53 protein-coding genes and 1 tRNA gene (1 of these 54 cut by a window edge) are annotated in these 56,920 nt (G+C 65.0%); 42 read left to right on the top strand and 12 right to left on the bottom strand.

The features are described from left to right. From AC5RWT_RS14495 to AC5RWT_RS14485, 3 genes are all read right to left on the bottom strand, one after another. Nucleotides 1-1,430 carry the 5' portion of an NAD-dependent succinate-semialdehyde dehydrogenase gene (locus tag AC5RWT_RS14495; RefSeq protein ID WP_494080779.1) on the bottom strand. The gene continues 61 nt to the left of window position 1, outside the view, so 1,430 of the gene's 1,491 nt are visible here — the first part of the coding sequence; the start codon lies at nucleotides 1,428-1,430; its stop codon lies off the left edge, out of view. 105 nt (nucleotides 1,431-1,535) lie between these two features. Then, nucleotides 1,536-2,813, bottom strand: coding sequence for an aspartate aminotransferase family protein (locus tag AC5RWT_RS14490; RefSeq protein ID WP_494080778.1), 1,278 nt, complete (start codon nucleotides 2,811-2,813; stop codon nucleotides 1,536-1,538). Nucleotides 2,814-3,122: 309 nt separating this feature from the next. Further along, complete coding sequence (locus tag AC5RWT_RS14485) at nucleotides 3,123-4,676, bottom strand: PucR family transcriptional regulator (protein WP_494045448.1); 1,554 nt, start codon at nucleotides 4,674-4,676, stop codon at nucleotides 3,123-3,125. Nucleotides 4,677-4,762: 86 nt separating this feature from the next. Here AC5RWT_RS14485 and pxpA point away from each other — a divergent pair, with 86 nt between their 5' ends. From pxpA to AC5RWT_RS14455, 6 genes are all read left to right on the top strand, one after another. Continuing rightward, complete coding sequence (pxpA, locus tag AC5RWT_RS14480; protein ID WP_494080777.1) at nucleotides 4,763-5,563, top strand: 5-oxoprolinase subunit PxpA; 801 nt, start codon at nucleotides 4,763-4,765, stop codon at nucleotides 5,561-5,563. 13 nt (nucleotides 5,564-5,576) lie between these two features. Beyond that, nucleotides 5,577-5,816 carry an acetyl-CoA carboxylase gene (locus AC5RWT_RS14475; protein ID WP_494045450.1) on the top strand — a complete coding sequence of 80 codons (240 nt, stop codon included), beginning with the start codon at nucleotides 5,577-5,579 and terminating at the stop codon, nucleotides 5,814-5,816. Nucleotide 5,817: 1 nt separating this feature from the next. Next, the gene (locus tag AC5RWT_RS14470) at nucleotides 5,818-7,173 is read left to right on the top strand and encodes an acetyl-CoA carboxylase biotin carboxylase subunit (RefSeq protein ID WP_494045451.1); all 1,356 of its coding nucleotides are present in this window, start codon (nucleotides 5,818-5,820) and stop codon (nucleotides 7,171-7,173) included. Continuing rightward, nucleotides 7,170-8,069: a 5-oxoprolinase subunit B family protein gene (locus AC5RWT_RS14465; protein ID WP_494080776.1), complete on the top strand. Its 900-nt coding sequence runs from the start codon at nucleotides 7,170-7,172 to the stop codon at nucleotides 8,067-8,069. The genes AC5RWT_RS14470 and AC5RWT_RS14465 overlap by 4 nt, the downstream gene beginning before the upstream one ends. Then, complete coding sequence (locus AC5RWT_RS14460; RefSeq protein WP_494080775.1) at nucleotides 8,059-9,036, top strand: 5-oxoprolinase subunit C family protein; 978 nt, start codon at nucleotides 8,059-8,061, stop codon at nucleotides 9,034-9,036. The genes AC5RWT_RS14465 and AC5RWT_RS14460 overlap by 11 nt, the downstream gene beginning before the upstream one ends. 730 nt (nucleotides 9,037-9,766) lie before the next feature. Next, nucleotides 9,767-11,155 (top strand): MFS transporter, encoded by a 1,389-nt coding sequence (locus tag AC5RWT_RS14455; protein ID WP_494080774.1) that lies wholly within the window; start codon nucleotides 9,767-9,769, stop codon nucleotides 11,153-11,155. 55 nt (nucleotides 11,156-11,210) lie between these two features. Here AC5RWT_RS14455 and arfB read toward each other — a convergent pair whose 3' ends face one another. Next, the gene (arfB, locus tag AC5RWT_RS14450; RefSeq protein WP_494045455.1) at nucleotides 11,211-11,651 is read right to left on the bottom strand and encodes an alternative ribosome rescue aminoacyl-tRNA hydrolase ArfB; all 441 of its coding nucleotides are present in this window, start codon (nucleotides 11,649-11,651) and stop codon (nucleotides 11,211-11,213) included. A 192-nt stretch (nucleotides 11,652-11,843) separates the two neighbouring features. On the opposite strand from arfB, the gene AC5RWT_RS14445 reads away from it, so the two are divergent. After that, nucleotides 11,844-12,281 (top strand): VOC family protein, encoded by a 438-nt coding sequence (locus AC5RWT_RS14445; protein ID WP_494080773.1) that lies wholly within the window; start codon nucleotides 11,844-11,846, stop codon nucleotides 12,279-12,281. 49 nt (nucleotides 12,282-12,330) lie between these two features. Here AC5RWT_RS14445 and AC5RWT_RS14440 read toward each other — a convergent pair whose 3' ends face one another. Further along, the gene (locus AC5RWT_RS14440) at nucleotides 12,331-12,846 is read right to left on the bottom strand and encodes a cupin domain-containing protein (protein WP_494080772.1); all 516 of its coding nucleotides are present in this window, start codon (nucleotides 12,844-12,846) and stop codon (nucleotides 12,331-12,333) included. 77 nt (nucleotides 12,847-12,923) lie between these two features. Here AC5RWT_RS14440 and AC5RWT_RS14435 point away from each other — a divergent pair, with 77 nt between their 5' ends. Further along, entirely contained in the window at nucleotides 12,924-13,541 is a 618-nt protein-coding gene (locus AC5RWT_RS14435; protein WP_494080771.1) for a TetR/AcrR family transcriptional regulator, read from the top strand. 120 nt (nucleotides 13,542-13,661) lie between these two features. Here AC5RWT_RS14435 and AC5RWT_RS14430 read toward each other — a convergent pair whose 3' ends face one another. Then, a complete protein-coding gene (locus tag AC5RWT_RS14430; protein WP_494045460.1) occupies nucleotides 13,662-14,306 on the bottom strand; it encodes a dihydrofolate reductase family protein in 645 nt (214 codons plus the stop codon). Between the two features lie 268 nt (nucleotides 14,307-14,574). On the opposite strand from AC5RWT_RS14430, the gene nicT reads away from it, so the two are divergent. From nicT to AC5RWT_RS14365, 13 genes are all read left to right on the top strand, one after another. Then, the gene (nicT, locus tag AC5RWT_RS14425) at nucleotides 14,575-15,669 is read left to right on the top strand and encodes a Nickel transporter NicT (RefSeq protein WP_494080770.1); all 1,095 of its coding nucleotides are present in this window, start codon (nucleotides 14,575-14,577) and stop codon (nucleotides 15,667-15,669) included. 140 nt (nucleotides 15,670-15,809) lie between these two features. Beyond that, entirely contained in the window at nucleotides 15,810-16,139 is a 330-nt protein-coding gene (locus tag AC5RWT_RS14420; RefSeq protein WP_494080769.1) for a hydrogenase maturation nickel metallochaperone HypA/HybF, read from the top strand. After that, nucleotides 16,140-16,976, top strand: coding sequence for a hydrogenase nickel incorporation protein HypB (hypB, locus tag AC5RWT_RS14415; protein WP_494080768.1), 837 nt, complete (start codon nucleotides 16,140-16,142; stop codon nucleotides 16,974-16,976). Between the two features lie 48 nt (nucleotides 16,977-17,024). Continuing rightward, nucleotides 17,025-18,065, top strand: coding sequence for an NADH-quinone oxidoreductase subunit B family protein (locus tag AC5RWT_RS14410; RefSeq protein WP_494080767.1), 1,041 nt, complete (start codon nucleotides 17,025-17,027; stop codon nucleotides 18,063-18,065). Between the two features lie 93 nt (nucleotides 18,066-18,158). Further along, on the top strand, nucleotides 18,159-19,892 hold the full coding sequence (locus AC5RWT_RS14405; RefSeq protein WP_494045465.1) for a nickel-dependent hydrogenase large subunit: 1,734 nt from the start codon (nucleotides 18,159-18,161) through the stop codon (nucleotides 19,890-19,892). A 6-nt stretch (nucleotides 19,893-19,898) separates the two neighbouring features. Next, nucleotides 19,899-20,834 (top strand): NifU family protein, encoded by a 936-nt coding sequence (locus AC5RWT_RS14400; RefSeq protein ID WP_494080766.1) that lies wholly within the window; start codon nucleotides 19,899-19,901, stop codon nucleotides 20,832-20,834. A 1-nt stretch (nucleotide 20,835) separates the two neighbouring features. Next, complete coding sequence (locus AC5RWT_RS14395) at nucleotides 20,836-21,492, top strand: DUF5947 family protein (protein ID WP_494080765.1); 657 nt, start codon at nucleotides 20,836-20,838, stop codon at nucleotides 21,490-21,492. Then, nucleotides 21,489-22,145: a DUF6084 family protein gene (locus AC5RWT_RS14390; protein ID WP_494080764.1), complete on the top strand. Its 657-nt coding sequence runs from the start codon at nucleotides 21,489-21,491 to the stop codon at nucleotides 22,143-22,145. Before AC5RWT_RS14395 ends, AC5RWT_RS14390 begins: the two co-directional genes overlap by 4 nt. Nucleotides 22,146-22,147: 2 nt before the next feature. After that, nucleotides 22,148-23,590 carry a phage tail assembly protein gene (locus tag AC5RWT_RS14385; RefSeq protein WP_494080763.1) on the top strand — a complete coding sequence of 481 codons (1,443 nt, stop codon included), beginning with the start codon at nucleotides 22,148-22,150 and terminating at the stop codon, nucleotides 23,588-23,590. Beyond that, nucleotides 23,587-23,706: a DUF6893 family small protein gene (locus AC5RWT_RS14380; RefSeq protein ID WP_494045470.1), complete on the top strand. Its 120-nt coding sequence runs from the start codon at nucleotides 23,587-23,589 to the stop codon at nucleotides 23,704-23,706. The genes AC5RWT_RS14385 and AC5RWT_RS14380 overlap by 4 nt, the downstream gene beginning before the upstream one ends. Continuing rightward, on the top strand, nucleotides 23,703-24,266 hold the full coding sequence (locus AC5RWT_RS14375; protein WP_494080762.1) for a hydrogenase maturation protease: 564 nt from the start codon (nucleotides 23,703-23,705) through the stop codon (nucleotides 24,264-24,266). Before AC5RWT_RS14380 ends, AC5RWT_RS14375 begins: the two co-directional genes overlap by 4 nt. After that, entirely contained in the window at nucleotides 24,257-24,514 is a 258-nt protein-coding gene (locus AC5RWT_RS14370) for a HypC/HybG/HupF family hydrogenase formation chaperone (RefSeq protein WP_494045472.1), read from the top strand. The genes AC5RWT_RS14375 and AC5RWT_RS14370 overlap by 10 nt, the downstream gene beginning before the upstream one ends. A gap of 48 nt (nucleotides 24,515-24,562) precedes the next feature. Further along, entirely contained in the window at nucleotides 24,563-25,021 is a 459-nt protein-coding gene (locus tag AC5RWT_RS14365) for a hypothetical protein (protein WP_494080761.1), read from the top strand. Between the two features lie 20 nt (nucleotides 25,022-25,041). Here AC5RWT_RS14365 and AC5RWT_RS14360 read toward each other — a convergent pair whose 3' ends face one another. Next, the gene (locus AC5RWT_RS14360) at nucleotides 25,042-25,836 is read right to left on the bottom strand and encodes a DUF6390 family protein (protein ID WP_494080760.1); all 795 of its coding nucleotides are present in this window, start codon (nucleotides 25,834-25,836) and stop codon (nucleotides 25,042-25,044) included. Between the two features lie 268 nt (nucleotides 25,837-26,104). Here AC5RWT_RS14360 and AC5RWT_RS14355 point away from each other — a divergent pair, with 268 nt between their 5' ends. The 3 genes from AC5RWT_RS14355 (at nucleotide 26,105) to AC5RWT_RS14345 (ending at nucleotide 29,073) form a co-directional block, all read left to right on the top strand. Beyond that, a complete protein-coding gene (locus AC5RWT_RS14355; protein WP_494080759.1) occupies nucleotides 26,105-27,238 on the top strand; it encodes an ABC transporter substrate-binding protein in 1,134 nt (377 codons plus the stop codon). A gap of 103 nt (nucleotides 27,239-27,341) precedes the next feature. After that, nucleotides 27,342-28,337 (top strand): FecCD family ABC transporter permease, encoded by a 996-nt coding sequence (locus AC5RWT_RS14350; RefSeq protein WP_494080781.1) that lies wholly within the window; start codon nucleotides 27,342-27,344, stop codon nucleotides 28,335-28,337. Next, nucleotides 28,330-29,073 carry an ABC transporter ATP-binding protein gene (locus AC5RWT_RS14345; protein WP_494045476.1) on the top strand — a complete coding sequence of 248 codons (744 nt, stop codon included), beginning with the start codon at nucleotides 28,330-28,332 and terminating at the stop codon, nucleotides 29,071-29,073. Before AC5RWT_RS14350 ends, AC5RWT_RS14345 begins: the two co-directional genes overlap by 8 nt. A 69-nt stretch (nucleotides 29,074-29,142) precedes the next feature. Here AC5RWT_RS14345 and AC5RWT_RS14340 read toward each other — a convergent pair whose 3' ends face one another. Next, entirely contained in the window at nucleotides 29,143-30,585 is a 1,443-nt protein-coding gene (locus AC5RWT_RS14340) for an amino acid permease (protein WP_494045477.1), read from the bottom strand. A gap of 209 nt (nucleotides 30,586-30,794) precedes the next feature. Between AC5RWT_RS14340 and AC5RWT_RS14335 the strand changes: the two genes are divergently transcribed. The 4 genes from AC5RWT_RS14335 to nrfD all read left to right on the top strand — a co-directional run bounded on the left by AC5RWT_RS14335 (nucleotide 30,795) and on the right by nrfD (nucleotide 36,679). Next, the gene (locus tag AC5RWT_RS14335; protein ID WP_494080758.1) at nucleotides 30,795-31,163 is read left to right on the top strand and encodes an iron chaperone; all 369 of its coding nucleotides are present in this window, start codon (nucleotides 30,795-30,797) and stop codon (nucleotides 31,161-31,163) included. A gap of 135 nt (nucleotides 31,164-31,298) precedes the next feature. Next, nucleotides 31,299-34,610: a formate dehydrogenase gene (fdh, locus tag AC5RWT_RS14330; RefSeq protein WP_494080757.1), complete on the top strand. Its 3,312-nt coding sequence runs from the start codon at nucleotides 31,299-31,301 to the stop codon at nucleotides 34,608-34,610. Next, complete coding sequence (locus AC5RWT_RS14325; protein ID WP_494080756.1) at nucleotides 34,611-35,600, top strand: 4Fe-4S dicluster domain-containing protein; 990 nt, start codon at nucleotides 34,611-34,613, stop codon at nucleotides 35,598-35,600. After that, entirely contained in the window at nucleotides 35,597-36,679 is a 1,083-nt protein-coding gene (nrfD, locus tag AC5RWT_RS14320) for an NrfD/PsrC family molybdoenzyme membrane anchor subunit (protein WP_494080755.1), read from the top strand. Before AC5RWT_RS14325 ends, nrfD begins: the two co-directional genes overlap by 4 nt. A gap of 12 nt (nucleotides 36,680-36,691) precedes the next feature. On the opposite strand, the gene selD is transcribed toward nrfD, so the two are convergent. After that, a complete protein-coding gene (gene selD, locus AC5RWT_RS14315; protein ID WP_494080754.1) occupies nucleotides 36,692-37,705 on the bottom strand; it encodes a selenide, water dikinase SelD in 1,014 nt (337 codons plus the stop codon). Nucleotides 37,706-37,746: 41 nt separating this feature from the next. Here selD and AC5RWT_RS14310 point away from each other — a divergent pair. From AC5RWT_RS14310 to AC5RWT_RS14285, 6 genes are all read left to right on the top strand, one after another. Beyond that, nucleotides 37,747-37,841: transfer RNA gene (locus AC5RWT_RS14310), tRNA-Sec, on the top strand. A 35-nt stretch (nucleotides 37,842-37,876) separates the two neighbouring features. Then, nucleotides 37,877-39,208: an L-seryl-tRNA(Sec) selenium transferase gene (selA, locus tag AC5RWT_RS14305; RefSeq protein ID WP_494080753.1), complete on the top strand. Its 1,332-nt coding sequence runs from the start codon at nucleotides 37,877-37,879 to the stop codon at nucleotides 39,206-39,208. 1 nt (nucleotide 39,209) lies between these two features. Next, nucleotides 39,210-41,012, top strand: a complete 1,803-nt coding sequence (gene selB / locus AC5RWT_RS14300; protein WP_494080780.1) for a selenocysteine-specific translation elongation factor — start codon at nucleotides 39,210-39,212, stop codon at nucleotides 41,010-41,012. 389 nt (nucleotides 41,013-41,401) lie between these two features. Further along, a complete protein-coding gene (locus AC5RWT_RS14295; protein ID WP_494080752.1) occupies nucleotides 41,402-43,207 on the top strand; it encodes an ABC transporter family substrate-binding protein in 1,806 nt (601 codons plus the stop codon). Between the two features lie 212 nt (nucleotides 43,208-43,419). Beyond that, nucleotides 43,420-44,961: an ABC transporter permease gene (locus AC5RWT_RS14290; RefSeq protein ID WP_494080751.1), complete on the top strand. Its 1,542-nt coding sequence runs from the start codon at nucleotides 43,420-43,422 to the stop codon at nucleotides 44,959-44,961. Then, nucleotides 44,958-45,986 (top strand): ABC transporter permease, encoded by a 1,029-nt coding sequence (locus tag AC5RWT_RS14285; protein WP_494080750.1) that lies wholly within the window; start codon nucleotides 44,958-44,960, stop codon nucleotides 45,984-45,986. The genes AC5RWT_RS14290 and AC5RWT_RS14285 overlap by 4 nt, the downstream gene beginning before the upstream one ends. A 40-nt stretch (nucleotides 45,987-46,026) precedes the next feature. On the opposite strand, the gene AC5RWT_RS14280 is transcribed toward AC5RWT_RS14285, so the two are convergent. Continuing rightward, complete coding sequence (locus AC5RWT_RS14280) at nucleotides 46,027-46,647, bottom strand: PH domain-containing protein (RefSeq protein WP_494080749.1); 621 nt, start codon at nucleotides 46,645-46,647, stop codon at nucleotides 46,027-46,029. Nucleotides 46,648-46,727: 80 nt separating this feature from the next. On the opposite strand from AC5RWT_RS14280, the gene AC5RWT_RS14275 reads away from it, so the two are divergent. From AC5RWT_RS14275 to AC5RWT_RS14260, 4 genes are all read left to right on the top strand, one after another. Further along, on the top strand, nucleotides 46,728-48,548 hold the full coding sequence (locus AC5RWT_RS14275; RefSeq protein ID WP_494080748.1) for an ABC transporter ATP-binding protein: 1,821 nt from the start codon (nucleotides 46,728-46,730) through the stop codon (nucleotides 48,546-48,548). 136 nt (nucleotides 48,549-48,684) lie between these two features. Then, the gene (locus AC5RWT_RS14270; protein ID WP_494080747.1) at nucleotides 48,685-49,221 is read left to right on the top strand and encodes a hypothetical protein; all 537 of its coding nucleotides are present in this window, start codon (nucleotides 48,685-48,687) and stop codon (nucleotides 49,219-49,221) included. Nucleotides 49,222-49,419: 198 nt separating this feature from the next. Next, nucleotides 49,420-51,342 (top strand): translational GTPase TypA, encoded by a 1,923-nt coding sequence (gene typA / locus AC5RWT_RS14265; RefSeq protein ID WP_494045490.1) that lies wholly within the window; start codon nucleotides 49,420-49,422, stop codon nucleotides 51,340-51,342. Nucleotides 51,343-51,352: 10 nt separating this feature from the next. Continuing rightward, on the top strand, nucleotides 51,353-51,853 hold the full coding sequence (locus tag AC5RWT_RS14260) for a hypothetical protein (protein ID WP_494080746.1): 501 nt from the start codon (nucleotides 51,353-51,355) through the stop codon (nucleotides 51,851-51,853). A 36-nt stretch (nucleotides 51,854-51,889) separates the two neighbouring features. Here AC5RWT_RS14260 and AC5RWT_RS14255 read toward each other — a convergent pair whose 3' ends face one another. Continuing rightward, on the bottom strand, nucleotides 51,890-52,384 hold the full coding sequence (locus AC5RWT_RS14255; RefSeq protein ID WP_494045492.1) for an ArsR/SmtB family transcription factor: 495 nt from the start codon (nucleotides 52,382-52,384) through the stop codon (nucleotides 51,890-51,892). Nucleotides 52,385-52,451: 67 nt separating this feature from the next. Between AC5RWT_RS14255 and AC5RWT_RS14250 the strand changes: the two genes are divergently transcribed. Continuing rightward, nucleotides 52,452-53,768 (top strand): MFS transporter, encoded by a 1,317-nt coding sequence (locus tag AC5RWT_RS14250; protein ID WP_494080745.1) that lies wholly within the window; start codon nucleotides 52,452-52,454, stop codon nucleotides 53,766-53,768. On the opposite strand, the gene AC5RWT_RS14245 is transcribed toward AC5RWT_RS14250, so the two are convergent. Further along, nucleotides 53,756-54,007, bottom strand: a complete 252-nt coding sequence (locus tag AC5RWT_RS14245; RefSeq protein ID WP_494080744.1) for a putative acetyltransferase — start codon at nucleotides 54,005-54,007, stop codon at nucleotides 53,756-53,758. The genes AC5RWT_RS14250 and AC5RWT_RS14245 overlap by 13 nt on opposite strands. 91 nt (nucleotides 54,008-54,098) lie before the next feature. Between AC5RWT_RS14245 and fdxA the strand changes: the two genes are divergently transcribed. From fdxA to AC5RWT_RS14230, 3 genes are all read left to right on the top strand, one after another. Beyond that, nucleotides 54,099-54,422: a ferredoxin gene (gene fdxA / locus AC5RWT_RS14240; RefSeq protein WP_494080743.1), complete on the top strand. Its 324-nt coding sequence runs from the start codon at nucleotides 54,099-54,101 to the stop codon at nucleotides 54,420-54,422. A 4-nt stretch (nucleotides 54,423-54,426) separates the two neighbouring features. After that, complete coding sequence (gene dapC, locus AC5RWT_RS14235; RefSeq protein WP_494080742.1) at nucleotides 54,427-55,554, top strand: succinyldiaminopimelate transaminase; 1,128 nt, start codon at nucleotides 54,427-54,429, stop codon at nucleotides 55,552-55,554. Between the two features lie 161 nt (nucleotides 55,555-55,715). Next, nucleotides 55,716-56,920 (top strand): citrate synthase (locus AC5RWT_RS14230; protein WP_494080741.1); only part of this gene is annotated, 1,205 nt, incomplete at its 3' end.

The following is a 56,920-nucleotide window of genomic DNA, read 5'->3' as shown; positions in this document are numbered from 1 at the left end:
CCTTCGCGGCCCAGACCGGAGGCCTTGATGCCACCGAACGGCGCCGCTGGGTTGGAAACGATGCCTGTGTTAAGGCCGACCATGCCCGCCTCCAAATCCTCGCCGACGCGGAATGCACGGTCCAGGTCCTGGGTGAATACATAGCTGGCAAGGCCCCAAGGGGTATCGTTCGCCAGCCGTACCACCTCCTCTTCGGCGTCGAAGGGAATGACGGGCGCCACCGGGCCGAAGATCTCTTCGCTCATCAGCGCGGCGTCCGGGCTGACGTCGGAAAGCACCGTGGGGGAGTAGAAGTAGCCGCTGCCCTCTGGGCGGGAGCCGCCGCAAACCACTTGGGCGCCCCTTGAAACGGCATCATCCACGAGCTCCTGGACCTTTTTGAGCGCCTTTTCCTCTACTAGGGGGCCGACGTCCGTGCCGCTCACCGCGCCGTCGCCGACCTTGAGGGCGCTCAGTCGCTGCGCGAGGCGGACGGAGAAGTCGGCTGCCACGGAGCGCTGGACGAAAATTCGGTTGGCGGCGGTGCAGGCTTCCCCCATGTTCCGCATCTTCGCAGCGAAAGCGCCCTCAACGGCGCGGTCCAGGTCCGCGTCCTCAAAGACAATGAGGGGAGCGTTCCCGCCGAGTTCCATTGAAGAACGCATGACGTTTTTGGCAGCCTGCTCCAATAAGCGGATGCCCACGCCGGTGGACCCGGTGAAGCTGACCTTGCGGGCAATACCGCTTTCCATCCATGGGGTGACCACGTCGGAGGCTTTGGAAGTCGTGACCACGTTCAGCACACCCTTGGGGAGGCCAGCCTCTACCAGGACGTCCGCCAGTGCCAGCGAAGACAGCGGGGTGAGGTTGGCAGGTTTGAAGACCATGGTGCAGCCGGCCGCTATGGCAGGGCCGATCTTCCGGGTGCCCATAGCCAGCGGGAAGTTCCATGGCGTCACCAGGACGCAAGGTCCGACGGGTTCCTTCGAGACGAGGATGCGGTTCTTACCGTCGCCGGAGATGGTCAGATCTCCGTCGATGCGAACGGCTTCCTCTGAAAACCAGCGGAAGAACTCGGCGGCGTACGCCACCTCGCCTTTGGCCTCGGCGAAGGGCTTGCCCATCTCCGTGGTCATGATCAAAGCCAGTTCGTCTTGGCGGGCCATCATCAGGTCGAAGGCGCCACGCAGGATTTCGCTGCGCTCCCGGGGCGGGGTTTTTGCCCACTGTCTTTGGATTCGGCCGGCAGCCTCGATCGCACGGCGTGCGTCTTCCGGGCCCCCGTCAGCCACGCGGGCGATGACTTCCTCGGTGGCGGGATTGATGACATCGAACCGGGCACCGGAAGATGCCTCGGTCCACTCCCCGTCAATGTAGAGGTTTGTGCTGACCTTTGCGACGGCATTGAGCGCTTTTTGCGAAGTTCGGGAGGCGGCTGACTGAATGCTCATGAGAGATCCTTATCTTGGTTGAAGGCATTCGGTGCGCCTGTCCGGCGGGCGCCCGTTGCTGGGCTTGCGGGGGGACGGGGGCGAACAGCATCGATCATGGAGGGCTCAGGAGTCCGCGGAAACGGCTGCGGCTGCTATGGCGGTGGGGATTGCGTTTTCGAAGCGTTCGAGGCCGGTGGCGATTTCTTCGGCGGAGACGGTGAGGGCGGGGATGAGGCGGACGACGTTGCCTGCGGGGCCGCAGGTGAGGGTGAGCAGGCCGTGGTTGATGGTGGCCTGCTGGACTGCTGCTGCGGTGGCGGTGTCGGGGGCGCCGTCCTCGGTGGTGAATTCGATGCCTTGCATCAGGCCCTTGCCGCGGATGTCGCCGATGACAGGAAAACGGGCCTGAATTTCTTTGAGCCCCGTCTGGAGTTGCTCTCCGCGGATCCGTGAGTTCTCCACCAGCCCTTCGTCATGGATGACATCGAGGGTGGCGACGCCGGCGGCGGCAGAGACTGCATTCCCGCCGTAGGTTCCGCCCTGGGAGCCGGGCCAGCCCTTGGACATCAGTTCCGTGGAGGCGGCGATTGCAGAAATCGGAAAACCGGAGGCGATACCCTTGGCGGTGATGAGGATGTCCGGTGTGGCGGTGGAGTGCTGGTGACCCCAGAACTTGCCCATCCGGCCCACGCCTGACTGGACTTCGTCGAAGATCAGCTGGATGCCGTTCTGGTCGGCGCGTTCGCGCAGTCCTTCCTGGAACGCCGCCGGGGTGGGCAGGTACCCACCCTCACCGAGGGCCGGTTCGATCAGGAATGCTGCAGTATCGTTGGGTGCCGTGCCGGTCTGGAGCAGGTAGTCCAGTTCCTTCAATGCGAATTCCACTGCGGCCACCTCCTCCCAGCCGTACCGGTAGGCGTACGGGAAGACGGACATGTGCACCCCGGACATCAGCGGGGAGAACCCTGCGGAGAACTTCGTTCCGGCAGTAGTAAGCGACGCCGCCGCCACCGTCCGACCGTGGAAACCGCCCTGGAACACTACAATGTTTGGCCGACCCGTAGCCATCCTCGCCAAACGAATCGCAGCCTCAACCGCCTCCGATCCGGAATTGGCGTAAAACACCGAATCCAAGCCTTCGGGCAGTACCTCACCAAGCTTCTCGGTCAGCGCCAGCAAGGGCTTGTGCATCACGGTGGTGTACTGCGCGTGGATGATTTTTCCCACCTGATCGCGGGCAGCCTCCACGACCCGCGGATGGCAATGACCCGTGCTCGTCACCCCAATGCCGGTAGTGAAATCAAGGTACGACTTTCCATCAGTCGCGTGTACCCAACTGCCGAGGGCGTGATCAACCACCAGTGGGGTAGCTTGCTTCAGAAGAGGGCTGAGAGACGCCATGGCTCCAATGATGCAGATCACATCATCCTATTGTCAACAATCCGCCCATCGTCGAGTGCGACAGCGAGTTGCCGGTCTAGGTGCAAAGCGAAGCGCTTCGAGGGGAATATAAAACAAAGGGTTGGCTCGCTTTCAAACGGCTTCGTGATGTTTAGACTTAACCTCTGGCTCCGCGTAGCGCGGGGAACTGTGCTCAGCTGTTAGGCGCTCTGGAACGCATTCCGGCGTCTTGGTTCGCGGGGCCTAACCCTACCCACCTGGCGGATCGGAGCCTAAGCGAGGTTCCCGGCGATGTCCGGCTGCTGGACTTCAGTTGCTCGCAGGCGGCTGAACGCCGGTCTTGGCCTCCTTCTCGGATCGCGGGCCCTGGCCTTCGGTCAGGCGTACTGCCATGAGGCAGGTCATCTGTCCTTCGAGTGTGTCCAGACGCAGCCGGAGCAAGGACTCAAGCTTCCGAAGCCGCTGAGCGAGGGTGTTTCGATGGATGAAGAGTTTCTCGCATGCCTGTGATGGCTGGCAGTCGCTGTCCAGATACGTTTTGAGCGTGTCCAAGAGGTGTCCTGAATGTTTACGGTCATGGGCCACGATTGGCAAGAAGAGCTTGCGTGCGCCGGCGAGTGCCCCGTGGCCGGCAGCCGCGGCTAGGACGGCATCGATACTGAGCTCGGGGGCCGTTACCGGCTCCGTTACTTGGTGTACTAGCTCGGTCGCAGCGCAGAGACCCAGGCGCAACTCGTTCAGGCTCTCGCACGGACCCTTGAGGACCACTGCCTGATTCGGGGCCAGTGATCGGAAGTTCTCCGTTAGTGACGACGCGATGCTCCCGCCCTTGGCGGCTTGAAGCAGGTCCGGGGTTGGCCGCTGGGCCAGCGCGACGACAGCGCCGTCCAGAACAATGATTCGAACCTCCTCGAATGCCTCCTGAAGCATCAGGCGTATCTTCCAGACATTCGCGGGGCCGTCTTCGGGCAGCGCTGCCACTACCGCCAGAGTCGCGCGTTTGTCGTCCAGTCCGGTCGAGCGGAAGGTGCGGGCGAATTCGTGCCACGCGATCCCCTGCCAATCGACGGCTTGTGAGAGGAGCAATTGAAGCTGGGGTTGCCGGCCGGACGCCGTTTGCAGGGTACTTCTTAGCTGCACTGCCATGATGGAGGCCGCAGGTGCCAGCAGGGCAGACAGGGGTTCGTCCCGGGTGCTTCGCTGAACGACAAGCTGGAACGAGGCGCCGCCACCCATCGGGAGCGGGACGCTTCGTTCATCGTCACCGGTGGTGGCAGCACGGCGCAGATCCTCGTTGGTCCAACGGGAATTGCCGGGCGATTGGGCGATGACGGAACCGCCGCCGTCGATTATCGCCACCGAGCCCCCGACTGCCTTTCCAACCTCGCCGAGCATCTTGCGCACAGAAGATGCTGTGGCAGCATGCCGGGAGCAGGCTTCCGCCAGCTCCCATGACCGGGTCCGTACGGTGGAATGCTCGGCCTGCAGCACATTCGTGATGTGCCGGTGGACCTGCAGGAAGGAGACAGAGCGGGGTATTTCCAAAAGGGGAACGTCGAAGCTGGTGGCCGCCTTGACCAATCCTGGGGGTATGAGGTGATGGGCGGCTCCCGTACCGAAGGCAATAGCCGCAACGGGAACACTGGCAAGCCGCTCGACGTAGGCGGACCAGGTCCGGTCGTCCTCGATGTTCATGCCGATGCCGTTGGTCAGCAGGAGGACGTTCGGGGTCAGGAGCGGCCTGGGATCCATGATCTCCGTTGGTGCGCACCAGCTGATCCTGCGCTCAAGCCGTCCGGCGGAAGACGGCGTATGGAGGCGCAACTGGAGGGCAGCGTCCGCTAGCAAGTCAGCGACGATCATCAGGATTCCTTTGATTGCACCTGCTTCAACTTTATGTGCGCATTGCCCACTTGGGCAGGCCCGATGTTGGGCGGCTGCCTACTTCCATGCCGGACAGGGAGGCCCATAGGGTTGGTGCCATGCCGCAATCTGTGACAGCGGGTCAATCTCTAACGCTCAACTCGGACTTGGGCGAATCCTTGGGCCTGCACTCCTTTGGGAACGACGCTCAACTCATGGACATCATCGACGTGGCCAACGTTGCCTGCGGTTTCCACTCAGGGGATCCGGACACAATGGCCGCGAGCGTGGAGGCTGCAGGCCAACGCGGCGTGAAGATCGGGGCCCATCCCGGACTGCCGGACTTGGTGGGATTCGGGCGCCGTGAGATGAGGCTGACGGGCGCGGAGGTGGAGACTCTGCTCCTGTATCAGGTCGGGGCGCTGACGGCGTTTTTGAAGCGGTACGGCCTGGCACTGAATCACATCAAGCCGCATGGCTCGCTCTACGGCATGCTTGCCCGCGACGCCGGGCTCATGGAGGCCGCGGTGAGGGTGGCAACCCTGTACAGCGTTCCTTTCTACGGCCTGGCGGGAACTGAGCACCAGAAGGTATGCGACCAATTCGGCGTTCCCTTCGTCGGGGAACTGTACGTTGACCTGAACTATGGACCCCGGGGTGAACTGCTGATCCAGCGCCGGCCCGAACCCACCGATCCGGCGGCGGCCGGGAACCGCGTACGCCGGGTTCTAAACGAGGGGGTGGTTGAAGCGGTGGATGGAACGCTGCTCGACATCAGTTTTGAAAGTGTATGTGTGCACTCGGATGCTCCGAACGCCGTCGAGGTAGCGGCGGCGGTGCGCGAAGCGCTGTCGTCAAACGCCTCTGCCGCTCCCACCGCCTCCTGAAAGGGGTTCCCCTGTGGCTGATATCCTCTCCCCGCTGCCGGGCATTTTCTACCGCAAGCCCGGCCCGGACAAGGAGCCCTACGTCAACGAAGGCGACCATGTCGACGTCGGCCAAACCGTCGGCATGGTTGAAGTCATGAAGCAGTTCACCGAGGTCCGCAGTGATGCCGCCGGCACGATTGATCATTTCATTATTGAGGACGGTGGCACCGTGAATCCCGGGGAAGCCATAGCGACGGTCAGCGAGGGGTGACATGGAACGGCTGTTCATTGCCAATCGGGGCGAGATAGCGGTCCGTGTTATACGCTCCGCCCGGGAGCTCGGCATCGGTACCGTCGTGGCTGCGAGCGAACCGGATGAGAAGTCCCACGCGGCGCGGTTGGCCGACGGGTACAGGCTCGTCGGCCCGGCGCCGGCCACCAAGAGCTACCTGGACCAGTCAGCGGTGCTTTCCGCCGCTCTGGAGAGCGGGTGCGACGCCGTCCACCCCGGCTACGGGTTCCTGTCCGAAAACGCGGCTTTCGCGGCCGCCGTCATTGACGCCGGTTTGATCTGGGTCGGTCCTTCGCCCGAAGCCATCGAGCTGATGGGGGACAAGGCGCGGGCTCGGGATGCAGCCCGGCGGGCAGGTGTGCCGATCCTGCAGGGCAGCGAGGGCGCCGTCGGGCATGGCGAGGACCTCATCGCCGAAGGGCGGGAGATCGGGTATCCCCTTCTGGTCAAGGCATCGGCCGGCGGCGGCGGCCGCGGCATCCGTTTGGTCGCAGCCGAGCAGGATCTGGTCGCAACCGTCGAGGTGGCCCAGGCGGAGGCCCGGGCGGCCTTCGGCAGTGCTGATGTCTACCTTGAGCGCTTCCTGGGCCGGGCCAGGCACGTGGAGGTGCAGGTTCTCGGGGACGGCCAGGATGCCATCCACTTGGGGGACCGCGACTGTTCGATGCAGCGGCGCCAGCAGAAAATCCTTGAGGAGGCACCTGCACCTGCACTGCCCGACGCGGTCCGGGAAAGGATCCGGGAATCCTCGGTGGAGCTGGCCCGCGAATGCCACTACCGGGGCCTCGGCACCGTCGAGTTCCTCTACGATCCCGAATCGCATGAGGCGGCATTCATCGAAATGAACACCCGCCTTCAGGTGGAGCATCCGGTGACCGAGATGATCACCGGCCTGGACCTAGTGCGCGAACAATTGCTCGTCGCCGGCGAGGGACAGCTGCCCCTGTCCCAGGATGAAGTCCAGTTCCGGGGCCATTCCTTCGAATTCCGGCTCAATGCGGAGGACCCGTCCAGCGGCTTTATGCCCAGCCCCGGCACCTTGGAACGCCTGGACTGGCCTGGCGGGCCGGGTGTGCGGATCGATTCCGGGTTCGTCGCAGGCTCGGTGGTCGCACCGTTCTACGACTCGCTGCTGGCCAAAATCATTGTCTGGGACGCCAGCCGGGACGAAGTCATCGCCCGGTCCGTGCGGGCGCTGGGTGAGGTGGATGTGGAAGGAGTCAAGACCACCCTGCCCCTGCTTCAGGCGTTGATCCAGCGACCCGAGCTGCGGGACGTGGAGCATCATTCGAAGTTCCTGGAGACCACGCCGGAGCTGCTGGGAAGTGCGGCATGACCGCGCCAGCCGCCGGGGCTACCGCCCGTTATACCTGGGGAGGGGACGAGTTCCTCTTTGTGGAAATCGACGAGGCCATGAGCCTTGCCGCGAACTTCCGTTCCAACGCCATGGCATCCCTGCTCGGCGCGGACAAAGTTGGCGGCATCACCGACATCTGCCCAGCAAATGCCTCGCTGCTCATCCGGTTCGATCCAGATGTCCTGCCTCCCGCTGAGCTGGAGGAGAGGGTGCGGCGGATCGAGGAGACGGTCGCCCGGGCCGCCCATCCCACGCTGGACACCCGCCTGGTGGAAATACCGGTTTGGTACAACGATCCCTACTCCAATGAGACAGCTGCCCGGTTCAGGGACAACCACCAGCGCCCGGAGGGCACGGACCTTGAGTTCGCCGCCCAAGAGAACGGCCTTTCCTCGGTCGACGAATTCATCCGGCGGCACTACGGCTCTCCCTGGCTGGTGTCGATGGTCGGCTTTGTTGCTGGCTTGCCCTTCATGTTCCAGATTGTTCCGCAGGAGCAGCAGTTGGAAGTGCCGAAGTACCTCAGTCCCCGGACCGATACCCCTGCCTTGACCGTTGGGCATGGCGGGTGCTTCGCCTGCATCTACTCCGTCCGCGGCGCCGGCGGTTATCAGATGTTCGGCATCGCAGCGGCGCCGATTTTCGATCCGGCCCAGTCGCTGCCGGATTTCAAGGATTTCATGGTCTTTTTCCGGCCCGGCGACATCGTCAAGTTCCGCTCCGTGGATGAGGCTGAATACCGGAAGATCCAGGACGAAGTCGAGGCCGGCACCTTCAAGTATCGGCAAGCACCGGTCCAATTCGATCTACAGCGGGCGTTGGAGCATCCGGAAGAATACAACAGGGAGATACTGGAGCGACTCAATGGCACTTGAGATCCTTGAACCTGGCCTGGCCACGACGGTCCAGGACCGGGGCCGCTTCGGATACTACAATGTCGGCATCCCGCAAGGCGGCGCGATGGACGGGCTGTCTGCGGAGATGGCCAACGCGCTGGCCGGAAACACCCCTGCTGAAGCCGTGCTGGAGTGCACCTATATGGGCCCCACGTTCCGTACGGATGACGCGGCGGTCATCGCGGTCACCGGCGCGCCGGTGGATGTCAAAGTCAATGGCGGGGCGCGAGAGCAGTGGTCGCGGCTGGAACTGGACGCCGGCGACGAGGTCTCCTTCGGCATCCTCAAAGGCGGGACCCGCTTCTACATCGCCGTCCGTGGGGGCATCGACGTGCCGGTGGTCCTGGGCAGCCGTTCCACCTACGGGCTCGGCGGGATCGGCGGATTTGCCGGCCGGCCGCTGCGGGCCGGTGACCTGGTCCCCGTCGGGAACGGCGCCGCACCGTACGGGTCGGAACCACCGCAGGAGATCGATCCCGGGCTCCGCCCGGTGTTCGAGAAGGAGGTCTCCCTCCGGGTCATGCCCGGGTTGTACGACCACCGGCTGACGGCACGGGGAATGGAAACGCTTCTTGGCGCCATCTGGACCCTCACTCCGGTGGCGGACCGAACCGGCCTGCGCTATTCCGGGCCGGAGGTGGAATGGGAGCCCCGGCAACAGCCCTTCGGCGCCGGGTCGGACCCGTCGAACATCGTGGATGCGGGCTACGCCGTCGGATCCATCCAGATCCCCGGAGGCAAGGAGCCGATTGTGCTGCACCGGGACGCGGTTTCGGGCGGCGGCTACGCCATGGTGGCCACGGTTATCAGCGTGGACATGGATCTGCTGGCACGCAGCGCACCGGGGACCAAGACCCGTTTCCGCCCGGTGAGCATGGACGAGGCACTGGCAGCCAGGGCGCAGCAGCGGTCCCTGCGCGCCAGATTATGGGGCGAGGGGGACTGACACGCGCGAGACGGTTGACGGGTGCAGGCCCGGTTGGGTTGGCGGGATCCTTAATGGTCACGGGACGTCGGCTGCTCTCGTTCACCGATGCCTCCTGCGTGGTTCCCACGCATTCTCCGGGCACGTTCGGCCCGCCGGTAGTGAAGTTCGCCAAACTTAAATTATTGACGTGACCTCCGCCACATCGTAGAGTATTGGCCACCCTACCCGGATTGGGTACGAGGAAGAGGGCCGGAAGGCTCTGGGGGAACGTTATAGAGCGAGGAACGGCATCCGTTCCGAGCACGAGCTGTTTAGCCGCATTGGGAGCAGCCATGATCCCTCAGGACGCCAGCGAAGCGCATGTTGTGCTACTGGCAACGGGAGGAACCATTGCATCCCGGTCCCCTCCCGAGGACGGGGAGCCGCTGGTGCCGCACCTAGGGGGAGCGGCCGCTAGCAAGCGCTGCGTCGTCTTTGTTTTTGGTGCGCTGGGTCGACGCGCTTCTTGAGGGTTCCTACCTGTTGAGGTTCTGGCGCCGTCGTTACATGGAACGCACGCCCTCCTGGAAACGTCCTCGCTGGACCTGACCCACGACGACCAGCGTCCCCCAGGGCCGAGAAGACAGCCGAAGCCTCATGCTCGAACGGGTCATCGAGCACATTCACACCCACGACGGCGTCGGTTGGCTCACGTCCGCACAGATCGCCGATTCCTGCATCAGCCGCTCGCCGCGAAAGGAAACAAGCCGTGAGCACCCGTGAGGTCAGTGTTGACCTGACTACCCCCACCCAGGATGAGAAGCGACGCTTCCCTTCCTTCTCCAAGAAAACCACCAACACTTCCACCGTCCTGGCCCTTCTGGCGTGGACCATTGCCGTGTTCGACTTCGGGCTGTTCGGCACGCTGCTGCCGGCTATGCAGGATGAGTTCGGCTGGACCGCCCCCGAAGCCTACGCCATCAATACCTGGATCGCGGTCGGTACCGCGATCGTGTGCTTCGCCATCGGTCCTGTCATCGACCGCCTCGGCCGGCGCAAGGGCATGATGACCACCATCGGCGGCACCGCCGTCGTTTCCGGCCTGACCGCGCTGATCCCCACCGGACTGGGTGTGATCAGCAACGGGCTCCTGGTCTTCATCCGGTCCTTCGGCGGTCTGGGTTTCTCCGAACAGGCGGTGAACGCCACCTACATGAACGAGGTTTATCAGGTCACCGAGGACGAGAAGAGACGCCGGCGCCCGGGCTTCCACTATTCCTTCATTCAGGGCGGCTGGCCGCTGGGTTTCCTGCTGGCCAGTGCGCTGGCCCTGGCCTTCCTGCCCGCCTTCGGCTGGCGGCCCCTGTATGTGATGGCGTGTATCCCCGCGGCCATCATCATGTGGGTCATAGCAAAAAAGCTACGGGAAACCCCGCAGTTCGAACTGCACCACCGGCTTACGCAGCTGGAGAAGCACGGACAAGGCGAGCAGGCGCATGCGCTGGCCCATGCCTACGGGGTGGAGCACTCGTCCGCGGCGCCGCTGAAGCGCATCTGGGAGCCGCATCTGCGCCGGAACACGATCGTCTTTTCCCTGGCCTGGATCATCAACTTCTTCGGCATCACGATCTTCAGCGTGCTCGGCACTTCGGTGCTGAAGAACGCCAAGGGCGTGGAACTGTCCACCGCCTTCTGGCTGCTGATCGTCATCAACGGGCTGGCCTACTTCGGCTACGTCTTCCACGGCTGGCTGGGCGACAAGATCGGCCGCAAGCGGACGATCGTCATCGGCTGGATCATCTCAGGCATCTGCTTCAGCATTATGCTCAGCCCACTGGCCGTCAATTCGGGGATGATCATCCTGACGTACGGTGCGGGCCTGTTCTTTTTGGTTGGCCCTTATGCGGCCATCCAGTACTTCATGGCCGAGTGCTATCCGGTCAGCTGCCGTGCCACCGGTACCTCCTTCATCGGCGCCATGAGCCAGCCGGGCACCATCCTTGGCGGTGCCATCTTCACTGCGGTGGCTGCCGGGGCAGGCACCGGAGTGGCCGCCCTGTGGGTGGGGGCGTTGGGGACCCTGGTCTCCGGACTGCTGATGCTCGCTGCCAAGCCGCCGCTTGAGGCTATCTTGGAGGATCATCCCCATGATGCCTGACAATGCGCCGGTAGCCTGAGAGAGAGCCCGACGACGATCGGCGCGAGCGCGCAGGTCATTCGGGCGCTGGGCGCCTGCGGTTGCGCTTGGTTTCGGAGCGCAAGCGTTTTCCTTCGAGCCGACGACGCCGCGAGCCACTCGTGGGCCGGGTTGCTCGCCGGATGACAGGGGGAGCCACTGCGTCTCGCAGGATTGCGACCAAGCGTTGCCTCGCCGCAGTCCTGTTTCGCCGCTGGGAGCGGTGCTCGGAGGCGCTGATGATCAGCACCGTGCCCGAGAGTCTCTCGTAGAGCCGCTCGATGGCTCGTTCGCGTTGGACCTCGCTCAGTGCTGTTGTCGTGCCTAGATCGAGACTGAGTTGCACGCGTGAATCGGCGGTGTTAACGCTCTGGCCGCCCGGGCCGGAGGCTCGGGAGAACTGCTCGAGCAACTCTCCCGCCGGTACCCGGAGGCCGCGGGGCGCGCCGGGTCCCGGAGGCACATGCAGGTCGTCCACAGGATTATTGTCCCGCAGCTCCAATGCAACGTTGCCGGGATGATGTGTAGTCTTCGCATCGCTTGTCAGCGAGTGTGGTTGCCGCGGTGCTCGAACGAGGTTGAAATAAGGTTCAACGTCTAACGTCGATGACGCGGAGCGCAGCGGGCAGGGGCTTCTCTTCTGCGGACGCGGCTCGCTAGCATGGCGCACATGGCCATCAAACTTGAGAACGTCGGTATCGCCGTTCGCGACCTGGAAGCAACGATCGCCTTTTTCACCGACCTCGGTTTGACAGTTATCGGACGTGACACGGTCAGTGGTGAGTGGACCGACACCGCCGTCGGACTCGATGGCAACCACGCCAAGATCGCGATGCTCCAGACCCCAGACGGTCACGGTCGACTCGAACTCTTCGAATACCTCCACCCCGACGCGATAGAGACGTCGCCCACTCGCCCCAACGAGATTGGCATGCACCGCGTCGCTTTCTCAGTAGATGATTTGGACAAGGCCCTCGAGATAGCCGCGAAACACGGCTGCCGTCCGCTTCGCGGTGTGGCGACTTATGAGGACGTCTATAGGCTCACGTACGTCCGCGGTCCCAGCGGCATTATCGTGATGTTCGCTGAGGAACTGACGAAGAAGTGACCGCCGTCGGCCAAGTCTGGCGTGCTGTGCGGATGCGAGGCCCTTCCCGTCAGCCCATCGGAGGAGTGAGGCCGTACCGGGCGATGATGTCCGGAAGCCACGGGGCCTCGCCGAACTGGAGTCCGTACTCGGCTGCCAGTTTGCCGATGGCTTCCGGGTCGGTTGGTTCCCCGGTTTCGAGCTGATCGGCCACACTCCAGAAGAAGTGCTCGAACCCGGCGGGACTGATCACTTCGATCATCCTCGCCGGAATTTTGCCGGCGTTCCACATGGTGTGCAGTTCGCCGCGCGGTTTCGTGATGTAGCCCCCGGCGCCCAGCACCGCCTCGCGCTCGCCGGAGCGGAATCCGATCTCGCCTTCAAGGACGATCGAATACTCATCCTCACGGGTATGCATGTGCGGCGGAACCAAAGCCCCAACCGGGAACGGATGCTCCACGATCGAGATCTGCTCGTTGGTGTGTTCGCCGAACAGTTTGAAGACAACCCCGATACTTCCGAGGCTGCCTTCACGTCCTTCCCTTGGCTGCACGACGGTGAGCCGCGGAGCCTCCTCAGCGCCCATGACCGGCCACCCCTTCGAATTCGATATACAGTGGTGTATATCGAATTGTCCAACCGCAGAGGGAGGGCGTCAACACTTTGAGCGAACAGCTACGTTCAACCACACCGCGCCGCTATCAAATGGTTAAGCGGGCCGAGCAGGTGGACACCACGCGTCAGCGCATCGTTGACGCCGCAGTGGCCCTGCATGGTTCCGTGGGCCCTGCCCGGACGACGATTGCCGGAGTCGCCGAGCGGGCCGGGGTGACCCGCCTGACGGTCTATCGGCATTTCGCCGACGACGAGGCACTGTTCGCTGCCTGTTCCTCGCATTGGCTGTCACAGCAGCAACTACCGGATCCAGCTGCCTGGTCCGAGCTCCCGGATCCGCTGGAACGCCTCCACGCTGGCCTGACGGATCTCTACCGGTTTTATCGCGGCGGCGAATCGATGCTCGCGCGTATCTATGCCGACTTGGATGCACTCCCGGACAGACGCCGCAAAGAGCTCGAGGAGCGCAATGCGTTTTTCCGCGATGCACTGCTTGACCCCTTTCCGGAGACCGGTAGGAGTGGTCAGCTGCGCGCCGTCGTCGGCCACGCTATTTCATTCTGGACGTGGCGGTCGCTCTGCCACGACAACGGGCTTTCCAGTCGGGACGCAGTCCAGGCCATGACAGCCCTGGCAGCAACGACGGCTGGCGAGGGCCAGCGGTAGCCTTTGCCCTGCCCAGAACAGGTAGGAGTGCCGGCCTGCCAAGTCCGCTCAGGGCGACGATGAGATCCGTCGGTCCAGGCAGCAACACGGATCGCGAACGCCGGCGCTGCAGATTGTGTCCTAGCGTCGGAAAGTCAGGTGGACCGTGCCACTCTCGGCCGTCTCCGCGGTGACGTCGTAGTCGGATTCCAGGCCGCGCAGGTCGTCCCAGAGGCGGATGCCGCGCCCCAGGATGATGGGCGCGATCGCGACGTGGAGCTGGTCGACGAGCCCGGCCTTCAGGAAGTCGCGCGCGACGGTCGCTCCGCCGCCCACGCGGACGTCCCTGCCACCGGCGGCTTCCAGCGCGCGGTCGAGCGCCTCCTGTGGCGTTGCGGAGAGGAAGTGGAACGTTGTGCCGCCTGTCATTTCGATCGGCGGCCGTGGGGCGCTGTGCGTGAGCACGAAGACCGGGATCCGGAACGGGGGCTCGTCGCCCCACCAGCCTCGCCAGTCCGGGTCGTCAGGGAAGTGGTGCAGGCCGAACATCCCTGCGCCCATAATCTCTGCTCCGAGCTCCGCGAAGTACGCCTTCGCATACTCGTCGTCCACGCCGGTGGTGCCCTGGCCGGAGGTGTCGAGTAAGACGCGTTCGCGGAAGGTCCGGGTCGCGGCATATGCGCCGACCAGACGAGACCAGTCTTCGCCCATCGGTTTCTCGGGGGTTTGATCCGTCGTCGTCGCGAACCCGTCGAGGGAGATGTTGAGGTCAACGCGAACGGCCATCGGTACTCCAAGTCATGAGCGCTTTAGATTGCATTCACGATACTGGAGGCTCCAAGCTGGTCAAGGAGGATCTCCTGAAGCCTCATTCCGGTTGCTGGATCGATGCCGTTGTCGCCTCATCGAGCGCCTCGATCACCGGCTAGGCCGTGAAGCGGCGGCGGGGCGGGCGGGCATCTTTCATGAGTCAACGCGGACTCTTGACACGGCGGATGCGTGCTCTGCATTCTGGGCGGAGGTGCTCCAGTGATATTCCACAGGCGAAGCAGTCATGCGGCCAGAGTGGCAGGAAATCGTGAAACGTCACCTCCAAAGACCGGCGCCCGGTAGTCGGCGCAGTATCTTGGGCATGGCCTCGGTGATTGCGTTCCTGTTGGTCGTCGGGTGGGGCATGTTCTTCGGCGTCGTTTTGCCCGGTCAGTACGAAGTGGCCGACCGGGCGCCATTCGGCCTCGGACTGGCGTTTACCGCATTCATCCTGGGGGCGCGCCACGCGTTTGACGCCGACCATATTGCGGCGGTGGACAACACAACCCGCAAGCTGGTGGGGGAGGGCAGCCGGCCCGTGTCCGTGGGGTTCTGGTTCGCCCTGGGGCATTCGACCGTCGTGATCGTTGCTGTCACGCTGCTTGCCGCCGGACTGAATAGGTTGGCCGACCAGATTTCCGACGGCGATTCGTTGCTCGCCTCGATAACCGGAGTTTGGGGTGTCATCGTCTCCGGACTTTTCCTGCTACTGATCGGTACCTTGAACCTGTATTCGCTCATCGGGATCGCCCGCGTATTCCGCCAGCTCAGGACTGGCGAATACAACGAAGCTGAAATCGAGGACCTGCTGCAAAACCGCGGCCTGCTTAACCGGCTATTGGCACCGCTGGCCCGACAGATCGACCGGCCTTGGAAGATGTATCCCATCGGCGTGTTGTTCGGACTGGGGTTCGATACGGCAACGACGATTGGGTTGTTTGTGATCGGCGGCAGTGCCGCCCTGACCGCTCCCTGGTATGTGGTTCTCGTTCTGCCGGTCCTGTTCACCGCCGGCATGACGTTGTTCGACACGCTCGATGGCATCTTCATGCACCGGGCCTATCAGTGGGCCTACGCGCGCCCGGTCCGGAAGGTGTACTACAACCTCATGGTCACCGGCACGTCCGTCATTGTGGCTTTCCTCGTCGGCGGAGTGGGCCTGTTGGGGCTGGTGGCCGAGAGAATGCAGGTAGACAGCGGTCCCGTTGCCTGGGTCGCTTCCGTGAATCTGGAGAACTTCGGCTTCCTGATCTGCGGGCTGTTCGCGGCAACCTGGTTGGCCGCGGTCGCGTACTGGAAACTGGGCAAAGTCGAGGCCCGCTATTCCCTGCCGGACTAATATCAACACCGGTGGGTGCCGCGTAGCGCCTGACGCAGCGATTCCTCGATAGCACCTACACGGGGATCTTTCATGCGTCAAGGGGATAGTTGCGCATTGTCCCGTACGCGCCTATCTTGGAGTTCACGAGGTGGCAGACCATGCATGAGCTCTCACTTACGGAAAGCCTTATCGACGCCGTCCTGGACCGAACAGGTGATCGGCAGGTTACCCTCGTGAATCTTCGCATTGGGGCGCTCTCAGGTGTGCTTCCGGATGCTATGCGCTTCTGTTTTGAAGTCGCCTCCGCCGGCACCCCGCTGGCCGGTGCCCAGCTGAAGATCGATGAGCCCCGCGGCCAGGGCCGGTGCCGCAACTGCAAGCGTGATTTCGTGCTGGAAGACCTGATTCTGTTGTGCCCCTGCGGCAGCGCGGACGTGGAAGTCCTCGGCGGCCGTGAACTCGCGGTGACATCGGTGGAGGTGGCATAGATGTGTACCACCTGTGGCTGCGGAGACGCCGAGAACACGCGAGTGGCGGGCATCGAGATTGGGCAGGCCGGCCACGACCATCCTCACCACCACAGCCATCCCCATGAGCATGCCCATGGACTCGACCATGAGCATGCTGCCAGCGGCCCGGAAACCATTGCGCTTGAGCAGGATCTCCTCGCCAAAAACGACCTGCTGGCCGCCCGGAACCGCGGCTGGCTGGAGGGCCGGAGCATCCGCGCCCTCAACGTGATGAGCTCGCCCGGCGCTGGCAAGACCACGCTGCTGGTCCGCACGCTTCAGGAACTGGGCGACCGACTGCAGGCCGGCGTTATCGAAGGCGACCAGGAAACGTCGCTGGATGCCGACCGCATCCGCGCGCTCGGACGGCCCGTCATCCAGATTAACACGGGGGCCGGCTGCCATCTGGATGCCGACATGCTCCGCCGAGGACTCGATGCCCTGGACCCGGCCATGGATTCGACGGTGTTCATCGAGAACGTCGGCAATCTCGTCTGTCCGGCGCTCTTCGACCTGGGCGAAACTGCCAAGGTGGTGATCATTTCGGTGACGGAAGGTGATGACAAACCTCAGAAGTACCCGCACATGTTCATGGCGGCCGACTTAGTGATCGTCAATAAGTCGGACTTGTTGCCTTACGTGGATTTCGATACCAGTGCGTGCCTGGAGCGCATTCGCCAAGTTAATCCGCGGACCGAATTCATGGTCGTTTCGGCCACCACCGGCGAGGGGCTGCCCCGCTGGTATCAGTGGCTCGAAGGCGACGCTCCCGAGCCGGAAACCCTGACCGGATCCCTGACTACAGACGCTCACTGAGCCCTTTCGAGGGCTCTGAAGGAGGCACTGATGCCTACCGAAACATCCTTGCAGGCCGAAGAAGCCCTCATCCACGTGCTGTGGATCAACGCGGGGCTCAGTTGCGACGGAGATTCGGTCGCGCTGACGGCGGCCACGCAGCCCAGCGTCGAGGAGATCGCGCTCGGCGCGCTGCCCGGGTTGCCCAGGATCGCGATGCACTGGCCGCTGATAGATTTTCAGTGCGGTCCCCAGGAAGGGGCCGACGACTTCCTTGAATGGTTCCGCAAAGCGGACCGCGACGAACTGGAGCCGTTCGTCCTGGTGGTCGAGGGCTCCATCCCCAATGAGAAGCTCCACGAACCCGGCGGTTATTGGTGCGGCTTCGGCAATGACTTGGAGACCGGCCAGCCGATCACTACCAGCGAATGGCTGGACCGGCTTGCGCCGAAAGCCACGGCGATCATCGCGGCCGGTACCTGCGCCACTTACGGCGGCATCCATGCGATGGCCGGCAATCCGACCGGTGCCATGGGAGTGCCCGATTATCTGGGGTACGACTGGAAATCCAAAGCAGACATTCCGATCGTCTGCGTCCCGGGTTGTCCCATCCAACCGGACAACCTCTCGGAAACCATCACGTATCTGCTCTACCAAGCCACGGGGCAGGCGCCGCCGATTCCGTTGGACGAGTCGCTGCGCCCCACCTGGCTGTTCGGCAAGACGGTTCATGAAGGCTGCGACCGCGCCGGTTACTACGAGCAGGCCGACTTCGCCACGGAATACGGGTCGCCGAAGTGCATCGTCAAGCTCGGCTGCTGGGGCCCCGTGGTCAAGTGCAATGTCCCCAAACGCGGATGGATGAACGGTATCGGCGGCTGCCCCAACGTCGGCGGTATCTGCATCGGATGCACGATGCCGGGATTCCCTGACAAGTTCATGCCTTTCATGGACGAGCCGCCCGGCGGCAAGCTTTCAACCAATGCCGTCCGCCCCTACGGTGCGGCGATCAAGGCTTTGCGCGGCATCACGGCCAACACACTGGACAAGGAGCCCAAGTGGCGTCGGCCCGGACGCGAACTCCTGACCGGTGCCCGACGCACCTGGTAACCGAACGGCTACTTCAAGACAAGGCGAAGCACAATGACCTCCACAATTCCAACGCCTTCCCAGAGCAGCACAAGCGGCAGCAACCTTGTGGAGATGGCGTGGGACCCCATCACCCGGATCGTCGGCAGCCTCGGCATCTACACCAAGATCGATTTCGAGAACAGCCAGGTTGTTGAATGCCGCAGCACGTCCTCGATCTTCCGCGGCTACTCCTTGTTCATGAAGGGCAAGGATCCTCGAGACGCGCATTTCATCACCAGCCGGATCTGTGGCATCTGCGGCGACAACCATGCCACCTGCTCCTGCTATGCCCAGAACATGGCCTATGGCGTGAAGCCCCCGCATCTGGGCGAGTGGATCGTGAACCTCGGCGAAGCGGCCGAGTACATGTTCGACCACAACATCTTCCAGGAGAACCTCGTCGGCGTGGACTACTGCGAAAAGATGGTCTCCGAAACCAACCCCGGCGTACTGGCGAAGGCGGAGAACACGCGCGCCCCGCACGAAGCCGACCACGGCTACCGTACGATCGCTGACATCATGCGCTCGTTGAACCCGTTCACCGGCGAGTTCTACCGCGAGGCCTTGCAGGTCAGCCGCCTCACGCGTGAGATGTTCTGCCTGATGGAGGGGCGCCACGTCCATCCGTCAACGCTGTACCCGGGTGGCGTCGGCACGGTGGCGACCATCCAGCTGATGACCGACTACGTCACCCGGCTGATGCGCTACGTCGAGTTCATGAAGAAGGTTGTGCCGATGCATGACGACCTCTTCGACTTTTTCTACGAGGCCCTGCCCGGCTACGAGCAGGTGGGACTGCGGCGCACCCTGCTCGGCTGCTGGGGCGCCTTCCAAGATCCGGACTTCTGCAATTTCGAGTACAAGGACATGACGGACTGGGGCCGGAAAATGTTCGTGACTCCCGGCGTCGTTGTTGACGGAAAATTGGTGACCACCGACCTGGTGCGGATCAACCTCGGAATACGGATCATGCTCGGTTCCTCGTACTACGAGGACTGGGAGGACCAGGAAATGTTCGTGACGCAGGATCCGCTGGGCAATCCGGTGGACCGCCGTCATCCGTGGAACCAGCACACCAACCCGAAGCCGCAGAAGCGCGACCTGGCGGAGAAGTACAGCTGGGTCATGTCCCCGCGTTGGTTCGACGGCACGGACAACCTCGCCCTGGACACCGGCGGCGGCCCGTTGGCCCGGCTCTGGTCGACGGCGCTGGCAGGGATGGTCGACATCGGCTACATCAAGGCCACCGGCCACAGCGTGCAGATCAACCTGCCCAAGACCGCGCTCAAGGGGCCAGTATCTTTCGAATGGCACACCCCGCAATGGAGCAACACCCTGGAGCGGAACCGGGCCCGCACGTACTTCCAGGCCTACGCCGCCGCGGCCGCACTGCATTTCGCCGAGCAAGCGCTCGAAGAGATACGGGCCGGAAGGACCAAGACTTGGGAAACCTTCGAGGTCCCCGACGAGGCCTTCAGCTGCGGCTTCACCGAGGCCGTGCGCGGCGTGCTGTCGCACCACATGGTGATCCGCGACGGCAAGATCGCCAACTACCACCCGTACCCGCCCACCCCGTGGAACGCGAGCCCGACGGATTCCCAGGGCATCTCCGGGCCGTACGAGGACGCGGTCCAGGGGCAACCCATCTTCGAGGAGAACGACCGCGAGCATTTCAAGGGGATCGACATCATGCGCACGGTGCGTAGCTTCGACCCCTGCCTGCCCTGCGGCGTCCACATGTACCTGGGCAAGGGGCAGACCCTGGACAAACTGCACTCCCCGACCCAGACGATGACCGGCGAGTGACCTGCCATGCCCGCCGGGGAGCAGCCACGCCAGATCGGTGAGCGCATCGGCACGCTTCTGGACGCGCTCGGGGCTGGCGGCGCCGTCGCCCGTGGACGCGCGGAGGATCTGGTCCGCGAGGTGGCCGACCTGTACGGAGCGGGACTGGAACGGCTGCTGGAAATCCTCAAGGACCGAGGAGTGCTCGATCCCGCCACGATGCAGGCGCTGACCTCGGATGAGCTGGTGTCCGCCGTGCTGCTCATCCACGGGCTGCACCCGCAGGATGTTCAGACCCGGGTTGCCGCCGCGCTGGATAGCGTCCGCCCCTACCTCGGCTCACACGGCGGCGACGTGGAACTGCTGGAAATTAACGACGACGGCGTGGTGCGGCTGCGCCTGTTAGGCACCTGCCAGGGGTGCCCGTCGTCGTCCGTTACCCTCAAGTACGCGGTGGAGGAGGCGATTGAAGCAGCCGCCCCGGAAGTGTCGACGATCGAGGTCGTAGAGGCCGAAAGGGCGGCCGCCTCGCCGGCCGTGATTCCCGTGGACGCACTGCTGGTCCGGCTGAACAGGGAACCCGAGGGTTCCGGGGACCAGCCAACAGGTTCCTGGGAGCCCCTGCCCCAGCTCGCCGAGCTGGAACCCGGGGAGGTCGCGGGCTTCCTGGTCGGCGACGGCTATTCCCTGCTGGCGTGCCGGACCGGGCAGGATGTGTACGCCTACCGTGACTACTGCCCGCGTTGCACCCGCTCGCTGGAAGGCGCGACGCTGCAGCGCGCACTCGCGGCACCGGTCGGCGGCGGCCTGTTGCGCTGCCCCTCCTGCCGCAGCCACTTCGATGTGCGGCAGGCCGGTCAGTGCCTGGAGGACAAGGCCATGCATTTGGATCCGCTGCCCCTGCTCAGCCGTGGCGGCGTGATGTGCGTGGCCGTCCCGGTGTCCGCCGGCCACGGAGGCTGAGATGGATATCGCGCTGCTGCGCAAGATCGCGGCCACCAAGCGGACTGAGACCGGTGCGCGCTGCGAGATGTGCGGCGAGCCCATCGCGGAGCAACACCAGCACGTAGTCGATGTGGAGAGCCGCGGCATGCTGTGCACCTGCCGGCCGTGTTACCTGCTCTTCACGGATGCCTCCGCCCGGCTCCGCTACCGCGCCGTCCCCGACCGCTACCTCTCCTTCCCCGACTTTGACCTCGGCCCTGGTCAGTGGGAGGAGCTCGAAATCCCGGTGGGCCTGGCCTTCTTCTTCTACAGTTCCAAGTTGGAGCGCACGGTCGCCTTCTATCCGGGCCCCGCGGGAGCCACCGAATCCGAACTTCCGCTGGAGGCGTGGGGGGCGGTGTTGGCGCGCAATCCGAGCCTGTCCGTCGCCGCCGCTGATACAGAGGCGCTGCTGATCCGTGGTCCGGGGCCCGAGCGGGCACAGGCGGACTGCTATCTGGTTCCGGTGGACGCCTGCTACGAACTGGTGGGCCAGTTGCGCCGTGTGTGGCGCGGGTTCGACGGCGGACAGCAGTCCCGCGAGCAACTCAGGATGTTCTTCGACCAGGTCCAGAGCCGGTGCCAGCCGGTGCGCGAGGAGGACCGTGGCGGTGCCGGGCCGGGGGATTTGCCGTGACCAACTTGTCCTTCACGGTCCTCGATATCCAGCCCGAGCCCTACTCTGCGGCTCCCCAGCTGACTGCCCGGCTGCGCGTCACCGAGTCCAGCGGCGCCGTCGTCCATGCGATCGCGCTGCGCTGCCAGATCCGCATTCTGCCGCAGCGGCGTGGCTATGGCCCGGGCGAGGAACCAGGGCTGCTGGATCTCTTCGGCGAGCGCGGCCGCTGGCCCTCGACCCTGAAGTCCTTCCTCTGGCTGCAATGCAGCGCCCTCGTCCAAGGGTTTACCGGAAGCACCGAGGTGGAGCTGCCGCTTCCCTGCACCTTCGATTTCGAGGTCGCGGCGGCCAAATACCTGAACGCCCTGCAAGAGGGCATGATCCCGTTGGAATTGCTGTTCTCCGGCACCGTCTTCACCAGAGGCCAGACCGGGTTCACGGTGGAACAGGTGCCGTGGGACCTCGAGGCTTCCTACCAGCTGCCGGTGGAGGCGTGGCGCCGGCTCATGGACCTGCACTTCCCCAATACCGGCTGGCTCCGGCTGGACCGCGAGGTGCTCGCATCGTTGGCCCACTTCAAGGCAGTCCGCGGGCTGACCTCTTGGGAGGCAACCATGGAGGCGCTGCTGGCCGGCGCCACCGCGAACGTTGTGGGTGAGCCACCGCGATGAATATGGGACTGAGCCTGGCCCGCGCCGTCGCCGATGCTGTCCTCTACGAGGGGTACCTGCTCTACCCGTACCGCGCGTCGTCCCGGAAGAACCAAGCACGCTGGCAGTTCGGTATCCTCGGCCCGCCCGGCGCCGCGGCGGCGGGGCTTGGTGAGGAACCGGACATGTCCGCGGACTGCCTGCTCACAGCCGGCCGGAACGCGGCGGTTCAGGTGCACCTGCGCTTCCTCCAGCTGCAGACCCGGACCGTGGAGGAAAAGTGCGACGACGGCGCGTTCCGGGCCGTGGGAGAGCTCACCGTGGGTGCCGCCCGATGGCTGAGCTGGGACGAAGCCGTGGAGCAGGAAATCGCCCTGGGCCCGTTTGCACTGGCTGACCTGGCCGGCCAGCAGGGGGAGGGGCTGGCACTGCCGGTCGAGGTGCCGGCCGGCCGGGACACGGAGTTGCTCACCGACGGCGCCGGGCAGGTCGCCGGGCGACTGGTGCGCCGCCGTCGCCGACTCCGCGGAGAGGTCAGGCTGACCGTGAAGCCGCACGCTAACGGGGTCATTCGGCTGCGGGTAACCGCGGAGAACGTCGGTCCCGCCACGGATACGCCCGGAGCCGCGAACAAACAGGATGCCATCGGCTTGTCCTTCATTGGAACCCACGCTTTGCTGACTTTGCAGGACGGGGATTTCCTCTCCCTGCTCGAGCCGCCGGAAGCGGCAGGAGCCGCGGCCCGGTCCTGCACGCAGCACCGCTGTTGGCCGGTCCTCGCCGGACCCGAAGGCCAGACCGACGTGCTGCTCATCTCGCCCATCATCCTCTACGACCATCCCGCCGTCGCGCCGGAAAGCTCGGTGGAACTGTACGACTCGACGGAGATCGACGAAATCCTCACGCTGCGGGTGCTGACCCTCACGGACGAGGAAAAGGCGGAGGCCCGGGCCACCGATCCGCGGGCGGCAGCGGTGATCGACCGCTGCGCCGCGATGTCGCCCGAGGAACTCCAGCAGTTGCACGGCGTCCTGCGCGATCCCCACGCCGCGGATTTCCTGACGCTCATCGAAGAGCCGGCGGCCGGATCCGGGGGCAACAGCGGATCGGAGAGCCTTCCGTGGTGGGATCCCGCGGCGGACGCGAGCGTCCATCCTGACGAGGACGCCGTGCTGATCGGAAGCGTTCCGGTCGCCCGCGGCAGCCGGGTGCGAGTGAAGCCGGGCCGGCGGGCCGATGCCCAGGATCTCTTCTTCGCCGGTCAGGCGGCGAGGGTCACCAGCGTCCATTTCGACGTCGACGGCAGCACGCATATCGGACTGGTCTTCGAAGAGGACCCTGCAGCCGACCTGCACGAGGGCTACGGCCGTTCCTTCTACTACGCCCCAGACGAACTGGAGCCTCTTGATCCCGCCCCGTCCGGCGGACAGTCCGAAACCCAGCACGGAAGGGAAAACCAATCATGAGAGCAGTAGGGATGGTGGCCACGGGCATGCTTTCCGCCGTCGCGCTCGGCCTCGTCTACCTCGGGCTGCGGTCGCTCCCGGACATCCGGCGCTACTTGAAACTGAGCCGGATGTGAACACCAGGATCCAACCACGCACAGCGGTCGGTGATACGGCCGCGGATTTCACAGGACGTGCCCTGGTGGCCGGCGTCGGCAACATGTTCCTGCGCGATGACGGCTTCGGCCCTGAGGTGGCACGGCGCCTGACCACAGCCGCGGCCGGCCAACGGCCCGGACTGCAAGTGGTCGACTATGGAATCCGGGGGATGCATCTGGCGTACGACCTGCTGGCCGGCGTGGACGCGCTGATCCTGGTAGATACAGTCCCTCCCGGTGCGCACGATGCAGAACCGGGAAGCATCCGGATCCTGCGCGTAGGTGCCGAAGACCTCGCGGAAGCAGGGCCGCTGGATCCACACGGCATGGATCCCGCTGCGGTGTTGAACCGGCTTCGCTCACTCGGCGGCAAACTGCCGACAACCTACGTCGTCGGCTGCGTACCAGCTAATACGACGGAGGGCATCGGGCTCTCGCCAGCGGTCGCGGCCGCTGTCCCCAAGGCGATGGCCGCCGTCGTCACGCTCCTGGAAAAAACGTTCCCCATCCCACCTAAGGAGGTACCGCCATGTGCCTAGGCATACCGGGGCGGGTCATCGAGCTCGTTGAAGGCTACGCCGGCCAGCTCGCCCTCGTGGATGTAGCCGGGGCGGAGCGGAAAATCAACATCGGGCTGTTGGAAGACGGTCCGCCCGAAGCCGGCAGCTGGATCCTGATCCACATGGGTTTCGCCTTGCAAAAGATGGATGCCGAGGGTGCGGAGCAGGTAATGAGCGGCCTCGAATTGATGGGGCATGAGCGCGATTCCGGGAGCGGGTTGCCCTAGATCGCAGGGCTGGAAATCGAACAGCAATTTCTATCGAGGAGGACCACCATGTCCGAGGAACAACCATCCGAGTCCAGTGAACAGCGGGAGCAGCCCAAGACCGACCGGCTGGGCAACGACTTCAACAAAGGCACCAACCCTGCGCCCGGCGGGCAAACGGATACGGGCGGCAGCGCCGTGCCGCCGTACGAGGGCAGGAGCACGGAACGCAATGAGCCGGCCGAGGGCACCGCCCGCGCGTGGGGCAGCGAACCTCCCGAGAAAGAGCCGGAGCAACCCGGGCCGGAGGAGACTCCCGCTGACGCCAAGATGGCTCCGGAAGGGGTCGGTGCGAGCATCACCCGCGGCGGCGAAGAAGTCATCAGGCAGGACGGCAAAGAGCCGGGCCGGGTGGACACCGGGACCAAGGGACCGTCCGAGCGTCCGACGGGCACGTCGACGACCCGCGACTCCACGGACGTCGATCGCGACGAGGAGTCGGGAGAGGCCGCTCCCCAAGCGCCGTAGCGTCTGGCTTGCCACCCGGGCTAGCGTTCGAGTGCGATCGCCGCGCCCCGATGCTCGACGCCCTTGTTGGCGATCTCCAGGTGCCGGGCGGTGAAGTGCTGCAGTTGCCGCAGTTCACGCGGGGTCAGGACATCACATACCCAGTCACAATGGAGGGAGACAACATCCCCGACGTTGAGTTTCTCCACGAAACCCGTTCCTGCCACGGCGAATTTCGCGGTCTCGACCACCGGGTCCCCGACGGACAGGAACGTGCCGTTCCAGACCAGCTGGGGCGAGCTGACCACGGCCTCGTCACCGGCAATGCCGCGGACCTGGCCCCAGCGGATCCGGCAGCGATCGAGCACGGTGAGCGCCGTGGCGTACCGTCGCTCGTCGCGCAGTAGGCCCAGCCAAGGATAAATCTCGAAGACGTGGAAGCTGTGGTGGGGAACGCCGCCGGCCAAGACCCCTTCCACCAAGTGCGGGAACTGCTGGCCGGTCCGAGCGCGGAAGCGATCCTCCATGGAATTGCCCATGTTCCGGATGCCCACGGAATCCAACAGGCTATTGCCCACCCAGTAGGCTTCCACGACGCGACGGTCCAATGGATCCGGGATGCCGGTCGCTCCGGCGATTAGCTCCAGGTACGGGTAGGCTCCGGCAAACCCTTTCGCGAGTTCGCGGAGCCCCTGATCGGTGATTCCGGTCTGTCCATAGTGGAGCAGCGCGTCGCTGTCCAGCGGACCGCAGCTGCCCCGGGCATTGGGCGGGTAAGCATAACGGACAAACAACTGGGCGCCGTCGATGACCATGATGTGCCACCTTCCGCTCATGCGTGCTTCGACGGTAGCACCGGGGTCGGCACACGGGCAAGGAATACGGACCCCGGGCAGCTTCGGCCCCCTTTTTCGCCCGCCGCCGGGAAAAGCGCTCTGCGACTCACCGGCCTCATTGAGGCAAGGACCCCGGTCAACGAGCACAGTTCATGGGCTCGTTGACAGGCCTGATCCCGAGGGCGATGCTGTTTACACTGAAGCACCGCGGCCTCAGCGTCCCTGATGCCGAAACGGCGCAATGCGACAGGATCCGGGGAGCGTGCCCATGACCGCTGAGTTCAACCGCCGGTCAATCCTGCAGGCCATCGGGCTGGGTGGCGGAATCGCATTTTTAGCCGGATGCGGCGGCAGCCGCACCGCTCCGACGCAGACCGGGGGCAGCACGTCTTCAGGCATCAGCTTCCGTGACCAGCAGGGCAGGACCATCACCTTCGACCGGCCGGTCACCCGCGTGGTGACCATTCCCATGCCGGCCGCGTCGCTGCTGGTGGCAGTGGACGGCGGCGCAGATCATCTGGCCGCCATGCACAACGCATCCTGGGTGGCGATGCGCGACGGCATCCTCGGCACCATCTTCCCCAGGGCTTTGGAGCTTCCCCACGAGATCGCCACGCAGGATTTCACGCCCAACGTCGAGAGCGTACGGGCGCTGAACCCCGACGTCGTTATCCAGTGGAGCGATGCCCAACTGGTGGCCCCCTTGGAAAACGCCGGGCTGAAAGTGATCGGCCTGGTCAACAACGGCAAGCAGGAGGACGTGGACGCGTGGATCGCCATGTTTTCCGCCATGCTCGGGAAGCCGGAACGGGCCACAGAGATCAAAAACCACAGCGACCGGGAACTCGCGGAGGTGAAGGAACTCGCGGCCGGACGTAACGCCCCCGGGCCGAGCATCCTCTACTTCAACCGATTTGTTGGCGGGCTCAAAGCCGCCGCCGCCAAGACCTACAACGACTTCTATATCAAGCTGGTAGGCGGCAGCAATCCCGCCACCGGCGACGACGCGCTGCCTGGTACCGGCATGGTTGGACTGGACGTGGAACAAGTCCTGAGCTGGGATCCGGAGGTCATCCTGCTGGGTAATTTCGACGGCGCCATGCCGCAGGACGTGTACGACGATCCGGTCTGGAAGAACGTCGCCGCGGTCCGGTCCCGCCGGGTCTACAAGGTGCCGCTGGGCGGCTACCGCTGGGATCCGCCGGGCCAGGAATCGCCGCTCATGTGGCACTGGCTGAGCGACATCGCCTTCCCGCAAGAGCAGTCCGGGTTGCGCGGCAAGATTACCGACTACTACCGGATGCTCTACAACTACCGGCCGACCAATCCGGATCTCGATCGGATCCTCTGGGCCGAGCAGAACCGCCAATCCGCCGACTATCAGCAGTTCAATGCTGGATGAGGCGGCCTATCCACGGTCGAAAAAACGGCGAAAGGCGGCTCGCCGTTCCCCTCCACGCAGGGATAGGCGTGAGCGGTCCGGCGGTCCGCCCGTTTTCACACCGATCGCGGTCTCCGCCGGCCTGCTGACAGTCGTCTGCCTGGTGGCGCTGGCGGTGGGTCGCTACAACGTCCCGCTGTGGCATGTGGCGCAGATCCTCGCCGCCCAACTCTTCCCCGGCGCCCCCGAGGTCAGCGCCACGGAAGAGAGTGTTGTTGTGCTAGTGCGGCTGCCGCGGGTCCTGCTCGCACTGCTGGTGGGGGCCGGGCTGTCGATCGGCGGGGCTGCCCTCCAGGCAATCTTCCGTAACCCGCTGGTCAGTCCCGAGATTATTGGAGTGTCGGCCGGCGCGTCCTTTGGCGGCGCCTTGGCCCTGCTGCTCGGTTTGGGCTCCCTGCTGCTCGTCTCCGGCGCGTTCATCTTCGGACTGCTGGCCCTCGTCATGCTCTTCCTGATCACCTCCGGGCGCGGCGGGACGCCCCTGCTGATGATCGTGCTTGGCGGGGTAGTGATCGGCTCCTTCTTCTCCGCGCTCGTCGCCTTCATCACCTACATCGCGGATCCGAACACCACGCTGCCGGCCATCGTCTTCTGGCTGCTCGGCAGCGTTGCGTCCGCTACCTTCGCGAAGGTTCTGGTGGCGGCAATGCCGGTCCTGCTCGGCACTATCGTGCTCTTGGTTCTGCGCTGGCGGATCAATGTGCTCTCCTTGGGCGACGACGACGCTGCCGCGCTGGGACTACGGCCCTCGACCCTGCGCTGGGTGGTGCTGGTGGCCGTTGCGCTGATGGTCGCGGGCGCCGTCGCGGTCAGTGGAGCTGTCAGTTGGGTGGGCCTGGTCATCCCGCATGTGGCCCGGATGTGGGTGGGGCCCGACCACCGGGTGCTGCTGCCGGTGACGTTCCTGCTGGGCGGAACCTACCTCGTCGTGATCGACACCATTGCCCGGACGCTGACCGCCGGGGAGATTCCGCTCGGAGTGCTCACCGCCCTGATCGGCGCACCGGTGTTCTTCCTCCTCCTGCGCCAAAACCGGGACAGGATCTGGGACAGTGCTTGAGCTTGACGGCGTAGGGTTCGGTTACAGCCCGCAAAAGTGGACGTTCCGCGGCGTCAGCTTCCAAGTACAGGCCGGCACCGCCACGGCCGTGCTGGGCCCCAACGGAAGCGGAAAGACCACACTGGTGCGCTGCGCTGCAGGGTTGCTGTCGCCGGTGGAAGGCTCCGTTCGCCGGGACGGAGACGCCGGCTACGTGCCGCAAGCCCACGGGAGCGCTTTCGCCTACCCCGCACTGGAGATGGTGCTCATGGGGCGGGCCCGGCAGGTCCGCTTTTTCCGCTCGCCCGGAGCGGCCGACCGAGCGGCGGCGCTGGAAGCGATGGACCGGATCGGCATCGCTGAACTACAGGACCGGCTGTTTCCAACGCTGAGCGGCGGCGAACAGCAACTGGTCCTGCTCGCCCGCGCCATCGCCACAGGCTGCCCCGTTCTGGTTCTCGACGAGCCCGCCACCGGTCTGGACCTGAAGAATCAGGCCCGCATCCTGACGCTGCTGCGCGAACTGTGCTCCGACGGCATGACCGTACTGCTGAGCACGCACCATCCCGACCACGCGCTGTATCTGGCGGATCGGGTGGTACTCATGGGCGGATCCGGGCCGACAACCGGGACCGCGGAAGAGTTGCTCACCGCCAGGGAACTCTCCGCGCTGTACGGCGTTCCGGTCAGCACTCTTCTGTACGCCGACGGAAACACGCAACAACGCACCATCGTTGTCCACTACGGAGGACTTTGACCCGATCCTGTACCGATTGCTGAGTTGCCGGGTAGCCACAAGCAAAGGCGGCGGGGCCGGGCAGCCAGATCACTCTACGGCCCGGTGGCGCGGGCTGTTCGGGTTCATCAGCGAGTGCTTGCGGCTGTAGAACATGTAGATGACCAGGCCGATGATCAGCCAGACCACGAACCGCAGCCAGGTTTCCCAGTGCAGCTGGAGCATCAGGAACAAGGAGGCTAAGACCCCGAAGGCAGGTACCACGGGCATCAGTGGCAGTCGGAAGCTCCGCGGCACCTCCGGTCGGGTGCGCCGCAGCACGATCACGGCGACACTGACCACCACGAAGGCGGCCAGGATGCCGATGTTGGTCAGGTCGGCTACGGCCCGGATGGGGAAAAATCCTGCCAGCAGCGCTGCTGCGCCGCCGGCGATCCAGGTCACCCGCTGCGGGGTGCCGTGCCGGTCCGTCGCCGCGAACCAGGACGGCAGCAGCCCGTCGCGGCTCATCGAGAACCATACTCGGGTCACGCCCAGCAGGAAGGTGAGCATCACGGTCAGGATCGAAACCACGGCGAAGGCGGCAATGATCGTGGCCACGGTCGGCAACCCGACCGACTCGAAGGCGGACGCGAACCCCGCGGTGGGGCTGATGTCCGTGTAGTTCTGCATGCCGGTCAGCACCAGGGTGGCCAGCACATACAGCGTCATCGCGATGCCCAGCGACAGCAGGATCGCCTTAGGCATGTACTTCTTGCCGTCTACGGATTCCTCCGCCGCCGTGCTCATCGCGTCATAGCCGAAGACCGCGAAGAAGACAGTGGCGGCCCCGGCCAGCACCGGACCGAATCCGGAAGGCATGAACGGGGTGTAGTTGTCCGGGTTCACGTAGAAGAAGCCCAGCCCGATGATGAAGAGGATCAGCGCGATCTTCAGCCCCACCGCTATCAGTTCGAACCGGCCGAAGGTGCGGGTCCCGCGGCTGAGGATCCAGGCGATCAGCAGACAGACCAGAAGGGCCGGCAGGTTGATCACGCCGCCCTCGACCGTGTCGCCGGTGCCCTGCATCCACGCCGGCACTTGGACGCCGATGCCGTCCATGAAGGCGGTGAAATAGCCCGAGATGCCGAGGGCGACTACGGCGACGATGGCCGTGTATTCCAGCAGCAGGTCCCAGCCGATAAACCAGCCGATGATCTCCCCCAGAGCAACATAGCCATAGGTGTAGGCGGAGCCGGCAAATGGGATCATGCCCGCGAATTCTGCATACGACAGTGCAGCCGCCGCGCTGGCCAGGCCCGCAATGAGGAAGGAAATGAGCACCGCCGGGCCGACCGGCGGCGCGTCGGGGCCGCCATTGGCCACCAGACCGGCCAGTGTGAAGATGCCGATGCCGATGATCCCGCCGACGCCGATCGCGGTCAGCTGCCATAGGCCCAGGCTTTTGGAAAGATGGCTTTCCCCGCTCTCCTCCACCATCTCTGTGATCGGCTTGCGCCTGAGGATGGATTGGGAACCGCTCCCGATAGACATGCCGGACTCCGATGTTCGAGCCTGCATCTGCCGCCGGAACCCTGCGTCAGGGGCGGCTCCGCCGTGCGGATGCCCTGTACCTTTTCGAGTATGGACCGTGCGCCGCCCGCTGGGAATAGTTTTGCGGCCCTGAACATGCAAATCCCGCCACGCCGGTGTCGATCTCTACCGTGCTTGGTCCCGGCGGACGGCCGCGATAGCGTCAAACCGTGGACAAGCCGAAGACCGTAGACGAATACCTGGCCACCTTCTCCGAAGACGCCCGTCAGCTGTTAGACGAGCTGCGCGCGCTGAGCCGCAGGCAGGTACCCGAAGCCGCGGAAGCCTTGAAATGGGGTTCTCCGGCCTACTCTCTCGACGGCACCATCATGTTTGTTTTTGCCGGTTACCGTCAGCACGCGAACTTCGTTTTCACGCCGAGCACCCGAGCGGCGTTCGCCGACGAACTCACGGACTTCCGAACAGGCAAGGGATCGGTACAGCTGCCCTACGGGCAACCCGTTCCCGCCGGGCTGTTGAGACGGATGATTGACCACCGCATCCGGGAATTCCGGGAAGACGGTGTGTTGTGGATGTAGGAATGCGGTGACGGCGGGGTCCTAAGGTCCCTGGAGCGTCTCATCTTTCAGCCCGGCTGACGGGACTTTGAGGACTGCCGGCTTCCCGCCGTCGCACCCCTGTTGTGCGTGCACCGTTTGGGTTAGGGTGGGCGCATGTCGCGGTTCAGCTTTTTGGAGTGGCCCGTTGTACGGCAGCTCCGATCGAGTGATTCACTCGGGCGGGGCGAGGCCGTAACTTCGCCGCGAACCCGCGAGATCACTCCCCGGACATCTACCGCAGACCGCGTGGTGCAAAGCGTTTGCCCCTACTGTGCGGTGGGATGCGGCCAACGCGTCTTCGTCAAGGACGAAAAGGTTGTCCAGATTGAAGGCGACCCGGATTCGCCGATCTCCCGGGGCAGGCTCTGCCCCAAGGGATCCGCCAGCGAGCAGTTGGTCAATGCGCCGAGCAGGCAAACCCAGGTGCTGTATCGGGCACCCCATGCCAAGGACTGGCAGCACCTTGACTTGGACACCGCCGTCGACATGGTGGCCGATAGGTTCCTCGCCGCACGCCGGAACAACTGGCAGCAAAACGATGAGCACGGCCGTCCGCTCCGGCGGACCATGGGCATCGCTGGCCTGGGCGGGGCAACCCTGGACAATGAAGAGAACTACCTGATCAAGAAGCTCTTCACCGCTGCGGGCGCCATCCAGCTCGAAAACCAAGCACGCATTTGACACTCCGCCACGGTTCCCAGTTTGGGAACCTCCTTTGGACGCGGCGGAGCGACGCAATCGCTCCAGGACATGGCCAATGCCGACTGCATTGTTATCCAGGGCTCGAACATGGCCGAGTGCCATCCCGTCGGCTACCAATGGGTGACGGAGGCCAAGGCGCGCGGCGCGAAGGTCATCCATGTAGATCCACGGTTCACGCGCACCAGTGCGGTGGCAGACAAACATGTTCCAATCCGTGCCGGTTCAGACATCGTTCTTTTGGGCGCCCTGATCAACCATGTGATCAGCAACGATCTCTGGTTCAAGGAATACGTTCATGCGTATACGAATGCGGCAACGCTGGTGGGCCAAGACTTCCGTGACACGGAGGACCTGGACGGGCTGTTCTCCGGATTCGACCCGGAAACGGGCCAGTATGACCTGGCGTCCTGGGCCTATGAGCGGAAACCCGGGGCAGAAGAATCGGACGGAGACGGAGACGGACACGAACACGGTGCTGATACCTCCGAGCGCGCCGCCGGGCAGCAGTACGGCAGCGGCGGCCCGCCTTTGGGGCGCCCGGATTTCGAGCAGGACCCGACCCTTGAGCACCCGCGGACGGTGTTCCAGATCCTGAAACGCCACTACTCGCGCTACACCCCGGAAATGGTCCGTGACGCCTGCGGCATCTCCCTCGAGGACTTCGACTACCTCGCGCGGGCCGTCACGGAGAATTCCGGCCGCGAGCGGACCACCTGCTTTGCGTACGCCGTCGGCTGGACGCAGCACACGGTGGGCGCGCAGTTCATCCGCACCGCGGCAATCCTGCAGCTCTTGTTGGGCAATATGGGCCGGCCAGGCGGGGGAGTTATGGCGCTGCGCGGCCATGCCAGCATTCAGGGTTCCACAGACATCCCGACGCTGTTCAACCTGCTGCCCGGTTACCTCCCCATGCCGAAGGTCGAGACGGAGACTCTGCGCGATTACCTCGACGCCATCGCCTCCCCGGAGCAGAAGGGTTACTGGGCGGATGCCGACGCCTACACCATCAGCCTGCTCAAGGCGTGGTGGGGCGATTCGGCCAACGAAGACTCGGACTGGGGCTACGGCTACCTTCCGCGGATCAACGGCCCGCACGGGACGTACCAGACCGTGATGAGCATGCTCGATGACGAGGTGGAGGGCTACTTCCTCTTCGGCCAGAACCCCGCCATCGGGTCCGCGAATGGCAGGATGCAGCGCCTTGGCATGTCCCATTTGAAGTGGCTGGTGGTGCGCGACCTCAACCTCATCGAGTCGGCCACGTGGTGGAAGGACGGTCCGGAGATCGCCTCGGGCGAGCTGCGCACCGAGGACATCGGCACGGAGGTCTTCTTCTTGCCGGCCGCGACCCATGTGGAGAAGGCCGGCTCCTTCACCCAGACGCAGCGGTTGCTGCAATGGCGGCACCAGGCGGTCCGGCCGCCGGGTGACTGCCAGAGCGAACTACAGTTCTTCTACGAGCTGGGCAAGCGCCTCCGGGCCAAGCTGGCGGACTCGACCGATGAACGGGACCGGCCGCTGCTGGACCTGACCTGGGACTATCCCACCGACGAACACGGCGAGCCCGATGGCGAGGCGGTGCTCGCCGAAATCAACGGCCGTTATCTCACTGGTCCCAAAGCCGGCCAGCCCCTCTCGTCCTACACCGAGATGCGCCCCGACGGCTCGACGGCGGGCGGCTGCTGGATCTACACCGGCGTGTATGCAGACGGCATTAACCACGCCGCGGACCGAGAGCCCGGGCAGGAACAAGGGCCGGTCGCCGCCGAATGGGGCTGGGCATGGCCGGCCAACCGCCGCATTCTCTACAACCGCGCCTCGGCGGACCCCGAGGGCAAGCCGTGGAGCGAACGCAAGAAGTACGTCTGGTGGGACCGGGAGCAGAACCGGTGGATAGGCGAGGACGTCCCTGACTTCCCCGTCGACCGCGCTCCGGGAAGCCGTCCGGATATATCCCTGGGCGGTGCAGCCGCGCTGGCGGGAGACGACCCCTTCATCATGCAAGCCGACGGCAAGGGCTGGCTGTTCGCGCCGAAGGGCATGGTGGACGGCCCGTTGCCGACCCACTATGAGCCGCAGGAGTCCCCGGTGGCCAACCCGCTCTACCGGCAGCAGCAGAACCCCGCCCGACTGATCTATCCGCGCGAAGACAACCTCAGTGCGCCCAGCGCGGGCACGCCCGGGGCGGACATCTATCCCTACGTCTTCACCACGTACCGATTGACCGAACATCACACGGCCGGCGGGATGAGCCGGTGGCTGCCGTACCTCTCCGAGCTTCAGCCGGAGATGTTCTGCGAAGTGTCTCCGGAATTGGCGGCCGAACGTGATTTGGAACCCTACGGATGGGCAACAATCATCTCGCCAAGGGCTGCCATCGAGGCCAGGGTGCTGGTCACCGAACGGATGAGGCCGCTGGTGGTGGGCGGCCGCACGATGCACCAGATCGGGTTGCCCTATCACTGGGGAGTCGGCAGTGACGCCGTCGTCAGCGGCGACGCAGCCAACGACCTGCTGGGGGTGACTCTGGATCCGAATGTGCAGATCCAGGAGTCCAAGGCCGGATCATGCGACATCCGTCCAGGCCGGCGGCCGCAGGGACCGGAACTCCTCTCCCTGGTTGCCGACTATCAAGCCCGCGCCGGTGTAACGCCCGAGACCGGCAGCGAAAAGGTCACCGGCCCCAACCGGGCGTTGGGCGACGACTCGACGAGGGAAGGCTAAATGAACAAGCTGACCGAAGCTCCCGGACACATTCCACACACGGGACACCCGCGAAAGGGCTTTTTCACCGACACCTCGATCTGCATTGGATGCAAGGCGTGCGAAGTGGCCTGCAAGGAATGGAACCGCAACCCCCACGACTCGGACTACGAACTGCTTGAGTCCTCCTACGACAACACCGGCGCGCTGGGAGCCGACACCTGGCGCCATGTCGCCTTCATCGAGCAGGACCGCGAGCACATCGAAAAGGCACGCGACTCCGGACGGGCGCTGGTCAGCCTCGGCATGCCTGGCATCGGGCCGCCGGGAGACTCAGACGCCGCGGGCGGGGTGGATACGTCGCCCCCCGATACGCCCGATTTCAGGTGGCTGATGTCCTCCGATGTGTGCAAGCACTGCACCAACGCCGGGTGCCTCGACGTGTGCCCGACCGGTGCGCTGTTCCGCACCGAGCACGGCACTGTTGTGGTGCAGGACGATGTCTGCAATGGGTGCGGCACCTGCGTGGCCGGGTGCCCGTTCGGCGTCATCGAGCGGCGCAGCGACGGCACGGCGGGGGTGAAGGCACAGCGCGACTTCACCCCCGGGGAGCAGGCGCCGACCCGCAACGTGGGCGTCGCCCAGAAATGCACGCTGTGCTACGACCGGATGGTTGATGGCCAGACGCCCGCCTGCGCCCAGGCCTGTCCGACGACGTCGATCAAGTATGGCGAGCGCGAGGAGCTGGTGAGCACCGCGAAACAGCGCGTTGCCGAACTGCACTCGCAGGGGCTGACCGAGGCGCGCCTGTACGGGGCCAACGACGCCGACGGGGTCGGTGGCACCGGTTCCGTGTTCCTGCTGCTGGATGAGCCGGAGGTGTACGGTCTGCCGCCGGATCCGCGCGTTCCCACCGCCGACTTGCCACGGATGTTCAAGCGGGCGGGAATCGCTGCGGCCGGCATGCTGGCGGCGACCGCTGCGGCCTTCTTGGCTGGAGGCCGCCGTTGACCGTCTCCGACTTCGACAACTACCGCTCGCCCGAACCACCACGCCGGTCGAAGCGCGGAGGCAAGCGGCGGCGCGCCGGAACAGGGGAGGGCGCCGGCGAAATGCCGATGGTGCCGGAGCCGGAGTTCACCTCGTACTACGGCCGGCCCGTGGTCAAACCGCCGCCGTGGGGCGACCCGATTGGCGCCTACCTCTTTCTGGGCGGCGTGGCCGGCGGCTCGGCGCTGCTGGGACTCGGCGGGCAGCTCACGGGCAGGCCGGCGTTGTGCCGCAACAGCCGACTGGCCGCCCTGACATCAGTGGGGATTGGTGCTGCCGCGTTGGTTGCCGACTTGGGCCGGCCGGAACGTTTCCTCAACATGCTGCGCACCATCAAGCCCACGTCTCCGATGAGCCTTGGCTCCTGGATCCTTGCGGCGTTCAGCGCCGGCGTCGGAATCTCGGCAGCTTCCGAGATCGACCGCATGACCGGATCACGGCTCCCGCTGGGGCCCCTGCGCAGGATGCTGCGCGCGATGGAGGGGCCGGCGGGCGTGGAGGCGGCCTTGTTCGCAACCCCGCTCTCCGCTTACACCGCCGTGCTGTTGTCGGACACCGCCAACCCCACGTGGAACGCGGCGCGCGAAGATCTGCCCTTCGTCTTCGTGAGTTCGGCCAGCCTCGCCGCGGCGGGCTTGGCCATGATCACCACGCCCGTGCAGCAAGCAGGGCCCGCCCGGGCGCTCGCGGTACTGGGTGTAGCCGGTGATGTGATCGCTGCCCGGGCCATGGAAAACCGGATGGACCCGGTGGCTGCCGAACCCCTCCGCGAGGGTGCTCCCGGACGAATGCTCGTATGGAGCCAGCGGCTGGCAGTCGCCGGCGGCATCGGAGTCCTGGCCGGCGGCAGGCAACGGCCCGTAGCAGCGGCCTGCGGTCTGGCGCTGCTGACAGCCTCGGCGTTGACCCGGTTCGGGATCCTGCGGGCCGGCATCCGCTCCACCGAGGACCCCCGATACACGATCGAACCGCAGAAGAAGCGGCTTGCGGCGCGGCGGAAAGCCGGCATCGTCGACGATTCGATCACGACCGCCGGATAGCCGGGAGCCCGGTTAGCGGACGTCGATCACGGACCCCGCAACAATGTGTCCTACGATGGGGTGCCCCGGCAGCTCTCCAACCACGAGCAGGCCGCCCGACGTCTGCGCATCGGCCAGCATCAGCAAGTCGTCTTCCGTGATTCCCGCTCCCGGGCGCAGGTGCGGACGCACCCAGTCGAGATTGCGCCGGGTGCCTCCGGAGATGTAGCCATCCCGGAGCGCTTCCCGTGCCCCGGCGACGAGGGGTACCGCATCGCGGTTGATTACCGCGCCCACCCGGGACGCACGGCACATCTTGTACAGGTGGCCGAGTAAGCCGAAGCCGGTGACGTCGGTCGCCGCGCGGACGCCACTGCGCAGCGCCGCGTCCGCGGCATCCCGGTTCAACTGGGTCATCACGGCGATCGCCTCGTCGAAGACCTCACCGGTCTGCTTGTGCCGGTTGTTGAGCAGACCCAGGCCAATCGGCTTGGTCAGCGTGAGCGGCAGCCCGGGCTTGGCCGCGTCGTTGCGCATGAGCTGGTCGGGCGCGGCGATACCGGTCACCGCCATCCCGTATTTCGGTTCCGGGTCGTCGACCGAGTGCCCGCCGGTCACCGGACACGCCGCTTCCGAGGCCACGTCCAGCCCGCCCCGCAGCACTTCGGTCAGCAGTTCCATCGGCAGGACGCCGCGGGGCCAACCGACCAGGTTGATCGCGCTGATCGGCCGCCCGCCCATGGCATAGATGTCGGAGAGGGCATTCGCCGCCGCGATCCGGCCCCAGTCATAGGCATCGTCCACCACGGGAGTGAAGAAGTCCGCCGTCGAGAGCACTGCGAGATCCTTGCCCACCTGCACGGCGGACGCATCATCGCCATCGTCGAGCCCGACGAGAACGCCGGGGCCGGCCTGGCCGGTCAGGCCGCGGACAACGTCCTCGAGTTCACCGGGCGGGATCTTGCAAGCACAGCCTCCGCCGTGCGCGTAGGTTGTGAGCCGCACGGCTTCCGCGGGTTCTTCCATCACGCCGGTGATCGCGTTCATGGGTCCAGCATAGGAGCGACGGGCGATGTTAGCATGCACTTGGAGGCGTCCGGGTCCTGGTGGGCCCCCCGGTCTTCAAAACCGGTGAGACCGAGTACCTCGGTCTGGCGGGTTCGATTCCCGTCCGCTTCCGCCACCGCAGCAGCTCCCGTGACGCGGGAAGGAGGGGCCGTGGGCCAGAACGACCCGCGCCGGCATATTCCGCGCACCGACCAGTTGCTCGCCCATCCAGAGCTTCGCCACGCCCGCAGCCGGCTGGGCGACGACGTGATCCGTTCTACCGTGCGAGACGTGCAAGAACAGGCGCGCCGTGGCGACCTGGCCCCGGGAGACGTGGAAGCGATGGTCCTGGCCGCGGTAGCTTCCCGTGCAGCCTCCTCGCTTCGGCCCGTACTCAACGCCACCGGGGTCATCGTCCATACGAATCTTGGCCGCGCTCCACTCTCCGGTTCCGCCCGGCAAGCGCTGCTCTCGGCGGCAGGTTATGTCGACGTCGAAATGGACTTGCCCACCGGCGGACGATCACGGCGCGGGGCCGGTGCGCGGCAAGCTTTGCTGGACGCCTGTCCGGCTGCCGAAGAAGCCCTGGTGGTGAACAATGGGGCCGCGGCCCTGGTGCTGGCCACCACCGCGCTCGCCGGGGTCGGCGAAGTGGTGATCAGCCGCGGTGAGCTCGTCGAGATCGGGGCCGGGTTCAGGCTTCCCGAGCTGATCGAATCGACCGGTGCCCGCTTGCGCGAGGTAGGGACCACCAACCGGACGCATCTGGCGGATTACGCTGCCGCGGTCGGCACGCACACCGGTTGCCTGCTCAAGGTGCACCCCAGCAATTTCCGGGTCAGCGGCTTTACCTCGGGCGTCGGCATCGGCCAGCTACGCTCCCTGGCCGACGAACATCAGATCCCCCTGGTTGTAGATCTCGGCAGCGGCCTGCTCGCACCGGACCCGGTGCTGCCCGGGGAACCGGACATCTCCGGCGCGCTGGCCGCTGGTGCCGACGTCGTCATCGCCAGCGGGGACAAACTCCTGGGCGGTCCTCAAGCAGGACTGGCCCTGGGCCGTGCCGAAGTGATGGCCCGACTGGCCCGCCATCCTTTGGCGCGTGCGGTGCGGGCGGACAAGCTGACGCTGGCCGCCTTGGAGGCGACCCTCACCGGCGAACCGACGCCGGTGACGGCTGCCCTGCACGCCGACCCCATTCGGCTTCGTCAGCGTGCGGAGCGCTTGGCGGCTGCCGCCGGGGGCCGGGTGGTCGGGCATGACGGACGGGTCGGCGGCGGGGGAGCGCCCGGGGTTCCGCTGCCGGGCTGGGCGGTCCAGTTGCCCGAATCGGCCGCCCGGCGGCTGCGCACGGGGGACCCGGTAGTGCTGCCGCGGGTCCACGGCGGTGCCTGCCTGGTCGACCTGCGCTGCGTGCCCGAGGCCGACGACGAGCGGCTGGCTGCCGCCGTTCGTTCGGCACTCGCGCATGGACATGACGGGCCGAGAGACGCGGGCTCCTGAGATGTTCGTGGTGGCCACCGCAGGGCACGTCGACCACGGCAAAAGTACTCTCGTGCGGGCTCTCACCGGTATGGAGCCCGACCGTTGGGCTGAAGAGAGGCGCCGGGGCCTGACCATCGACCTCGGTTTCGCCTGGACTCGGCTTCCGTCCGGCAAGGACGTGGCATTCGTGGATGTGCCCGGCCACGAGCGGTTCCTCGGAAATATGCTGGCTGGCCTCGGGCCTGTCCCGGCGGTGTGTTTCGTCGTCGCCGTGGACGAGGGGTGGCAGGAACAATCCGGCGACCACCGCGATGCCATCGCCGCATTTGGCATCAGCCATGGGGTAGTGGTGCTGACCCGGAGCGACCGCGCGCCGGAACGGGTCGACGAGGTTCTGGCGCGGGCGCGCGCTGAGCTGGCTGGCACCGGGCTGCACAACGCACCGGCCGTCACCGTGTCCGCGGTTGCCGGGACCGGACTCGATGAGTTGCGCCGCGTCCTGGACCAGACGTTGGAATCTCTACCGCGTCCTGACCCCACGGCTCGGGTGCGCCTTTGGATTGACCGTTCGTTCAGCATCAGCGGTGCCGGGACGGTGGTCACCGGGACCTTGACGGCAGGCACCCTGAATCAGGGAGACCGGCTGCTGCTTCACGGCCATCACCATGTCAGGACGGTGACTGTACGGGCTCTGCACAGCCGCAATCAGGCGGTTCCCTCTGTCGGTCCAACCAACCGGGTGGCCGTTAATCTGCGCTCCGGCGTGCCCGCAGACGCCGTGCACCGCGGCGACGTCCTGCTCTCTGACGACAGTTGGCCGGTGGTGGACACGATCGACGTGCGACGGACCATGGGTACGCCGTTCGGCGACGTTCCGCGTGAACTGGTCGCCCATATCGGCACCGCCGCCGTGCCGTGCCGGCTGCGTCCGTTCGGCGGCGACCATGCTCGGCTGGTCTTCGATCGGCAGCTGCCGCTTGAGCTCGGGGATCGACTGGTGCTGCGGACAACGGGCAGCCGGTCGGTGTTGGCGGGGGTGCACATCCTTGACGTCGACCCACCGGCCCTCAGACGCCGCGGCGACAGCGCCAAGCGGGCGCAAAGCCTCGCGGCCATGCCTCCCGATGGAGACGCGCTGATCGAAGTCGCCCGCCGGGGTGCGGTCCGCGTAAGCCAACTGCGGCGCATGGGTGTTGCTTCCCTCGGAAAGGTCCCCGACCAGGTTCAGACAATTGGTGACTGGTGGGTACACAGGCCGGTCTTCGATGCCTGGCAGCGGCGCCTGCGACTCTCGGTCCAGGAGCTTGCGAAGAAGGACCCGTTGGCGGCCGGCCTGTCCCGCGGAGCTGCCCGGGAGCTGCTGGGACCCGAAGGTGAAGCTTTGCTGGACGCGGTGGTGCGTGAGGCGGGTTTGGAGCACGACGGCGGATTCATCCGCCTCCCGGGGCCCCGCAGCGACCTCGGCCCAGCAGAGGCGGCCGTGCGCGCCGTGGAGAGAGGCCTGAGCTCCCAACCATTCGCCGCGCCGGAGGCTCACGACCTGAAGGATCTGGGACTGGGGGAGCGCGAACTCGCGGCAGCCGAGCGAAGCGGACGCCTGCTGCGGTTGGCGGGCGGCGTGGTCCTGCTTCCACAAGCACCGGCCATGGCGATGCGTGAATTGGCCCGCCTGCCGCAGCCCTTCACGACCAGTGAGGCGCGCCAAACCCTGGGGACCACCAGGCGTGTGGCTGTCCCGTTGCTGGAACACCTCGACGGGCTGGGATGGACCCGGCGCCTCGACTCCGGCCACCGCACCCTCCTGCGCCCGGCCCAGGGTTAGGCCGCACGGGCAGTTGAGGGCGTCCGCAGCCGGTGCGTTTCAGTTAGCAGCCGATAACTAAAGTTTGTCTGAGGCAACTGTCTTATCCGCCCGGCGTCATAGGGCGGAACCTCTTCCTGCCCCGTGTTTCCGGGCGATTTCCGTTGTAGCGCTGCCATGACGGCCGTGTTTCCCATGATGGCGGGCCGTGGCTACAAGGTTGCATCTCGGTAACAACCGGATCTGAAGTGAAGTTTTTATACCCAACGCCGGGGGTTCCGGTTTACGCTCTAATGCGTGTGAGACATGCCACGTTCGGCGGGAAGCTCGTTGAACTTCAGGCGACACGGTGTATGTCCGTCCTCTGCAGCACTGCCGGGGACCTTTCAGAGACAAAACAAGGAGGCGGAATGCGTTTCGGACGTACTTCCAAAGCTATCGGTGTCGCGGCTGTAGCAGCCCTGGCCCTGAGCGCCTGCGCGACTTCGGGCGGCGGAAATTCCCCCGAAGGCACGGGCGAGTCCACTGCGGCCGCAGCCGGCGGTTCAATCAGCGTCGCTGAGACCAACGCTTTTAGCTCATTCAACTCGGATTCCGCCACGGGCAATGTCGATATCAACGGCAAAATCGCCTACATGACGCATGGTGGCTTCTACTACGTTGACAATCAGCTCAAGGTGGTACGGAACGAAGAATTCGGCAAGTACGAGAAGGTCTCGGATGACCCGCTCGTGGTGAAGTACACCGTGAACGAAGGCGCGAAATGGTCGGACGGCAATGCCGTTGACGCCGGAGACCTCCTGCTGAACTGGCTGGTCGAATCAGGCTACGCCAACGACGCCAAGACGGACGAGGAAGGCAACGTTACCAGCGGCACCAGCTACTTCGACTTCGCCGGCGACACCAGCGGGCTGGGGCTGACCGAGATGCCCGAGGTCAGCGACGACGGCCGTTCGATCACCCTGACCTACTCCAAGCCGTACGCTGACTGGGAAATCGCTTTCGGCGGCCTCAATGACGGCGGCATTGGCCTGCCGGCCCACGTGCTGGCCGAGAAGGCCGGCTTGGCCGACGAGCAGGCACTCGTCGACCTCATCCAGGGCCTGAAGCGTGGGAACCCTGATGAGCCGGCGAAGGAGAACAAGGATCTGAAGGCCGTTGCGGACTTCTGGAATACGGGCTTCGACACGAAGTCGCTGCCGACCGATGAGTCGCTCTACCTCTCCAGCGGGCCGTTCGTCGTTGATTCGATCACTCCGGATCAGTCCATCACCCTGGTTCGCAATGAGTCCTACACCTTCGGACCGCAGCCGTCAGTTGATGAAGTGACCATCCGCTTCATCGGTGCCGCCCCGGACCAGGTCAGCGCCCTGAAGAACGGCGAGGTAGACATCATTGCCCCGCAGCCTTCGGCGGACACCGTCGAACTGCTGCAAGGCATCGAGGGCGTCACCGTGGACGTCGAGGACCAGCTCGCCTACGACCACATCGACCTGAACTACACCGGTGTGTTCAAGGATGAAAACGTCCGCGAGGCCTTCATGAAGGTCGTTCCCCGCCAGGCGATCGTCGACCGGATCGTGAAGCCGCTCAAGGCCGACGCCGCACCGCTGGATTCGCAATTCTTCGTGCCGGCCCAGGATGCGTACGAGGCCTCCGCGGCCAGCAACGGCTCCGGGAACTACAAGGAAGCGGACATCGAGGGTGCCAAGAAGCTCCTTGCTGGCGCCACTCCGGAAGTCCGGATCATGTACAACAAGGACAACCCCAACCGTGCCGACGCCTACGCGCTGATCCAGGAGTCCGCTGAGAAGGCAGGCTTCAAGATCGTCGACGGCGGTCTGGGCGCCTCCGACTGGGGTGCCGCGCTGGGCAACGGAACCTACGACGCGACGATCTTCGGCTGGACCTCACCTGGTGTGGGCGTCTCGGGCGTTCCGCAGATCTTCAAGACCGATGCCGGCTCCAACTTCAACGGCTTCTCGGAGCCGGAAGCCGACAAGCTGATGGACGAGTTGATCGTGACCACCGACGCGGCGGAACAGGACAAGCTCGTCACGCAGATCGACAAGCATGTCTGGGATTCCTTCTACGGACTCCCGCTGTTCCAGTCCGTGGGCCTTGATGCGTACAACAGTGACCGCGTTGAGGGCGTGAAGTATCAGCCGAACCAGACAGGCGTCTTCTGGAACTTCTGGGAGTGGAAGGTTAAGTAGCCTTCAGGCCTGATCCTAGGCAAAGGCATGCAAGGCGTCGGGACCCTGTACACCTCGGTCCCGACGTCTTGCAGCTTTTAGAATCCATTTCCTGCCACAAGTAGTTGGGTTTTCCCAATAGTCGTCAGCGCACGGACTGCACTACGCTCATTGTGACACCGAGGGATCCACACAAGACTTCCAGAACCACATCAGCGAGGTTGAAAAACGCTATGGTGACCTACATTGTGCGGCGGCTTTTTACTGCCGTGCTTATTCTCCTGGGTGCCTCCTACTTGGTTTACCAATTGACAGCGCTGTCAGGCGACCCCCTCCATGACCTGCGCGAAAGCAATTCGCCTAACAAAGAGCAGCTGATTCAACAGCGGATCGCGCTGCTGGACCTCGGCACGCCGGCGCCGATCCGGTACTTCGGCTGGCTGGCGGGCGCAGCCAAATGCGTCATTCCCTTCGCCGGACAATGCGATTTGGGATACGCGCTGAACGGCCAACCGGTCACCGAGGCCCTTGGCCGCGCCATGGGTATGACGATTCTGCTGGTGACTGCTTCGGCGGTGCTCGCCATCGTCATCGGCGTTTCGCTCGGTATCGTCACGGCGCTGCGCCAATACAGCGGGCTGGATTACGGCGTGACCTTCATGGCGTTCCTCTTCTTTTCGCTTCCGGTGTTCTGGGTCGCCGTGCTGTTGAAGGAATTCGGTGCCATCGGGTTCAACAATTTCCTCCGGGATCCCCAGATTCCGATTTCATCGATTCTGATCATCGGCGTAGTCAGCGCCGCTGTGTGGTTCGTCTGTGCCAAGGGAAGCTACCTGAGGAAACTCGGTATGGCAGGCATCGGTTTCCTGCTGGCTGCGGCGGTGATGTGGGGGCTGTCCGTAACCCAATGGTTCAAGACTCCGGGTCTCGGCCTGGTCGTCATCGTCATCTGCGGCGTAGGAATCGCTTTCGGCATCACGCTGCTGGCCGCCGGCCTGAAGAACCGCAGAGCCCTCTATGCGGCGCTGATCACCGTGGGCATCGGCACCCTCATTTACTTCCCCATCCAGCAACTCCTGGCGCAAGCCACTGGACTGATGGTCTTCTTGCTGGTCCTTGCCACCATCTTGGTTGGTTTGGCCGTCGGCTGGCTGATGGGCGGTTACGACCGCCGCCAGAACATGAACGCCGCGGCCTTGACCTCGTTCCTGGTTGGCGGTCTCATCCTCCTTGACCGGTACATGCAGGCCTGGCCTGCCTACTTCAACAACGGCAGAATCAACGGGCGGCCCATCGCCACCATCGGGTCCGAGACTCCGAACCTGCAAGGAGACTTCTGGGTCCACGGGCTGGATACCTTCACCCACCTGCTGCTGCCGACCGTGGCACTGCTGCTGATCTCGCTGGCGTCGTACAGCCGCTACGCACGCTCCTCCATGCTGGAAATCATGAACATGGACTACATCCGGACAGCCAGGGCAAAGGGATTGAACGAAAGGACAGTGGTCATGCGCCACGCTTTCCGCAACGCGCTGATCCCGATCGCCACCATTGTTGCTTTCGACATCGGCGCTTTGATTGGCGGCGCCGTGATTACCGAGCGGGTGTTCGCGTTTGCCGGCATGGGCCAGCTGTTTGTCCAGTCCTTGGAACGGGTCGATCCGAATCCGGTAATGGGCGTTTTCCTGATCACCGGCATTCTGGCCTTGATGTTCAACCTAGTCGCGGACCTGGTCTACTCCGCGCTTGATCCGCGAGTGAGGGTAAAGGCATGAGCACCACCTCAACGAAACCCGTTGCCGCAACAGACGAGAACAAGGCGGGCCTCAGCCAGGGCCAAATCGTCCGTCGGCGCTTCCTCGGCAATACCGCCGCCTTGATCAGCCTGGTGGCTTTCGCCCTGATCCTGCTGATTGCCTATTCATCGAGCGGGATGTTCGGCCTGCCGGGCTGGTGGAAATACACGCACAACGGCGTCAATGACTTGATCAATGGCGGCCGACCCACGCTGCAACTATTCCCCTTGGGCCTGGGCGAGCACCCGTTCGGCCAGGACCGGTTGGGCCGCGATACTTTTGCCCAGACCATGCGCGGGGTCCAGATTTCGGTGGCGGTCATGTTCCTGATCGGCCTGGTGGGCGGGGCCATCGGCGTGGTGGTCGGCGCACTGTCGGGCTACTTCCGCGGCTGGATTGAAGCCGTGCTGATGCGGCTGACCGACGTCGTGATCGTGATCCCGCTGATCATCATCGCCGCCGTGATGGGCCAGGTGGCCGGTCGCGCGGTAGGCGCCGATGTCCAGCCGTATTTCCTGGGCCTGTTCGTGGGCGCCGTCGTGTGGACCGGGCTGGCACGCTTGGTGCGTGCCGAATTCCTCTCTCTGCGGGAGCGGGAATTTGTCGACGCCGCACGGATCGCCGGCGCGTCCAACGCCCGCATCATTTTCAAGCACATCCTGCCCAATGCCGTGGGCGTCATTATCGTCTCGGTGACCCTGAGCATGTCTGCGGCGATCCTGCTCGAGACCAGCCTGTCCTATATCGGGATGGGGGTTAAGGCGCCGGACGTGTCGCTGGGCTCGCTGATCAGCCAGAACCAGGAAGCGTTCCAGACCCGTCCATGGCTGTTTTGGTGGCCGGGCCTGTTTATTGTGGCCATCTGCCTGTGCATCAACTTCATCGGCGATGGGCTGCGCGACGCGTTCGACCCGCGGCAAAAGAAGTTCAATGCCAAGCGGGCGAAGGCAGCCGCGGTTTTCGCCCACCCCGAGACCGGAACCACCCAGACGACGGGCGTCTGAGATGCGCTCCCGGCGCCTTCCCGGCAGGATGTGGTCCGGCTCAGCCGGCCAGCGTCACGGCACTGAGCACTACCAGCGCGGTTCCGGCGGCGAGCACGGCCCAATTCGGTGTCCGGCCCACCGGAACGCTATCCGCTTCACCAATGCTGATCCTGTCCACGGCCAGAAGTTCCGCCCAGCGTTTCCGGACGTGGTAGGCCGCCGCCCCGGAATCGGAATTGGCGAGGTCGCCAGGACGGATCGACTGCGCGGGCCCATATGTGGTCTCCGGAAGGCCTTGGACATGATCGGCCCGGGCGCGGTGGACACCGAACATCCCGGGAGCCGGGGCGGCCCACGAGCTGTACTTCCCGCGCGGGGTAACCAAAGTCAGTGCGTACTTGGTGTCCACGGTGACCAAGGCATTCCACGGCACGGAAACAGTCCGAACCGGGTTGCGCAGCACCACCCCGTGCTCGCCGATGATGACGGCGGGGTACCAGGCCAGCCACCACGTCACGTAAGCAATGGTCAGCAGCGGCCAGGAGCCGAGCAGGCTGTCCGTCCCGTGGGTCAGCACCGAGGACACCAGGCTGACCGCCACAACGACCCAGACGACGCCGGTGAACCAGATCGCGGAGCGCGGACGGAAGACCGTGGAGCCGGCAGCAGACGTTGTCATGCCCCCATAGTTTCAGGACTGGCCACCAGTTCTCCACTAGCATCAACCAACTGCGACAGGTTGGAAGGAAAAGACCAGCTATGACCGAAATCATCGATCCGACGCTGCCGGTAGGAACCGTGGAGACGGCTCGCAGTTCAGCACCCGTCCTGGAGGTCACCAACCTCAGCGTGGACTTCGGCGTGGACAAGGAATGGGTGCCGGCCGCCATCAACCTCACCTACGACGTGAAGGCAGGCGAGGTCCTCGCCATCGTGGGCGAATCCGGTTCCGGCAAGAGCGCCAGTTCCATGGCGTTGCTGGGCCTGCTGCCGTCCAACAGCCGCGCCACGGGGAGCGTGAAGCTCAACGGACGCGAGATCCTGGGCCTGAGCAGCGCAAAGCTCCGGCAGGTCCGCGGCAACGATGTCGCCGTCATTTTCCAGGAACCCATGACTGCGATGAACCCCGTGTACACCATCGGGTTCCAGATCGTGGAGACGCTGCGGCTGCACAATGCCTTCTCGCCGGACGAAGCCAAGCAAAGAGCGCTGCGGATGCTGGAACTGGTCGAGCTGCCCGACCCGGAAAAGGCCTTCCGTTCCTACCCGCACCAGCTTTCCGGTGGTCAGCGGCAGCGCGCCATGATCGCCCAGTCGCTCTCCTGCGATCCCAAACTGCTGATCGCCGATGAACCCACCACCGCGCTGGACGTCACCGTCCAGGCCGAGATTCTGGACCTGATGCGCAATCTGCGCAATAAGCTGGACAGCGCGATTGTGCTGATCACGCACGACATGGGCGTGGTGGCCGACCTGGCGGACAAGATCGCCGTGATGCGGCGCGGCCGGATCGTGGAGACCGGAACCGCTGTGGAGATTTTCAACAATCCCCGGCATGAATACACGCAGGCCCTGCTGGCCGCCGTGCCCCATTTGGGTGGAGGCTCAGACGTCGACGCCGAAGTGGACATTACAGCGGCCTTGGCCGCGGCGACCGGCGCCTCGCTCAGCATCAACGAGACCGAGCTGCAACGGCGCGAACGCGAGAACGCCGAAGCCCTGGCACAGTCACTCCACGACGTGGCCAGAGGAGAAGCCGTGCTTGAACTGGCCAACGTGGCCATCGAATACCCCAAGCAGGGCCGCGTCCCGGCTTTCCGGGCGGTGGAAGGCGCCAACCTGTCCATCTACCCAGGCCAGGTTGTTGGCCTGGTGGGGGAGTCCGGCTCGGGCAAAACGACCATCGGCCGCGCCGCCGTCGGGCTGCTGCCCGTTGCGGAGGGATCGCTGCGCGTGGTCGGGCAGGAAATCGCCGGCGCGCGGCCCAAGCAGCTGCACGCGCTGCGCCGCCAGGTGGGCATGGTGTTCCAGGACCCGTCGTCCTCGCTGAACCCTCGGCTGCCGATCGGCGAGAGCATCGGCGAACCCATGTACTTGGCCGGCGTTGCCAAGGGGGCCGCCCTGCAGCGGAGAATTGAGGCGCTGCTGGACCAGGTGGAGCTGCCGCGGGCCTACCGCAACCGTTATCCACACGAGCTCTCCGGGGGCCAAAAGCAGCGCGTGGGCATCGCCCGGGCGCTGTCGTTGGAGCCCAAGCTGATGGTGGCGGACGAACCCACGTCCGCACTGGACGTGTCGGTCCAGGCCACGGTGCTGGACCTATTCCAGAATCTGCAGCAGGAACTGGGGTTCGCCTGCCTATTCGTCACGCACGATTTGGCCGTCATCGACGTTTTGGCCGACCGCATTTGCGTCATGCGGCACGGCCGGATCGTTGAGCAGGGCACCCGGGACGAGATTCTGCGCAACCCGCAGGAACTGTACACCCAGCGGCTGCTGGCGGCGGTGCCGTTGCCCGATCCCGAGAAGCAGCGCGAACGCCGCGAGCTGCGGGCCTTGCTGCTGGCCGCCGGCGACTGAGTCCACCATGAAATTTTGCCATCCATAGTGTTGCGCCCCTGTCCATGATGAAATGATGGGCAGGGGTTCAGCCCAATACCGGCCGGTGCGATCAGTTGCGCGCACCGGCCGGTCTTCGTTCACGTCAGGAGTGTCAGTGGTTCGCAGCATGAACATCGAGGCGATCGAAAACGGCATCGGCGTCAGCTGGTCCACGGTCGAGGACTTCCTCACCGGGATCGACGCCACAACGCTTAGCCACAAGGAAATTGCCCTGGCCTTGAATGAGTCCGGTTTAGCCGAGGGCTGGTGGGCACAATCGGCGACCATTGCCTTCGAACAGCAGATCGGCCGGCGCCAGCCGGGCCAAGACTGCGACGGCGAGTTCCAGACCTCGGTGAGCAAGACGGTACGCGGCAGCATGGACCAGGCGCGGGATCAGTGGGTTGCGGTGGTCGGCGGTGCGGAGGAATTCTCGGGCATCGGGGTCACCCGCGGGCCGGACTTGAGCGACACCTCAAAGTGGCGCTACTGGCGCTGCGGCTTGGCGGACGGTTCCCGGGTCAATGTGCACATCTACGAGAAGGCAGCAGGCAAGGCCTCGGTAGGCCTGCAGCATGAGCGGCTGGAGTCGGTCGAGCAGCTCGATCACTGGCGCGCCTTCTGGAAGGCCAAGCTCGGCGAGCTGGCCTGAGAATTGACGGGGATGAAGCAAGCACACTCCGGCGTCGCAGGCCGGTTGTTGGCGCCGTGATCGGCTTCGGCTCCGGTGTCCGTTAGGCCATCAGTGGCACGGCGGATTACAATGGAGTGCCTACCCGCATCCGGGCACGGCGCTGGCTGTCCGATATTAGGCCCAGGTTCCATGTAATCCACGGAAGAGTAATCCCGCATGTCTGAAACCACCGCATCGACGCAGAGCGCCGTTCGCAGCGACCTTCGCAACGTCGCCATCGTAGCCCACGTCGACCACGGGAAGACCACCCTCGTGGACGCCATGCTGAAGCACACTGGTGCCTTCTCCAGCCACGGCGAGACCGAAGAGCGCGTCATGGACTCCGGGGAGCTGGAACGGGAAAAGGGCATTACCATCCTGGCCAAGAACACCACCGTGTTCTACTCCGGCCCGGCCGCCCAAGGCGAGACCATCACCATCAGCGTGATCGACACCCCGGGCCACGCCGACTTCGGCGGCGAGGTGGAGCGCGGCCTGTCCATGGTGGACGGCGTGGTCCTGCTGGTCGACGCCTCCGAGGGCCCGCTGCCGCAGACCCGTTTTGTGCTGCGCAAGGCGCTGGCCGCCAAGCTCCCCGTCATCCTGGTGGTCAACAAGACCGACCGTCCCGACGCACGCATCGACGCCGTCGTAGCCGAGGCGATGGACCTGCTGCTGGGCCTGGCCTCCGACCTGGCCGACGAAGTCCCCGATCTGGACTTGGACGCCGTCCTCAACGTTCCCGTTGTCTATGCTTCCGGCAAGGCCGGCCGCGCCTCGCTGACCCAGCCCGCCGACGGCAGCTTGCCGGAGGACGAGGACCTGGAGCCGCTGTTCGCCACCATCATGGAGCACGTTCCTGCCCCGTCCTATGATCCGGAGGGCGTGCTGCAGGCCCACGTGACCAACCTTGACGCTTCCCCGTTCCTGGGCCGCCTGGCGCTGCTGCGCATTTACAACGGCACCCTGCAGAAGGGGCAGACCGTGGCTTGGGCCCGCCAGGACGGCCAGTTGAAGAACGTTCGGATCTCCGAGCTGCTGGCCACCAAGGGACTGACGCGTGTTCCGGCGGAATCGGCCGGCCCGGGCGAGATTGTCGCCGTCGCCGGCATCGAGGACATCACCATCGGTGAAACCCTGACCGACGCCGAGAACCCGCAGCCGCTGCCGCTCATTACGGTGGACGATCCGGCCATCTCGATGACCATCGGTATCAACACCTCGCCGCTGGCCGGCCGGGTCAAGGGTGCCAAGGTCACCGCCCGCCAGGTCAAGGACCGGCTGGACAAGGAGCTGGTGGGCAACGTCTCGCTGAAGGTGCTGCCGACCGAGCGCCCGGACGCCTGGGAAGTCCAGGGCCGCGGCGAGCTGGCGCTGGCCATCCTGGTGGAGCAGATGCGCCGCGAAGGTTTTGAGCTGACCGTGGGCAAGCCGCAGGTGGTCACCAAGACGATCGACGGCAAGGTCCACGAACCGATGGAACACATGACCATCGACGTGCCGGAGGAGTACCTCGGCGCGGTGACCCAGTTGATGGCCGCCCGCAAGGGCCGGATGATCAACATGGCCAACCACGGCACCGGCTGGGTCCGGATGGAATTCATCGTTCCGGCCCGCGGCCTGATCGGCTTCCGCACCCGCTTCATGACCGAAACCCGGGGCGCCGGCATCGCCGCCTCCATCTCCGAGGGCTACGAGCCCTGGGCTGGCCCGATCGAGTACCGCACGAACGGCTCGATGGTGGCCGACCGTTCCGGCGTGGTCACTCCCTTCGCGATGATCAACCTGCAGGAACGCGGCTCCTTCTTCGTGCAGCCCACCTCGGAGGTCTACGAAGGCATGATCGTCGGCGAGAACTCCCGCGCCGATGACATGGACGTGAACATCACCAAGGAAAAGAAGCTCACCAACATGCGTGCCGCTTCCTCCGACAGCTTCGAGAACCTCACCCCGCCGCGGACCCTCACACTGGAAGAGTCCCTCGAATTCGCCCGCGAGGACGAATGCGTCGAGGTCACTCCGGAGGCGATCCGCATCCGCAAGCTGGTCCTCGACGCCAACGAGCGGCTCAAGGCCGCCCGTGCGCGCGCCAGGGCATAAGCTAGAACGTATGACAGAGCAAAGGCAACCCGCCGGAGACCACGGCGGGTTGCCTTCCGCTTTTAACCCATCCGACGAGGCGTCGGAACGGGGTGAAGCACGACGACGGCGTCCCCCCTTCCAGAGCTGGGGCACCGCGGTCTTCGGTGCAGCGGTTACGGCGGTGGTGGGCACGGCCCTGCACTCGCAGATTCTCTATGCAGAGGACGCCAGCTATCCGTGGGGAGCCGCGGCGGCTCTGCTGTTCGCCCTGGCGGTGATGGTCTGGGCCGGACTCAAGGCGCGCAATGTGCTGATAGCCGGGCTGACGGGCGTTCTCTCGTATGTTCTGGTTGGCCTGATGGCCTTGGCGCCGGGAACCGAACCGCTGATTGTCACGGGAACTTCCGCCGCGGTGGAACTGCCGATTGCCGTGGCCGGCCGGATCTGGATGATCGGGCTGGTCCCGGCCACGCTTGCGGCGATGCTGATCTGCATCTGGGCACTCAAACCGCGGCCGGCCAAAGCCTGATTCCGCAGGCGGGGAGGGTGTCAGTTGGCAGGGATGTCAGTTGGCCGTTTGGTCCAAGTGGTGGGCCAGGAAGATTGAGGTTGCGGTCCCGTCCTCGTCCGCGGGCAGCATCGCGTACTCCTCGAAGATTGCGCGGATCTTCGCCAGCATCTCGTTGCGGTGCGCGTCGTTGAGCTTGATACCCATCCGCGTCGTTTCGATCTCGTCCGGGGCCAGGCCCTCGATCTCCTGCAGGAAGGTCTCGACCAACACGGGTGCCGCATCCGGCATCTTGGCGCCCCAGGACATACGGGTGGCGCGGTAGGGGACTTCCTTGGCTCCGCGGTTGCCCTTGCGCGGTTCTTCGGCCTCCAGGAAGCCAGTGTTGAGCAGCGTGCGCACATGGTGCAGCGACGTGGCCGGATTCAGGCCGAGCAGCTCCGCGATCTCCTTGTTGGTGCGGGACCGGTGCAGGCAGAGCCGGAGAATACGCAGCCTGACCGGCGAGCTGAGCGCCCGGCCGGTGGCTTGCAGGTCCTGATCCGTAGGCATGAATCCAGCATACGACACCGGCGGCAGAATGATTGACTTTCCCCAATCGCTGACCGACACTGTGACGGTGACCGAGCCCCCTGCCCCGCATGCTGTCGAAGCCACCGCGGAAGCCGAACCCTCCGCGCCGCGGGAGGCACCGCCGTCGTTATGGCGGGACCGGAACTTTGCCGCCTTCTGGTCCGCCCAAACCATCAGCCAATTCGGGGTCCAGATCGGCCATCTGGCCATGCCGGTGCTGGCGGTGGTTATTCTTGGCGCCAGCGAATTCCATGTGGGCGTGCTCACTGCCAGTGCCACCGCGGCGTTCCTGCTGATCGGGCTGCCGGCAGGAGCGTGGGTTGACCGCTGGCTCAAGCGACGGGTCATGATCACGGCGGACCTGGTTCGGGCCGCCGCCATGCTGTCCGTACCGCTGCTGTGGTGGATGGACCTACTGCAGATGTGGCATTTGTACGCGGCGGCGGGCGTGCTGGGCGTCGCCACCGTGTTCTTCGATGTGGCGTATCAGAGTTACGTGCCGGTGCTGGTCCGCAACGATCAGGTTCCGGGTGCCAACTCGAAACTGGAGAGCACCGCACAGTTGGCGAGGATGGCCGGACCGGCCGCCGGCGGCGGTCTGCTGCAGGTGATCGCGGCGCCGCTGCTGTTCCTGGCGGACACCGTGGGCTATCTCATCTCGGCGCTGTTCCTGGCCCGAACCCGGGACCGCGAAGTGCGTGCGCCCCGGCACGACCGGCGACCGCTGGCCGTCGAAATCAAGGAGGGGCTCCGCTTCGTGGTGAGGCATCCGCTGATCAGCCGGATAGCTGCCTGCACTGGCCTCACGAATTTCTTCGCGGGATTGGCGTCTACGCTGTTTCCCATCCTGGTGCTCCGTGAGCTGGGCCTGGGGCCGGGCTCACTGGGGCTGGTCTATTCGGTGGCTGCGGCCGGGGGACTGCTGGGCGCGGTGGCGGCGCCAAGGCTGGCGCGGGTGACCGGTGAGGGAGCCCTGATCCCGCTGGCCAGCATTGCGTCGGCAGTGTTCCTGATGGCGATGCCGTTGTCGGTGCTCATGCCGGACGACGACTCGGCGCTGGTCCTGTTGATCGCCGGCGAGGCCGGGCTCTCCTTCTGCTCGCTGGTCTACAACGTGATGCAGGTGACGATGCGCCAGCGGGTGTGCCCGCCCCGGCTGCTGGGGAGAATGAACGCCTCGATCCGGTTTGTGGTGTACGGCGTGTTGCCGCTCGCCGGGCTGCTGGCGGGCGTGCTGGGCCAATACATCGGCGTGGTGGCCACGCTGTGGATCGGTGCGGCCGGGTCCTTCCTCGCGGCGGCGCCGGTGCTGTTCTCCCCGCTGTGGTCGCTGCGCCAGCTGCCGGACAGCTACGAGGGCTGACGGCCGGCCCGCGGACCGCGCCGCGGCGGAGCGGGCGGAACCTGCTTGGCCGCGGTCACCGCGGACAACTGAACAACGAGGTCGCCGCGCCGCGCCGTCCTGACCGTGCAGGTCTCGGCATCCGCGGCCAGCAGTTCACCGAGGGCGTCCGTTACCCCGCCCTCAATCCGGTAGCGGACCACCACCCGCGTTCCGGGCGCGGCCGAGGCCAGGAACGCTGCGGGAGTAGCGGGTATCACGTGACCATCCTAGGGGAGCGGCCCCCGGCTGGGGAGATAATGGTCCCAAGCGATACGCTTGGGCTAACTGTTCAGAAAGGTGCTGACGGACGTGACGTACGTAATCGCACAGCCGTGTGTGGATGTAAAAGACAAGGCATGTATTGAAGAATGCCCGGTGGACTGTATTTACGAAGGTGAACGGTCCCTGTACATCCATCCGGATGAATGTGTCGACTGCGGTGCGTGCGAACCGGTGTGCCCGGTGGAAGCAATCTATTACGAGGATGACACTCCCGAGGAGTGGGCCGACTACTACAAGGCGAACGTGGAGTTCTTCGACGATCTGGGTTCCCCGGGCGGTGCTGCCAAGCTGGGCAACATCCACAAGGACCACCCGCTGATCGCCGCGTTGCCGCCGCAGAACCAAGACTGACTCGATGAGTTCTTTCGGCCTGCAGCTGCCGGAGTACCCGTGGGATGCCATGGCACCCTATGCGCAGAAGGCGGCAGAGCACCCCGGCGGCGCCGTGAACCTGTCCATCGGCACGCCGGTCGACTCTACTCCGGCCATTATCCGCGAGGCCTTGACCGCCGCCGCCGACGCCCCGGGCTATCCGACCACGCACGGCACTGCCGAACTGCGTGAAGCGATAGCTGACTGGTTTGCCCGCCGCCGCAACGTTCCCGGAATGGACCCAGAGGCGATCATGCCCACCGTCGGCTCCAAGGAACTTGTCGCGTGGTTGCCCACGCTGCTGGGACTCGGCGAGGGCGACGTGGTGGTGCGGCCCGTCGTCGCGTATCCCACGTATGACATGGGGGCCATCCTGGCCGGCGCCACCCCGGTGGCCGCCGACAGTCTGGCGGACCTGGATGCGCAGACCCGGAGCCGCGTGAAGCTGGTGTGGGTCAATTCGCCGGGTAACCCCACCGGCATTGTCCGGGACCAGGACGAGCTGCGCGCCCTGGTGGAGGATTCCCGGAAGCTGGGTGCCGTCGTCGCCTCCGACGAATGCTACGCGGAACTGGGCTGGGGCGGTTGGGACACTGCGCGCGGCGGACGGGCCGTTCCCAGCGTGCTGGATCCCGCGGTGGCGCAGGGCTCGCACGAGGGCCTGCTGTGCACGTATTCGCTCAGCAAACAATCGAACCTCGCCGGCTACCGGGCGGCCTTCCTGGCCGGGGACCCGGAGTTGATGCCCAACCTGATTAACAGCCGCAAGCACGCCGGCATGATCGTGCCGTTCCCGGTGCAGGCCGCGATGCGTGCGGCGCTGCGGGACGATGCGCATGTGCAGGAGCAAAAAAACCTTTACCGGGGCCGGCGGGAGCGGCTGTTGCCGGCGCTGGAGAAGTTCGGCCTGAAGATCCACCATTCCGAGGCCGGGCTGTACCTGTGGGGAACTGCCGGAGAAGATACGTGGACAACCGTGGGCCGCTTTGCCGAACTGGGCATCGTGATCGGTCCGGGGGTGTTTTACGGCGATGCCGGAAACGGCTACGTACGAGTGGCACTGACCGGCAGCGACGAACGGATCGACGCCGCCGCCGAACGGCTTTCCTGACCCGCGCAGGCGGCCACTCACTGTGGATACGAACAAAAATGTGAGTCGCGGATTAGATATATCGGCGACTGTGCAGGTAGCGTTTTACCCGAGTATGTGCATGCTCAGAGCCACAAGCGCCCGGCGTGCCGTTAGCTTCCAAACCTCCTGAAGGGGACTCAATGACTGAGCAGACCGGTGCCACGCTGCACTTTCCCGGCGGCGAACTCGAACTTCCGCGGCTCAAGGCCGCCGAAGGCAATGACGGTTATGACGTATCCAAACTGCTGAAGCAGACGGGCGCGGTCACCTTCGACCCGGGGTTCATGAACACCGCGGCGACCACCTCCGCCATCACCTACATCGACGGCGACGCCGGCGTGCTCCGCTACCGCGGCTACCCGATCGAGCAGCTTGCCGAGCACTCGTCCTTCCTGGAAGTGTCCTACTTGCTGATCTACGGCGAACTGCCGACGCCCACGGAGCTGGAAACCTTCGACCACAAGATCCGCCGCCACACCCTGCTGCACGAGGAGCTCAAGGGGTTCTTCGGTGGGTTCCCGCGCGACGCACACCCGATGCCGGTGCTGTCCTCCGCCGTCAGCGCGCTGTCCACGTTCTACCAGGACTCGCTGGATCCGTTTGATGACGAGCAGGTGGAACTGTCCACCATCCGGCTGATGGCCAAGCTGCCGGTGATCGCCGCCTACGCGCACAAGAAGTCCATCGGCCAGGCCCTGCTGTACCCGGACAACTCCATGAACCTGGTGGAGAACTACCTGCGGCTGAGCTTCGGCTTGCCGGCCGAGCCCTACGAGCTGGACCCGACCGTGGTCAAGGCGCTGGACCTGCTGCTGATCCTGCACGCAGACCACGAGCAGAACTGCTCCACGTCCACCGTGCGCCTGGTGGGCAGCTCGAACGCCAACATGTTCGCGTCAGTCTCCGCTGGCATCAACGCCCTGTTCGGTCCGCTGCACGGCGGCGCCAACGAGGCCGTGCTGAACATGCTCCGCCAGATCCAGGCCAGCGGCCAGGAGCCGGAGCAGTTCATGGAGAAGGTCAAGAACAAGGAAGAAGGCGTGCGCCTGATGGGCTTCGGGCACCGCGTCTACAAGAACTACGATCCGCGCGCCCGTCTGGTGAAAGCCACGGCGCACGAGATCCTGGGCAAGCTCGGCGGCAACGATGAGCTGCTGGACATCGCCATGCGCCTAGAAGAGAAAGCGCTGGCGGACGACTACTTCATCGAGCGCAAGCTGTACCCGAACGTGGACTTCTACACCGGCTTGATCTACAAGGCCATGGGCTTCCCGGAGAAGATGTTCACCGTGCTGTTCGCCATCGGCCGCCTGCCGGGCTGGATTGCCCAGTGGCGCGAAATGAT

It is taken from the genome of Arthrobacter sp. Dra40, from assembly GCF_059091905.1.
Note: the sequence above shows the minus strand (reverse complement) of the source record. Positions and strands in the feature narration are given on the sequence as shown.

What these genes read in the sequence shown, in the direction of transcription:
- AC5RWT_RS14490 (WP_494080778.1), bottom strand. Translation starts at nt 2,813, where the DNA reads ATGGCGTCTCTCAGCCCTCTTCTGAAGCAAGCTACCCCACTGGTGGTT.
- AC5RWT_RS14485 (WP_494045448.1), bottom strand. Translation starts at nt 4,676, where the DNA reads ATGATCGTCGCTGACTTGCTAGCGGACGCTGCCCTCCAGTTGCGCCTC.
- pxpA (WP_494080777.1), top strand. Translation starts at nt 4,763, where the DNA reads ATGCCGGACAGGGAGGCCCATAGGGTTGGTGCCATGCCGCAATCTGTG.
- AC5RWT_RS14470 (WP_494045451.1), top strand. Translation starts at nt 5,818, where the DNA reads ATGGAACGGCTGTTCATTGCCAATCGGGGCGAGATAGCGGTCCGTGTT.
- AC5RWT_RS14465 (WP_494080776.1), top strand. Translation starts at nt 7,170, where the DNA reads ATGACCGCGCCAGCCGCCGGGGCTACCGCCCGTTATACCTGGGGAGGG.
- AC5RWT_RS14460 (WP_494080775.1), top strand. Translation starts at nt 8,059, where the DNA reads ATGGCACTTGAGATCCTTGAACCTGGCCTGGCCACGACGGTCCAGGAC.
- AC5RWT_RS14445 (WP_494080773.1), top strand. Translation starts at nt 11,844, where the DNA reads ATGGCCATCAAACTTGAGAACGTCGGTATCGCCGTTCGCGACCTGGAA.
- AC5RWT_RS14440 (WP_494080772.1), bottom strand. Translation starts at nt 12,846, where the DNA reads ATGGGCGCTGAGGAGGCTCCGCGGCTCACCGTCGTGCAGCCAAGGGAA.
- AC5RWT_RS14430 (WP_494045460.1), bottom strand. Translation starts at nt 14,306, where the DNA reads ATGGCCGTTCGCGTTGACCTCAACATCTCCCTCGACGGGTTCGCGACG.
- nicT (WP_494080770.1), top strand. Translation starts at nt 14,575, where the DNA reads ATGCGGCCAGAGTGGCAGGAAATCGTGAAACGTCACCTCCAAAGACCG.
- AC5RWT_RS14420 (WP_494080769.1), top strand. Translation starts at nt 15,810, where the DNA reads ATGCATGAGCTCTCACTTACGGAAAGCCTTATCGACGCCGTCCTGGAC.
- hypB (WP_494080768.1), top strand. Translation starts at nt 16,140, where the DNA reads ATGTGTACCACCTGTGGCTGCGGAGACGCCGAGAACACGCGAGTGGCG.
- AC5RWT_RS14405 (WP_494045465.1), top strand. Translation starts at nt 18,159, where the DNA reads ATGGCGTGGGACCCCATCACCCGGATCGTCGGCAGCCTCGGCATCTAC.
- AC5RWT_RS14400 (WP_494080766.1), top strand. Translation starts at nt 19,899, where the DNA reads ATGCCCGCCGGGGAGCAGCCACGCCAGATCGGTGAGCGCATCGGCACG.
- AC5RWT_RS14395 (WP_494080765.1), top strand. Translation starts at nt 20,836, where the DNA reads ATGGATATCGCGCTGCTGCGCAAGATCGCGGCCACCAAGCGGACTGAG.
- AC5RWT_RS14385 (WP_494080763.1), top strand. Translation starts at nt 22,148, where the DNA reads ATGGGACTGAGCCTGGCCCGCGCCGTCGCCGATGCTGTCCTCTACGAG.
- AC5RWT_RS14380 (WP_494045470.1), top strand. Translation starts at nt 23,587, where the DNA reads ATGAGAGCAGTAGGGATGGTGGCCACGGGCATGCTTTCCGCCGTCGCG.
- AC5RWT_RS14370 (WP_494045472.1), top strand. Translation starts at nt 24,257, where the DNA reads ATGTGCCTAGGCATACCGGGGCGGGTCATCGAGCTCGTTGAAGGCTAC.
- AC5RWT_RS14365 (WP_494080761.1), top strand. Translation starts at nt 24,563, where the DNA reads ATGTCCGAGGAACAACCATCCGAGTCCAGTGAACAGCGGGAGCAGCCC.
- AC5RWT_RS14360 (WP_494080760.1), bottom strand. Translation starts at nt 25,836, where the DNA reads ATGAGCGGAAGGTGGCACATCATGGTCATCGACGGCGCCCAGTTGTTT.
- AC5RWT_RS14355 (WP_494080759.1), top strand. Translation starts at nt 26,105, where the DNA reads ATGACCGCTGAGTTCAACCGCCGGTCAATCCTGCAGGCCATCGGGCTG.
- AC5RWT_RS14340 (WP_494045477.1), bottom strand. Translation starts at nt 30,585, where the DNA reads ATGTCTATCGGGAGCGGTTCCCAATCCATCCTCAGGCGCAAGCCGATC.
- AC5RWT_RS14325 (WP_494080756.1), top strand. Translation starts at nt 34,611, where the DNA reads ATGAACAAGCTGACCGAAGCTCCCGGACACATTCCACACACGGGACAC.
- selD (WP_494080754.1), bottom strand. Translation starts at nt 37,705, where the DNA reads ATGAACGCGATCACCGGCGTGATGGAAGAACCCGCGGAAGCCGTGCGG.
- selB (WP_494080780.1), top strand. Translation starts at nt 39,210, where the DNA reads ATGTTCGTGGTGGCCACCGCAGGGCACGTCGACCACGGCAAAAGTACT.
- AC5RWT_RS14295 (WP_494080752.1), top strand. Translation starts at nt 41,402, where the DNA reads ATGCGTTTCGGACGTACTTCCAAAGCTATCGGTGTCGCGGCTGTAGCA.
- AC5RWT_RS14290 (WP_494080751.1), top strand. Translation starts at nt 43,420, where the DNA reads ATGGTGACCTACATTGTGCGGCGGCTTTTTACTGCCGTGCTTATTCTC.
- AC5RWT_RS14285 (WP_494080750.1), top strand. Translation starts at nt 44,958, where the DNA reads ATGAGCACCACCTCAACGAAACCCGTTGCCGCAACAGACGAGAACAAG.
- AC5RWT_RS14280 (WP_494080749.1), bottom strand. Translation starts at nt 46,647, where the DNA reads ATGACAACGTCTGCTGCCGGCTCCACGGTCTTCCGTCCGCGCTCCGCG.
- AC5RWT_RS14275 (WP_494080748.1), top strand. Translation starts at nt 46,728, where the DNA reads ATGACCGAAATCATCGATCCGACGCTGCCGGTAGGAACCGTGGAGACG.
- typA (WP_494045490.1), top strand. Translation starts at nt 49,420, where the DNA reads ATGTCTGAAACCACCGCATCGACGCAGAGCGCCGTTCGCAGCGACCTT.
- AC5RWT_RS14260 (WP_494080746.1), top strand. Translation starts at nt 51,353, where the DNA reads ATGACAGAGCAAAGGCAACCCGCCGGAGACCACGGCGGGTTGCCTTCC.
- AC5RWT_RS14255 (WP_494045492.1), bottom strand. Translation starts at nt 52,384, where the DNA reads ATGCCTACGGATCAGGACCTGCAAGCCACCGGCCGGGCGCTCAGCTCG.
- dapC (WP_494080742.1), top strand. Translation starts at nt 54,427, where the DNA reads ATGAGTTCTTTCGGCCTGCAGCTGCCGGAGTACCCGTGGGATGCCATG.